The organism is Streptomyces sp. NPDC091209 (assembly GCF_044757755.1).
GTDB lineage: Bacteria > Actinomycetota > Actinomycetes > Streptomycetales > Streptomycetaceae > Streptomyces.
The window spans coordinates 119,995-175,202 of record NZ_JBIVVR010000001.1; the positions used below are offsets into that span (position 1 = coordinate 119,995).

The following is a 55,208-nucleotide window of genomic DNA, read 5'->3' on the forward strand; positions in this document are numbered from 1 at the left end:
TCCGGCGTGTCCCCCGCCGGGCGGCGCGAGCGCGAAGAGGCCGAGCAGCGCGCCGACCCAGCGCCAGGGCCTGGCGGCGAAGACCTGCCCCGAGGGCTGCCGGCCGCCGCCGATGTCGTAGGAGAAGAGACAGCGGCCTCCCGCGCCGATCTCGATCCACAGCCGGGCCCGGCCCTCGGGCGCGGGCCTCGGGCCGGCGGCGTCCCGCTCGCCCTCGGACGGCATCGACCGCGCGACGGGTGCCGCGGCGACCGCCTCGGCGAACCGGTGCACGAGCCGTACCGATCCGTCCGGCTCGCGCTGGAGGCCGATCCAGCCGAACGCGTCCCCGAGCACCGCGAGCCCGGCCCGCGCCCCGGGCTCCTCGCTGTCGAGGCGCAGGTCCACCTGGACGGTGGCGGCCGAGCCCGGCAGCCGCTGGGTGAGGACATGGGGCAGCCTGCGCAGGTCGTGCGCGTCCGCCGTTCGGACACAGCTCAGCCGTAGTCCGTCGCCGGAGTGCTGGGTGGCCCAGCCGTCCTGGGGGTTGGCGGTCCACTGCCACTGGCGCCCGAAGCGGCCGCCGGGGAAGTCGTCGTCGGTGGCGGGCGCGCACGGCGGCTGGGGCGGCAGCTTCGGCTTCCGGTGTACGGCGACGGGGACGCCCCGGTCTCCGAGCACCGGCCAGCCTCCCTCACTCTCGACCTCTCCCCCGCTCACGGCCTCGCCCGAGCGGGGGGACCCCCATGGGCGGGAGGTACCCCCGTCGCCCCAGCGCATCGGCTGGAGATGGACCACCCGCCCGTACGGCCCGCGCTGCTGGAAGTGCACGAACCAGTCCTCGCCCGCCGCCGTGCGCACCCAGCCGCCCTGGTGCGGGCCGTTGACCCGGGTGTCGCCCTGTTCCAGGACCACCCGCTCCTCGTACGGCCCGAAGAAGCCGCGCGAACGGAAGGCGCCCTGCCACCCGGTCTCGACTCCCCCGGCGGGCGCGAAGATCCAGAACCAGCCGTCGTGCCGGTAGGCCTTGGGGCCTTCGAGGGTGAACCAGCCGGGAAGCAGGTCTGCGTCGACGATCACCTTTCCCTCGTCGAGCAGCCCGGTGCCGTCGGGGCGCATGCGGTGCCCGGTGAGCCGGTTCTTCACTCCCGAACGGGACTTGGCCCAGGCGTGCACGAGATACGCCTCGCCGTTCTCCTCGTCCCACAGCGGGCAGGGATCGATGAGCCCCTTGCCCTCCTTCACCAGGTGCGGCCGGGTCCAAGGGCCCCTGATCTGGGGTGCGTTGACCTGGAAGATGCCGTGGTCGGGGTCGCCCCAGAAGATCCAGAAACGGTCGTCGTGGTGGCGCAGAGAGGGTGCCCACACACCGCAGTCGGGTCGGGGACTCCTGAACTCGCCCGCCGGTTCCAGGCGTTGGAGAGCGTGCCCGACGAGCGTCCAGTTGACCAGGTCCCGGGAGTGCAGCAGCGGCAGGCCGGGGACGCGGCCGAAGCTGGAGGCGGTGAGGTAGAAGTCGTCGCCGACGCACAGCAGATCGGGGTCGGACCAGTCGGCGTCGAGGACGGGGTTGCGGTAGGTGCCGTCACCCAGGTCGGCGGAGGGCAGGGCCATCAGGGACTCACCGCCTTGCGGACCAGCGCGGCGGCCTCGCTCCGGTCGAGGGTGCCGTCGGCGACGACGGTGACGACCCGGCGTACGAGCGTGCCGCCGGCCTCGACGGTGAGCCGCTTCTCGCGGGCGAGGGAGGAGCCGACGCCCGGGTACTGGACGGTGCGGACGAACCACGGGTCGCGGCGCGTCGCGTCCGTCGCCCCCGCGAGGACGAGCGTCCATCCGGCGCCCGCGAGGGCGACCCAGTCGGCGGTGCGCGCGTGCACCGCCTGCTCGCCCTCCGCGTCGGCCGTGAACACGCGCGGGGCGTCCGCCTCCTTGCGGGCCCGCCAGAAGAAGCCGCCGTAGGCCGCGCCGGGCCGTCCGTTGGTGGCCGGGCTGCCGAGCGAGAGCCCGCCCGCGGTGACGTTGGTGAGCGAGAAGGTGAAGTCCAGCGCCCAGGCGGAGTCGGTGAGGCCGACGGCGGCGACCGTACGGCGCTCGCGCAGCAGTTCGCCGCCCGCGGCCATCCAGCGCAGCTCCTCCACGAAGCCGTCCGGGTCGCAGAGCTGGAACGCGGTGTGCCGCTGGGCGCCGTGGTTGTCGAGCTCGGTCGGTCCCTGGTCGCGGACGTAGGTGCGTCCGCCCCAGAAGTTGTGCCCCTCGACGTCGGGTACGGCTACACCGACGCCGAGGTGGTGTGCGTGGTCGGCCGGGCTGAGCTCGGTGACGGCCGTGCCGGCCAGGGTGGTGACGGGGTGCAGATACGGGCGCGGGGACAGCCGGTCCGGCAGTGCCGGCCGGGTGACGTAGCGGCCGACGGGGCGGCCGCCGATCCGCAGGACCGGCGAGTCGTTGTTCATCGGGTGCTCACCTCGGTCGGGAGCGCCCAAGGGGCGCCCAGCTCGGAGTAGAGGGCGAGGGTGTCCGCGGCCGCGGCGACGAATCCGTCGACCCCGGGCACCACGCGGCGGTTCTCGCCGGGGAGCCGTTCCCAGGCGTCCGGGGGCAGCGCGATCGGGTCGGGTGCCTGCCGGATCGCTTCGACGACCTTCATGAAGGCGCCCGTCGACTCGGGCGCGACCAGGAGCTCGGTGCCGTCCGTCAGATGCTCGACGAGGTTCTCCAGCAGGTCCGTACGGCCGTACTCGGTCTCCTCGGGGCCGTGCCCGGACCGCTGCACGAGGACCCGGTCCTGCTTGTACCAGAAGGTGATCCGGCCGCCGGTGCCGTGCACCAGGACATACGGTTCCCCGGGGTGTTCGGCGCAGAGCGTGGCGGCGACCGTGATCCGGCCCCCGGTGGTCGTGACCCGCACGCACGAGGTGTCGTCGGACTCGATGTCGTTGGCGCGCAGCAGCTCGGTCCGGATGCCGGTGACGTCCTCGGCGCGGGTCGAACCGTCCAGTGCGAGGGCCGTGGCGACGATGTGGGCCAGCGGGTTCGTCAGGACACCGTCGACCACGTCCACGCCGTTCAGCCGGCGCTTTCCCGCCCAGGGCGCGCGCCGGTAGTACGCCTCGTCGCGTGCCCAGGCGCCCGCCCCGCCGATGCCGGTCACCCGGCCGAGCGAGCCCTCGGCGATGAGTTTCCTGATGGCGGGCACGGCGTGCGAGCCGAGCGACTGGAAGCCGATCTGGCAGACCACCCCGGCCGCCGCGACCCCGTCGGCCATCCGCCGGAACTCGGCGTAAGAGGGCGCGGGCGGCTTCTCCAGGAGCAGGTGGACGCCCTTGCGCGCGGCGGTCAGCGCGAGGTCGGTGTGGGTGGGGATGGGGGTGCAGATCACCGCGACGGCGGCGCCGGTGGAGTCGAGGAGGGCCCCGAAGTCGGCGGACTGCTCCACGCGTTGCCCGCCGAGCTCCTGCGCGGTGAGCGGGTTCAGCTCGCAGACCCCGACGAGGCGTACCAGGCCCTTGTCCTGGAGCCGGCGGATGTTGTCCAGGTGCCAGCGGCCGTGGCCCCGGGCGCCCGCGAGGACGACGGGCAGCGGGAGCGCGGGGGCCGTCGTGTCCGCCAGGGCGGTGGTGGGCGCGGTCCGCCGACCGGTGTGCGCCGCACCTCCGGCGGGCGCGGTCCGCGGAGCGTCCGCGCGGCGGGCGCCACCCTGCTGCGAGAGGGCCGTCATCCCTTCACCGCCCCGGCGCTGAATCCGGTGATCAGCCACTTCTGGATGAAGGCGAACACGACGACCACGGGGACGGCGGCGATGATGCCGCCCGCGGCGAGCGCGCCCAGGTCGACGCTGTCGGAGCTCATCAGGGTGTTGAGGCCGACCGGGATGGTCTGCTTGCTCTGGTCGCTGAGGAACATCAGGGCGAACAGGAAGTGGTTCCAGGCGTGCACGAAGGCGAAGGAGCCGACGGCGATCAACCCGGGCCGCAGCAGCGGAAGGACGACGATCCGGAAGGCGTCGAAGCGGTTGCAGCCGTCGACCCAGGCGGCCTCTTCGAGGGTGTAGGGCACGTTCCTGATGAAGCCGCTGATCAGGATCATCGACAGCGGGAGCTGGAAGACCGTCTCGGCGATGATGACGCTGACCAGCGAGTTGATCATCCGGAGCTCGGCGAAGATCTGGAAGAGCGGGACCAGGAGCAGCGCGCCCGGCACGAACTGCGAACAGAGCAGCGCGAGCATGAAGCCGCGCTTGATCCGGAAGTCGAAGCGGGCGAGCGCGTAGCCGCCGGCGAGCGCGACGAGCGTGGTCATCACCAGGGTGGCGACGGCGATGATCACACTGTTCTGGAAGTAGGTCCCGAAGCTGCGTTCGGTCCACACCTTGTCGAAGTGATCGAGGGTCATGGGCCAGGGCACGAGGGAGGTCGACCCGGCCGGGCGCAGCGCGAAGAGCAGGATCCAGTAGAAGGGGATCAGGGTGAAGAGCAGGTAGATGCCCAGGGGGAGATAGATGTGCCACCGCGGGACCTCGTCCCAGGCGCGGTGCTTCCTCCGTTCGCGCGGGCGGGGTTCCTCGACGGGCCGGGCGGGCGCGGCCGGGGCGATCGTCACGGCGTCCTTGGTGATCACTTGTCCCCGCCTCCGAACTTGCTCAGCCGCAGATAGACGATCGAGCAGAACAGCAGAATCACGAACGCGACCGTGGTGAGGGCCGACGCGTAGCCGAAGTTGTGGGCGTCGACGCTGGTGTTGGCGATGTAGAGCGGGAGGGTCGTCGTCTCGCCCGCGGGTCCACCGCCGGTCAGGGTGTAGAGCAGGTCGACGTTGTTGAACTCCCACACCGCGCGCAGCAGGGTGGAGAGGATGATCGCGTCCTTGAGGTGCGGCAGCGTGATGTGCAGGAACTGCCGGACGCGGCTCGCTCCGTCGACCTCGGCGGCCTCGTACAGGTCCTTGGAGACGGACTGGAGATCGGCGAGGATGAGGATCGCGAAGAAGGGGACCCCGCGCCACAGGTCGGCGACCACGGCCGCCGGGAAGACGGTGGAGGTGTCCGACAGCCAGCTCGTCCCGTACGAACCGATGCCGGCGTCCGCGAGGTAACGGGTGACGCCCGTCTGGGAGTTGTAGAGCAGCACCCAGATCGCCGAGGTCAGCACCCCGGAGACGGCCCACGGCGAGAAGACCAGCGCGCGCCCGAACGCCCGCCCGGCGAAGGTCTGGTTGACGATCAGCGCGAGCGCCAGGCCGAACAGCAGCTGGAGACCCACTTCGACGACGACCCACTTCGCGCTGAAGGTCAGCGTGTCCCAGAACTGCGGGTCCTGGGTGAAGGCGTGCGTGAAGTTACCGAAGCCCGCGAAGCCGTTGCGCCAGGGTTTGGTGGGGTTGTAGTTCTGCAGGCTGTAATAGAAGACGCTGATGACGGGGTAGGCGATGAAGCCCAGCATCAGCAGCGCCGCGGGGGCGATCAGCAGATACGGAAGCCTGCGCGGGGTCGCGGAAGCACGGCGCCGCCGGAGTGGCGCGGGCGGTTTCGCCACGGCTGCGGCTTGGGCCATGACTGTTCTCCGTTCGCAGTGGGGCAAATACAGCGGGTACAGGAAGCGCTTGCTACGACCACATGGATCGAGCACTTCCACGTGCGGGTGCGGGGGGCCTCAGCCCGCGTAGGGGTCAGGCACCTGGCCCGGCCGGGCCAGGAACGCGAAGTCGCAGCCGGTGTCGGCCTGGGTGATCTGCTCGTTGTAGAGCGCGCCGTAGCCGCGCTCGTACCGGACGGGCGGCGGAGTCCACTCGGCCCGCCTGCGCTCCAGCTCCGCGTCGTCCACGTGGAGTCGGAGTGACCGTGCCTCGACGTCGAGGGTGATCGGGTCCCCGTCGCGCACGAGGGCGAGCGGGCCGCCGACGTACGACTCGGGCGCCACGTGCAGCACGCACGCGCCGTAACTCGTGCCGCTCATCCGGGCGTCGGAGATCCGCACCATGTCCCGGACGCCCTGCTTCAGCAGGTGGTCGGGGATGGGCAGCATCCCGTACTCGGGCATTCCCGGGCCGCCCTTGGGGCCGGAGCCCCGCAGCACGAGGACGCTGTCCGCGGTGATGCCGAGCGAGGGGTCGTTGATGGTCCGCTGCATGGTGCGGTAGTCGTCGAAGACGACCGCGGGACCGGTGTGCTTGAGCAGGTGCGGCTCGGCGGCGATGTGCTTGATGACGGCACCGTCGGGGCAGAGGTTGCCGCGCAGGACGGCAACTCCCCCCTCGGCCGCGACCGGGTTCTCCCGGGTGCGGATGACGTCGTCGTTGTACACCCGGGCGCCCGCGAGCTGCTCGCGCAGGCTGTCGTGGGAGACCGTGGGCCGGTCCAGGTGCAGCAGATCGGTGATCCGCGACAGGAAGCCGGGCAGTCCGCCGGCGAAGTGGAAGTCCTCCATGAGGTACGTCCGTCCACCGGGCCGGACATTGGCGAGGACCGGCACGGTCCGGGCGATCCGGTCGAAGTCGTCCAGTGTGAGGGCGACTCCGGCCCGTCCGGCCATGGCGATCAGATGGATCACAGCGTTCGTCGAACCGCCGAGACCGAGCACCGTCGTCACCGCGTCCGTGAAGGCCTCCGCGGTGAGGATGTCGGACAACGTCCGGTCCCTGTGGACGAGTTCGACGATCCTGAGCCCCGCCGCGGCGGCCATCCGGTCGTGCCCTGAGTCGACGGCGGGGATGCTCGACGCGCCGGGCACGGTGACGCCGAGCGCCTCGGCGGCGGCCGTCAGCGTGGACGCCGTGCCCATCGTCATGCAGTGCCCCGGCGACCGGGCGAGCCCGCTCTCCAGCTCGGTCATCTCGCAGTCCCCGATGAGACCGGCGCGCTTGTCGTCCCAGTACTTCCACATGTCGGTGCCGGAGCCCAGGACTTCGTTGCGCCAGTGGCCCGGGAGCATCGGCCCGGCGGGCACGAAGACGGTCGGCAGATCGACCGAGGCGGCCCCCATGAGCAGCGCGGGCGTGGTCTTGTCGCAGCCGCCCATCAGCACGGCCCCGTCCACGGGATACGACCGCAGCAGTTCCTCGGTCTCCATCGCGAGCAGATTGCGGTAGAGCATCGGAGTCGGCTTCTGGAAGGTCTCGCTCAGCGTGGACACCGGGAATTCGAGCGGGAATCCGCCCGCCTGCCACACGCCCCGCTTCACGGCCTGCGCGCGGTCGCGCAGGTGCACATGGCAGGGGTTGATGTCGGACCAGGTGTTGAGGATCGCGATGACCGGCTTGCCCAGGTGCTCCTCGGGGAGGTAGCCGAGCTGCCGCGTCCTGGCCCGGTGGCTGAACGAACGGAGCCCGTCGGTGCCGTACCACTGATGGCTCCTGAGGTCCTCGGGCCGCTTCACAGGGACCATCCGGCGGCTATCGCGGCGACCTCGGAGCGCTCGCTCGCGGGCAGCGGCCTGCTCGGCGGGCGGACGTCACGGCGGCACAGGCCGAGCGAGGACAGGGCCTCCTTGACCACGGTGACGTTGTTCGCGGAGGCGTCGGCGGCGCGCAGTTCCTCGAAGCGGCGGATCTGCTCCCAGACCTTCATCGCGGCCGGATAGTCGCCGGACCGGAGCGCTTCGATCATGTTCAGCGAGACGGCCGGGGCGACGTTCACCAGGCCCGAGGTGAAGCCGGTGGCGCCGGCCGAGAAGTACGAGGGAGCGTACGGCTCGGCGAGTCCGGCCACCCATACGAACCGTTCGAGCCCGGCGTCGCGCGCGAAGGACGCGAAGCGGGCCGCGTCGGGAACGGCGTACTTCACCCCGATGACGTTCGGGCAGGCGTCCGCGAGTTCGGCGAGCCGCGCGCCCGCGAGCCCCGCGTTGCGGATGTAGGGCACGACGCCCAGCTCGGGCACGGCCTCGGCGATGGCCCGGTGGTAGTCGACCCAGCCGCTCTCCGAGACGTAGGGATGCACGGGCTGATGGACCATCACCATCGGTGCGCCGAGGGCGCGGGCGTGCCGCGCGGAGGCGACGGCGGTGGGCACGTCGTGTCCGACGCCGACGAGGACGACCGCGCGGTCACCGGCCTCCTCGACGGTCAACTCGGTGACGATCCGGCGCTCTTCGGGGGTGAGGGCGTAGAACTCGCCGGTGTTGCCGTTGGGGGTGAGGGTGCGGACGCCGCCGTCGATCAGCCGGCGCAGCAGGGCCCGGTGGGTGTCCCGGTCGATCGTGCCGTCCTCGGCGAACGGCGTCACCGGGATCGCCACGACCTCGGCGAGGGCCGCCCGCTGGGTCTCGAACGTCGCTGTCATTCCTGTCCGTCCTCTTCCTGGCCCTGGGGGAAGGCCCGTTGCACGAACGACGCGATGTGCGCGCGGAGCGCTCCGGCGGCGCCGTCGGCGTCACCGCCGAGGGCGAGTCGCAGGATCTCCCGGTGCTCGTTCGCCTCCCGCTCCCAGGAGGGATCGGACGCCCAGGCGACCGCCGAGACGAGGGCCGCCTGGTCGCGCACCTCGTCGAGCATCCGGCCGAGCAGCGGATTGCCGCAGGGCACGTAGAGGGCGCGATGGAACTCCCGGTTGGCCAGGGATCGTTCGGCGGTGTCGTCGGCGGCGTCGGCACGGGTGAGGGCGTCACGGGCGGCGTCGAGCGAGGCTCCGCGGCGCACCACCCGTCGCAGCGCCTCGGGTTCGAGGAGCAGCCGTACGTCGTACACCTCGCGCGCCATGTCCGCGTCCACCATGCGCACCGTGACGCCCTTGTACTGGTTCATCACGACGAGCCCGGTGCCGGCCAGGGTCTTGAGCGCCTCGCGCACAGGGGTCTTGGACACCCCGAACTGTGCGGCGAGGTCGGTCTCGACCAGGGCCTGTCCCGGGGTCAACTGCCCGGTGAGGATGCGGTGTTTGATCCCTTCCAGCACGAACTGCGTGCGGGAGGGGATCGGGGTGGGCACAGAGGTCATGCGCGCCTCTCCGGTCTCACGGCTCGGTTCACGGGAGCCGGGCGCCCCTCGCGGACATCGTTCCCGGGTCTCGCATATCGCGTCTCATATATGACGTACGAAGTACGACGCGTTGAAGGTAGGAGCGTGGCCGTGTTTCGTCAACGCTTCCGGCAAAGGAAATTGACGTGACGCGCGGGTCACGCAGTGCCGAAGCGGGCGGGGCCGGTCTTCAGCGTGAGGCGCGTCGGTTGTTCGCATGCGCGACGCGAGTCGAGGTGGGCCGCCGCCACGGCGTGCACCCCCGGGGTATGCGTACGGGCCGCCCGCAGGTCCGGCGAGCGCCCGTATCACTGCCCGCGATGGCGGGCAGCGGGGAAGCCGGCGCGCCGTTCCAGCTGGGAGGCGGGGCGCCACGCGTACCCGGCGGACCCGTCGACCGTCCGACGCGCCCGCGGGGGGACGGGAGATTCAGGGCGCCTCCGCCTTCCCTAGATTCCGTGTGCATCCGCGTACATCCGTGTGCATCCGTGTGCATCCGTGTGCATCCGCGATTCAGCGAAGGCGGATCACGGCCGTCCGCTCCCCTCCGCCACTACGGGCCCCCTCCCCCGCTACGGCCTCCCGCCTCCCCCCGCTAAGGCTTCCCGTCTCCCCGCTACGGCTTCCAGCCGGGGTCGCGGCCGCTGAGGCCGATCACGCGGTCGAGGAGCGGCCCGTCCTCGGGTACGGGGACGACGGGGCCGAAGATGCCCCCGACCCGGGTCGGGTCCTCGGCCACGCCGAGGAGGAACCCGTGCGTCGCCCGCAGGGCGGCGGCGTCGGGCGTGTACGGCTGACCGGTTGCCCGCGCGAGGTCCCAGCCGTGCACCACCAGTTCGTCGGCGGCCACGGCCGCCGCGACCGCGCCCGGCAGCTCGACTCCGCCGGCGCGGGTCATGCCGCTCCAGGCGGCCGGGTCCCGCCAGGCGTCGGCGAGTTCGTCGAGCGCCTTCGGCAGCGTCTCGCGCCAGCCCGGCTCGATGTCGGGCACGGAGCCGGCCGGGCTGGTGTCGGTCGTGGGGCCCAGGTCCTTGCGCCCGGCGTCGCGGAAGGCGACGGCCAGTCCGGTCAGGTGCCCGAGCATGTTGTGCACCGCGTATTTCGGACAGGGCGTCACCCCGTCGAACTGTGCGTCCGTGACACCCTCCGCGAGGCGCGCCACGATCAGGGCCTGCGGCCCGAAGTCGAAGGTCTGGCCGGTCATCCGATTCTCCTCAGAACTCGTGTCCCCTCCAGGGGAAAGCGCCCGGGACGGGCCCGCGGGGGCGCCCTTGTCGGGCGAGCCCGATGTGTAGACCCCGTACGCGTCCGAAAGTCATCGCTTCCCCGGCCCGGGGCTCTCGCACCGGGACAGCCGGACGGCCCACCACCGGACCGCGCAGCACCGGGCGCCCCGCTCCTCCGTATGCAGCAGCGGCGCGGGCGAGTCGATCACGCGGGGCCGAAGCTGGGCGTGCCCCGGCCCCCACCCGACTCGGGAGAACCCCATGCCGTTGCCCCGCCCCCGGCTGCGTCCGTCCCTCACCGCCCTGCTGGCCGCCGCCTGCCTGACCGGCGCCGTGTCCGCGCCGGCCGACGCCGGCTCCGGCTCCGCGGACCGCGACCACGACCGCGCGCTGCGGAAGCAGCTCGAAGGGCTGGTGAACAGCCCCGGCGGCCCGCCCGGTGTCATCGCCGTGCTGCGCCGCGAGGGCGAGTCACACGTCGTGCGCGCCGGAGTCGCCGACCTCGACAGCGGACGTCCGATCACACCGGACGACCACACACGGATCGCCAGTACCGCGAAGGCGTTCAGCGGTGCCGTGGCGCTGCGCCTGGTGGACCGGGGCGCGCTCTCCCTCGACGACACCATCGGCCGCCGGCTGCCGTCCCTGCCGCGGAAGTGGTACGCCGTGACGCTGCGCCAGTTGCTGAACCACACCAGTGGGCTGCCCGACTACACCCAGAGTCCCGAGTTCATCAGGATCCTGACCGCCGATCCGCACCACCACTTCGACTCGCGCCGGCTGCTCGACTACGTGGCCGGCGAGCCGCTGCTGTTCCGGCCGGGATCGCGCTACACGTACTCGAACTCCGACAACATCGCGGTCGCGTTGATGGCCGAGGCGGCGACCGGCAGGCGGTACGAGCGGTTGCTGCGCGGGCTCGTGTACCGGCCGCTCGGCCTGCGCGACACGAGTCTCCCGCAGGGCTACGAGATGCCCGAGCCGTACATGCACGGCTACGACGTCCAGCCGCCGAACCCCCCGGAGGACGTCAGCGAGGTGCTCAGCGCGTCGGGCGTATGGGCGTCGGGCGGGATCATCTCGACTCCGGCGGACCTGACCCGCTTCATCCGCGGCTACGCGGGCGGGGCCCTGATCTCCCCGGCCACCCTGCGCGAGCAGCGGCGCTGGATCGACGGAGCCTCGGAACCGGCGGGACCCGGCAAGAACAAGGCGGGGGAGGCGATCTTCCGCTACTCCACCCGCTGTGGAGTGGTCCTCGGCCACACGGGCAACTTCCCCGGCTACACCCAGCTCATCGCCGCCACACCGGACGGCCGGCGGTCCCTGACCTTCTCGCTCACCACCCAGGTGAACCAGGCGACCAAGCCCGAACTGCTGAAGGAACTGCGCAAGGTCGAGGAGAACTTCGTCTGCGCGCTGCTGAAGGACTGAGGGAGTCCCCGGAGGGCGTCCGGGCGGATCCGGGCGCCCCCGGCGTCTCCCGCACAGCGTGCGCGCGCATAGCGTTCACCCTCAATCCATTGCAACGGGCCGAGCAAGGCCCGTTGCATTAGAACCAGAACCATTGCAACAAATTATCGGCTTCGAACTGCAACAACAGCAATCGCATGCAACGAACATGTTGCCTGATCCTTGAATGCAACGTAGCGTTTCCATCATCGGAAAGCAGCAAGGAACGTACACGCGATGCAGTCAAAGGAGAGCATCATGCAGAAGTTCGACACCCCCGCCCCCGTCTCGGCCGTCCTCGACATCCCTGCCGGACGCATCCGGTTCAGCGCGGCGGACCGCACCGAGACCACGGTGGAGATCCTGCCCGCGGACGCCTCCAGGACCCGCGACGTGAAGGCGGCCGAGCAGACCGAGGTCTCCTACGGCGACGGCGTCCTGCGTATCGCGATCCCGGCGGCGCGGAACCGGGCCTTCGGCTCCTCCGGGTCCGTCGAGGTGACCGTCCAGCTGCCCGCCGGCTCCCGCGTCGAGGCGAAGGCGGCCGCCGCCGAGTTCCGGGCCGTCGGACGGTTCGGCGACATCGTCCTCGACGGCGCCCACGGCTCGGTCGAGCTCGACGAGGCCGACAGCGCCCGCCTCACCGGCCTCGACGCCGACATCACGGTCGGCCGCCTGAACGGCCCGGCCGAGATCAGCACCCAGAAGGGCGACATCCGCATCACCGAGGCCGTGCGCGGCAGGGTCACCCTCCGCACCGAGCAGGGCGAGATCTCGGTCGGCGCGGCCCACGGAGTCTCCGCCTCCCTGGACGGCGGCACCCCGTACGGCCGGATCCGCAACACGCTCAAGAACGCCGACGGCGCCGCCGGCCTGGACATCCACGCGACCACCTCCTACGGCGACATCACCGCCCGCAGCCTGTGACGGAGGACTCCCCGGCGGGCAGGCCGTGCGCGACGCGCACGGCCTGCCCCGTTCGCATGCGAGGAGAACGAGGAGAACACGCTCCCCGCCGCTGATCGGCTCCGTCTAAGGCGGTTGCCCGATCCCCCGTGGGCCGCCTTAGAAGCACGATCACCTGCCATGACATGGACAGTGGCGCGGGTTCTCGGCGATCGCAACGCCGGTTTGTATCTGACCGGAGTGGTCGTCTCCGGTTTCGGGACGTCGGCGATATGGCTGGCCTCGGGGATCTGGGTCAAGGATCTGACGGGCTCGAACGGTCTGGCGGCGCTGTGCGTCTTCGCCCTCTGGGCTCCCACCCTGATCGGCCCCGTCCTCGGAACCCTCGCCGACCGGACCCGGCGCAGGCCCCTGCTCATCGGTACGAATCTGCTCCTGGCCGCGCTCCTGCCCGTCCTGTTCGCGGTGGACGGGCGGGACCGCCTGTGGATCCTGTTCGCGGTGCTCCTGGTCTACGGCACGGTGGGCGTCGTCCAGGACGCCGCCGAGTCGGCCCTGCTGGCCACCGCGATCGGCAAGGATCTCCTGGGTGACCTCAACGGTCTGCGCATGACGGCCAACGAGGGCATGAAGCTGCTGGCGCCACTCGCCGGGGCGGGCCTCTACGCGGCGTACGGCGGCCCGCGGGTGGCGCTCCTGGACGCGGTGACGTTCGTCCTGGCGGCGGTGGTGTTCGGGCTGCTGCGTGTCCGCGAGGCCCAGCCGGTGCGCGATCCCGCCGAGAGCCTGCGCTCCCGCACCGCGGAGGGCGTCCACCATCTCCGGCGGCACCCCGGGCTCCGGGCGCTGGTCCTCGCCGGTGGTACGACCATGCTCTTCGGGGGGATCAACGGCGCGACGGTCTACGCCGTGGCCGAGGGGCTGGGGCACTCCCCCACGTACGTCGGCGTCCTGTACGTCGCGCAGGGCGCCGGGTCGGTCGCCGTCGGGCTGGTGTCCGGAACGCTGCTGCGGCGGCTGGGCGAACGCCGCTTCGCGGCCTGCGGCATCGCGCTGACCGCCGTCGCGGTCGCCCTCCGGGCGGTTCCCCTCGATCCGGTGGCCCTGGTCGCCGGCGCGGCCGTGGGGGCGGGGCTGCCCTGTGTGCTCATCGCCACGTTCACCGCGGTCCAGCGGGAGACACCGCCCGAGCTGCTGGGGCGCGCCTCCGCCACCGTGAACACGCTGCTGTACGCCCCGAACGCCGTCGGGCTGGCCCTCGGGGCGGGGTTCGCCGAACTGGTCGACTACCGGGTCCTGTTGCCCGCGCTGGGCCTGATCCGGCTGGTGACCCTGAGCCCGCTGTTCCGGAGCGCCCCCTCGCCGGTGGCGGACTGAGGGCACACGGCTTCTCGCCCCCTCCGCCCCTACCCGTCCCGTACCCGGGGCTCCGCCCCGGACCCCGCTCCTCAAACGCCGGAAGGGCTGGACTTTTCGCGCCCCCGGGGCTGTGCTTTTCACGTCGGCGGGGCTGGGCCTTTCACGTCGGCGGGACCGGGGCCTTTACGTCGGCGGGGCTGGACTACAGCCCCGCCAACGCCCCCCGTACAGCCTCCAGATCGGCGTCCGAGGCCAACCCCGCGTGGTACAGCCGCAGTTCCGTCGCGCCCAGTCCGAACGCGCGCGCCGCGTCCGCCGCCAGGGTCTCCGGACGGCCGCCCATCCCGGACACCACGGTGAAGTTGGCCGCCAGGACAGTCCCCTTCGCGCCCGCCCGCATCACCTCCGCGAACGGGGTCAGCGCCCCGGCGTCCGCGGTGCACGGCACGACCACCCCGTCGGCCACCGACAGGATGTGCCGGGGGTCGACGCCGGCGTTGGCGCCGCAGTGGAAGGAGACGGGGTCGGCGTGCAGCAGTACCCGGAACCCGGCCGGTGCGGCGGAGCGGACGGCCGAGACCGTCTCCTCCTGGAGCGAGCGGGCCGTCCGGTCGCGCCATGCGCGGGTGGCCGCGGCGGTCTCCGCGCCGAGCAGCTTCTCCACTCCGGGCCAGCCCCCGTCGGACGGCGCGCCCCGCCACACCGGCTCCAGCGCACCGCGCACGAAGGACGCCAACTCCTCGGCGTCGAGGCCCTGTCGGTCGTATCCGTCCGCGCACGCGGCGCAGAAGCAGAGCGACATCAGGTACTGTCCCGCGTCCCCGAGCGGCACCCCGCCGATCTTGTCGTGGGCGTGCAGATGGGCGAGCCCGTACCAGCCGAGCGACTCCAGTTCCGTACCGGCCGCGCCGGGCCGGACCGCGGCCTCCACCGCGAGGTCGGCCAGGTAGGCGCGGGTGCCGGGCTGGGCGACGCAGGGCGCCCAGGGGTACCGGTCGCCGTAGGCGTTGACGACGGAGGTCGTCGGATGTTCTTCCCCCATACGGGAGTTGTGCGCGAGCACGACCCAGGTGTGGACGTCGAGCCCGGCCCCGGCGAGCGCTGCTGCGGCCTCGCCGTACGCGTCACCGGGCGCCCAGTCGCCCGCCGGGTAAGGGCGGAGGGCGCGGCCCCGCCACCGCGCCTCGTCCACCGGATGGAGCACGGCGGCGTGCGAGGCCGTGACGATCCGGTGGCGGGGGTGGCGGGGCGTCACCGCGCGCGTGGAGTGGTACGCCGACGCGAGGGTCACCTGCCGCACGCCGAGAGCGGCGGTCCTGGCGGCGGCCTCCGGGTCCCCGTTGACGTCCCAGGGATACAGGAACGCGGACGTCGTCACATGTCCTCCTCAAGGAGCGCGTACCCGCGGTCGATGAGCTGCGCGAGCTGCTTGACATGGTCCTCGGCCGGTTCGTTCAACGGAGGCCGCACCTCGCCGACGTCCAGTCCGCGCAGCCGGACGCCCGCCTTGACGAGGGCCACCGCGTAACCGCGGCCCTGCGCCCGCAGGTCGACGAAGGGCCGGTAGAAGCCGTCCAGCAGCCGGTTGACCGTCGTGTCGTCCCCGCTGTTCAGGGCCCGGTGGAAGGCCAGCGCGATCTCGGGGGCGAAGCAGAAGACCGCCGAGGAGTAGAGCGTGATCCCCAGTCCCCGGTAGGCGAGTCCGGTCAGTTCGGCGGTCGGCAGACCGTTGAAGTAGAGGAAGTCACCGGGCACCTCGCTGCGTACGGCGCTGACGATCCGCTGCATCAGGTCCAGGTCGCCGAGCCCGTCCTTGAAGCCGATGATCCCCTCGGTGCGGGCGAGTTCGACCACGCTCCCCGGGGTGAAGACGGCGTTGTCGCGCTGGTAGACGATGACGTCCAGGGAGGTGGCGGCGGCGATCTCCCGGTAGTGCCGCAGCAGCCCCTCCTGCCCGGCCGTCACGAGATACGGCGGCATGGCGAGCAGCCCGTCGGCCCCGGCGGCCTCCGCGAGGCGCGCGTAACGGACGGCGAGGGCGGTCCCGTATCCGGCGCCCGCGACCACCGGCACGCGTCCCGCGGCCGCCTCCACCGCGGCGCGTACGCACGCCTCGAACTCCTCGGGCACGAGCGCGTGGAACTCGCCGGTGCCGCAGCACGCGAAGACCGCCGCGGCTCCGGCCTCGACGCCGCGCCGCACATGCTCCCGGTAGACGTCGAGATCGACGGTGCCGTCGGGGCCGAACGGGGTGACGGGGAAGAAGAGCGGCCCGCTGGGGATGCTCAGCCGGGCGGCAAGAGGGGCTGACGTCACGGACTCTCCCTTAAAAGGTGCCCACCGAGTGCACGTTTCTGATCCACGTCCATATCTCTGAACGCGCCCACGCTAAGCCGCCACCTTGGGGCCGGTCAAGCACGCAAACCCGCAACACGAAGGCGGATTTCCCCCCTCCACGCCACACTTGACGCAGCATGTCAGCGATCCCTAGCGTGTCCACGGATGTGAATATCAGACACGAATACGGCTGCCTGACGGAGTCCTCGCCGACCGTCCGGCGGCGCCTCCGCCCGACCCACGGCCCGCACCGAGGAGACCCCGCATGCCCGCTCCCCGCACCGTTCTGCTCACCGGCGCCTCCGGCGGCCTCGGCACCCTGATGCGCGGGCTGCTGCCGGAGTACGGCTACGAACTGCGCCTGCTCGACATGCTCCCCATCGACGGCGAACCGGACGCGATCGTCGCGGACCTCGCCGATCGCGCGGCGCTGCGCGAGGCCGTGCGGGGCGTCGACGCGATCATCCACCTCGCGGGCATCTCCCTGGAAGCCTCCTTCGACAAGATCCTCAAGGCGAACATCGAAGGCACGTACAACCTGTACGAGGCGGCGCGCGAGGAGGGCGTACGCCGTGTCGTCTTCGCCTCCTCCAACCACGCGGTGGGCTTCACCCCACGCCCGCGGGGCGACGACCCCCTGATCCCTGTCGACACCCCGCACCGCCCGGACACCTTCTACGGCCTCTCCAAGTCGTTCGGCGAGGACCTGGCGCAGCTCTACTGGGACAAGCACGGGCTGGAGACCGTGTCGGCGCGCATCGGGTCCTGCTTCGCGGAGCCCACCAGCGTCCGCATGCTCTCCGTGTGGATGAGCCCCGAAGACGGCGCCCGCCTCTTCCACGCGGCCCTGACCGCGAAGGACGTGGGCCACACGGTCGTCTACGGCTCGTCCGCCAACACCCGTCTGTGGTGGGACCTTTCGACCGCGCGGGCGCTCGGCTACGAACCGCGCGACGACTCCGAGCCGTACGCCGAGAAGCTCATCGCCGAACAGGGTGAACTCGACCCCGGCAACCCCGACCACGCCCACCTGGGCGGGCACTTCACGACGCACCCGCCGATCTGGCCGTACTGACACGGCGGTTGGAAGCGGGACGGCGGGCGGGCACCGAACGGGCCCGCCCGCTCCCGTGTTCGGGCACGGCCCCTGCCCGATCCCACCTCCTCACCCGCTGCGCCCCAGGTCCGCCGCGGGCGGCCACGGCACCGAACGGGCACAGCCGGGCAGCATCGGGCCCGCAACAGGCCTGGTCAGTGGCCGACACCCGCTGTAGAACTTCCCTCAAGGGCTCCACCGGGCCCGAACGGGCAGTGCGCGACGGAGCGCGAGGAAGCGGGTGACGGCCATGACGGCGAGGACGGCGGAAGAACGGCAGCGCGAGATCGTCCGGACCGCGCGCCGCACGGGCTCGGTCGACGTCACCGAACTCGCCGGCGAACTGGGCGTCGCCAAGGAGACCGTACGACGCGATCTGCGCACCCTGGAGAACCACGGCCTGGTGCGCCGCACCCACGGCGGCGCCTACCCCGTGGAGAGCGCCGGTTACGAGACGACGCTCGCCTTCCGCACCACGAGCCATGTACCCGAGAAGCGCCGGATCGCCGCCGCCGCAGCCGAGTTGGCCGGGGACGCCGAGACCGTGTTCATCGACGAGGGGTTCACCCCGCAGCTCATCGCCGAAGCGCTGCCCAGGGACCGGCCGTTGACCGTGGTCACCGCCTCGCTCGCCACGGCCGGGGCGCTCGCCGGGGCCGACAACACGAGCGTCCTGCTGCTCGGCGGCCGGGTCCGCCCCGGCACGCTCGCGACCGTCGACCACTGGACGACGAAGATGCTCGCCGGCTTCGTCATCGACCTCGCGTTCATCGGCGCCAACGGCATCTCCCGCGAACACGGCCTCACCACCCCGGACCCGGCGGTCAGCGAGGTCAAGGCACAGGCGATCCGGGCCTCCCGGCGCACGGTCTTCGCCGGTGTCCACACCAAGTTCGGCGCCGTCAGCTTCTGCCGGTTCGCCGACATCGGTGCCCTGGAGACGATCGTCACGAGCACCCTGCTCCCGGCCTCCGAGGCGCACCGCTACTCACTGCAGGGCCCCCAGGTCATCCGCGTCTGACACCCCTGCCGACCCCGCCGACCCGACCCCCACCGCCCCTCTCCTCGCACGCGACAGCCCAACTCACCCGCTCCGGGGCGCCCTTACGCCTCACACCGCCCCTTATCTCCCCATTCCTCCAGGAGTGATCCATGCGAACCCCGAGCCGACGGAGGCCGCGCGCACTGCTCGCCGCGGCCGCCGCAGGGACGCTGCTCTCCCCGCTCCTCTCCGGCTGCTGGACCGGAGCGGGCGGGTCGGGCTCCGGCGGGAACTCTATCAACGTCCTGATGGTCAACAACCCGCAGATGGTGGAGTTGCAGAAGCTCACCAAGGCCCACTTCACCCAAGAGACCGGCATCAAGGTGAACTTCACCGTCCTGCCGGAGAACGACGTCCGCGACAAGATCAGCCAGGACTTCGCCAACCAGGCCGGCCAGTACGACGTCGCCACCCTGTCCAACTACGAGATACCGATCTACGCCCGCAACGGCTGGCTGCACGAGATGGACTCCTACGTCCGCCACGACAGCGCGTACGACGAGCAGGACATCCTGAAGCCCATGCGGCAGTCGCTGACCGCCGCCGACGGAAAGCTCTACGGACAGCCGTTCTACGGCGAGTCGTCCTTCCTGATGTACCGCAAGGACGTGTTCGCCGCGAAGGGTCTGACGATGCCCGCGCATCCCACCTGGGAACAGGTGGGCAGGCTGGCCTCAGAGGCCGACGGCGCCGAACCCGGCATGAAGGGCATCTGCCTGCGCGGCCTGCCCGGCTGGGGCGAACTCATGGCTCCGCTCACCACCGTGGTGAACACCTTCGGCGGCACCTGGTTCGACAAGGACTGGAAAGCGCGCCTGGACTCCCCCGAGTTCAAGAAGGCCACCACCTTCTATGTGAACCTCGTACGCGCGCACGGCGAGTCCGGCGCGGCCCAGTCCGGCTTCGCCGAATGCCTCAACAACATGACCCAGGGCAAGACGGCCATGTGGTACGACGCCACCTCCGCCGCGGGCCTGCTGGAGGCCAAGGACTCCCCGGTCAGAGGCAAGCTCGGCTACGTCCCGGCGCCGGTCGAGAAGACCGCCTCCTCCGGCTGGCTCTACACCTGGGCCTGGGGACTCCAGAAGGCCTCGCACAACTCGGACAAGGCCTGGAAATTCATCTCCTGGGCCTCCAGCAAGCAGTACGAGCAACTGGTCGGGAACACCACCGGCTGGTCCGACGTCCCGGCGGGCAAACGCGCCTCGACGTACACGAACGCCGCCTACCGCAAAGAGGCCGCGGCCTTCCAGGACATGACCCGCGCGGCCATCGAGGGCGCCCGGCCCACGGACCCCGGCGTCCAGCCGCGCCCCGCGCCCGGCATCCAGTTCGTCGGCATCCCCGAGTTCACCGACCTCGGCACCAAGGTCTCGCAGGAGATCAGCGCGGCCATCGCCGGACGCCAGTCGGTCGACTCCGCGCTGAACAGGTCCCAGAAACTCGCCGAGAAGATCTCCAAGGAGTACGAGGGCCGATGACCGCCACGACAACGGCCCGCGTGGCCGCGCCTCCCGTACGAGCCCATCGGCAGCCGTCCGCCCGGCTGCGCGCCTGGGCCACCCGCGGCCCGCTGCTCCCGGCCCTGATCTTCATGATCGCGGTGACCCAACTGCCCTTCGTGGCCACGCTGGTGATCTCGTTCTTCGACTGGAACGCCCTCTACCCGAAGGCCCGCCATTTCACCGGCTTCGGCAACTACTCGGACGTCCTGAACGACTCCGATCTGCGGCACTCCGTCTGGACGACGATCCTGCTGACCGTCACCGTCGTCCTCGTCAGCCTGGTCCTCGGCCTGGTCCTGGCCCTGCTCCTGGACCGGAGGTTCAGAGGGCGCGGCATCGTCCGCACGCTGCTGATCGCACCGTTCCTGGTGGTCCCGGTCGCCGCGGCCCTCCTCTGGAAGCACGTGCTCTACAACCCCGAATACGGCCTGCTCAATGGGTTGTTGCACTATGTGGGCGGCCCACAGCCCGACTGGATCTCCAACACCCCGCTGCTCGCGGTCGAGGCCTCCCTCATCTGGCAGTGGACGCCGTTCATGATGCTGATCCTGCTCGCCGGCCTGCAGAGCCGCGACCACCAGCAGATCGAGGCGGCCCGGGTGGACGGCGCCAACGACTGGCAGGTCTTCCGCCACCTCACCCTGCCGCACCTGCGCCGCTATCTCGAACTGGGCGCCCTGCTGGGCTCGATCTACATCGTGCAGAACTTCGACGCCGTCTTCACCCTCACCTCCGGCGGCCTCGGCACCGCGAATCTGCCCTACACCGTCTACCAGAGCTTCTACCAGGCCCACGAGAACGGCCTCGCCTCCGCCGCGGGCGTCCTGGTGGTCATCGGCTCGATCGTCATCGCGACCTTCGCGCTGCGCGTGGTGTCGTCCCTGTTCCGCGAGGAGGGGTCCCGCTGATGAGCGCCACCACGACACGCGTCCGCCCCCGCCGCGCCAAAGGAGCCGGCCTCGGCCTGGCGGCCTGGGTGCTGGGCATCGTGTTCTTCCTGCCCATCGCCTGGATGGCCCTGACCTCCTTCCACTCCGAACCGGACGCGGCCAAGAACCCGCCGTCCTTCGGCGCGCCCCTGACCCTCGACGGTTACCGGGAGTTCTTCGGCACGGGCGGCGGCGCGAGCCCCTGGCCCGCGATCGTCAAACTCCACCGTGGCGTCGGTGGTGTCCACCCTGTGCGTCCTGCTGCTCGCCCTCCCGGCCGCGTACGCGCTCTCCGTCCGGCCGGTCAAGAAGTGGACGGACGTCCTGTTCTTCTTCCTGTCGACCAAGATGCTGCCCGTGGTGGCGGGCCTCCTGCCGATCTACCTCTTCGCCAAGAACACCGGCATGCTCGACAACATCTGGCTGCTGGTCGTTCTCTACACCTCCATGAACCTGCCGATCGCGGTGTGGATGATGCAGTCGTTCCTCGCCGAGGTCCCCATCGCGGTGATCGAGGCCGCGCAGATCGACGGCGCCCGGCTCCCGACGGTCCTCACGCGCGTGGTGGCCCCCATCGCCCTCCCCGGTATCGCGGCGACGGCCCTGATCTGCTTCATCTTCAGCTGGAACGAACTGCTCTTCGCCCGGGTGCTCACGGGTGTCGTCGCCGAGACCGCCCCCGTGTTCCTGACCGGATTCATCACCAGCCAGGGCCTGTTCCTGGCGAAGGTGTGCGCCGCGTCGCTCGTCGTCTCCCTGCCGGTGCTCGCCGCGGGGTTCGCCGCCCAGGACAAGCTGGTCCAGGGCCTGTCGTTGGGAGCCGTGAAATGAAGGCCGCAGTCATCGAGTCCGTGGGCCGTGCCGTCGTGGCCGAGGTCCCGGACCCGACCCCGGGCCCCCGTGAGGTCGTGGTCGAGGTCGCCGCCTGCGGCCTGTGCGGCACCGATCTGCACATCCTCCAGGGCGAGTTCGCACCCAAGCTGCCGATCGTGCCCGGCCACGAGTTCGCCGGCGAGGTGGTCGGCGCGGGAAGCCAGGTCACCGAGCTCGCGGTCGGCGACCGGGTGGCCGTCGACCCGTCCCTGTACTGCTACGAGTGCCGGTACTGCCGTACGGGCCACAACAACCTCTGCGAGCGGTGGGCCGCGATCGGCGTGACCACCGCGGGCGGCGCCGCCCAGTACGCGACCGCCCCCGTCGCCAACTGCGTCAAGCTCCCCGAACACGTCAGCACCCAGGACGCGGCCCTGATCGAACCGCTCTCCTGCGCCGTCCGCGGCTACGACGTCCTGCGGTCCCGGCTCGGCGCCCACGTCCTGATCTACGGCTCCGGAACGATGGGCCTGATGATGCTGGAGCTCGCCAAGCGCACCGGCGCGGCGAGCGTGGACGTCGTCGACGTGAACCCCGAACGGCTGACCACCGCCCGGCTGCTCGGCGTCTCCGGGGCTGCGGCGAACCCCGACGAGCTGGACCGCCCGCGGGGCTGGGACGTGGTCGTCGACGCGACGGGCAACGCGGCCGCGATCCAGGACGGCCTGGACCGGGTGGCGAAGGCGGGCACCTTCCTCCAGTTCGGCGTGGCCGACTACGCGACCCGGGTCACCATCGACCCGTACCGCATCTACAACCAGGAGATCACCATCACCGGCTCGATGGCGGTCCTCCACAGCTTCGAACGCGCCGCGGAACTCTTCGCGGCGGGCGTCCTCGACCCTTCGGTCTTCATCAGCGACCGCCTCCCCTTGACGAGCTATCCCCAGGCTCTGGAACAGTTCGCGTCGGGCGTGGGCCGCAAGATCGTCGTCGTGCCCTAGAAGCGAGTCCGAGCGGCGGGGGCGAAGCAGGATATGCCCCCGCAACTCACCCTTGAGTAAGGGAACGGTAAAGCGGCTTTGCTCGTTACCCCAGTCATGACAGCTATGACCCCCGGCTCGAACATCCCACTCCCCGTCTCCCGCGTGACGGTGGACGTCACCGCCCCGGTGCGGCTCGACGTGTCGAGCCTGCTGCTCACCGCCGACGGCAAGGTCCGCTCCGACGCCGACTTCATCTTCTACAACCAGCCCACCGGCCCCGGCGTGACCTACCGCTCGGGCGGCGGCACGGCGCCCGACGCGATCACGGTCGACACGGCCGCGGTCCCCCCGGGCATCGAGAAGATCGTCGTCACGGCGAGCCCCGACGCGGCCGGCCAGTCGTTCCAGGGCATCGAACCCACCGCGACGATCCGCAACGCGGACGACAACACGGTCCTGGCCACCTTCACCCCGCCCCAGCTCGGCGCGGAGACGGCCCTGGTGATCGTCGAGGTCTACCTCCGCAACGGCGCCTGGAAGGCCCGCGCGGTCGGCCAGGGCTACGCGAACGGCCTGGCGGGCATCGCCACCGACTTCGGCGTGAGCGTCGAGGAACCCGCCCCGGCCGCCCAGCCCGCCCCCGCGCCGCAGCCCCGGGTGACACCCCCGGCCCCGCCCGTGGCCCCCCGCGTCACCGCCCCGCCGGTGCCGGCCGCTCCCCCGGCTCCCCCCGTGGCCGCCCCCGCCGCCACCGGCAAGATCAACCTCGACAAGGGCCGGGTCAGCCTCCAGAAGAACCAGACGGTCTCCCTGGTCAAGGGCGGCAGCCCGTTCCTCGCCAAGGTCCAGATGGGTCTCGGCTGGGAGCCCGCCTTCCGCGGCAAGGACATCGACCTGGACGCCTCGGTCATCGCGTACGGCCCGCAGCGCAACCACATCGACAGCTGCTACTTCGGCAAGCTCTCCATCGTGAACGGCGCGATCAAGCACTCCGGCGACAACCTCACGGGCGAGGGCGGCGGGGACGACGAGGTGATCACGGTCGACCTCGGCCGCCTCCCCCAGGAGGTCACCGGCCTCGTCTTCACGGTCAACTCGTTCTCCGGCCAGAAGTTCACCGAGGTGGCCAAGGCCTACTGCCGCCTCCTGGACGCCGCCACCGGCGAGGAACTCGTCCGCTTCGACCTCACCAACGCCGAGGCCCAGACGGGCGTCATGATGGCCAAGCTGATCAAGCAGTTCTCCGGCGAATGGGAAATGACGGCGCTGGGCGACTTCGTCAAGTCCCGCACGGTCCGCGGCATGGTGAAGCCGGCGGCCCAGTCCCTGTGACGGGCCCTCCCCCTGAGGCTCCGCGCGTCCGCGGCCGACAACAGCACGCGGAAGGGGCCGTGCCGGTACGTCCCTGACGTACCGGCAGGGCCCCCCACCCGCCACGGTCAGAGGCCGGCCAGCCGCCTGCGGAGGAAACCCCGCTCCCGCTCGTTGTCGACGAGCTCCAGCGCGGCCCGGTAGGCCGCCGCCGCCTCGGACGTCCGTCCGAGGCGGCGCAGCAGGTCCGCCCGCGCGGCCGGAAGCGGGTGGTAGCCGCGCAGGGCATCGGCGTCCAGCGCGTCCAAGGCCACGAGACCGGCCTCGGGACCGTCCCGCATGGCCACGGCCACCGCCCGGTTCAGGGCGACGACCGGCGACGGGGACATCCGCAGCAGCACGTCGTAGAGCGCCACGACCTGCGGCCAGTCGGTGGTGGCGACGTCGGCGGCCTCGTCGTGCACGGCGGCGATCGCCGCCTGCACCGCGTACGCGCCGAAGCGCGGCCTGGACAGAGCGGCGACGACGAGGCCGCAACCCTCGGTGATCCGGTCGGCGTCCCACAGAGTACGGTCCTGGTCCTCCAGCGAGACCAGTTCCCCGGCGGAGTCGACGCGGGCGGCGCGGCGGGCGTCGACCAGCAGCAGCAGTGCGAGGAGCCCGCTCGCCTCGGGTTCGCCGGGCAGCAGCCGGTGCAGGATGCGGGCCAGCCGGATCGCCTCGTCGGCGAGGTCGGCCCGCACCAGGTCCTCGCCCGCGCTGGCGGCGTAGCCCTCCGTGAAGATCAGGTAGACCACCCGGAGCACACCGGGCAGACGCCCGGCCAGTTCATCGGCCTCGGGCACCCGGAAGGCGATCCGCGCGTCACGGATCTTGCGCTTGGCCCGCACGATCCGCTGCGCCATCGTGGTCTCCGGCACCAGGAAGGCCCGCGCGACCTCAGGGGTGGACAGCCCGGCCAAGCACCGGAGTGTCAGCGCGACCTGGGCCTCGACGGACAGTGCGGGATGGCAGCAGGTGAAGAACAACCGCAGCCGTTCGTCGGGGAGGCCGTCGCCCTCCCGCTCGGCCACCGCGGGGACGAACTGCTGCCGGGCCTCGACCTGCAGGACCGCGAGCCGAGCGGCGAGGGTTCTGTCCCGCCGCAGCCGGTCGACGGCCTTGCGCCGCGCGGTGGTGAGCAGCCATGCCACGGGGACCGACGGCACCCCCTCGACGGGCCAGCGTTGCAACGCCGCCTCGACCGCCTCGGACGCGACATCCTCGGCGAGGTCGAGGTCACCGAACTGGCGCACGAGCAGGGCGAGCAGCCGACCCCGCTCCTCGCGGAACACCGCCTCGACCGTGCCGGCCGCCCGCCCCCCGGTCATGACAGGTCGAAGTCCTGGATCGGGCGCACCTCGACCCGCCAGGCCCGGGCTCCCGGGCAGCGGGCGGCCCAGTCGATCGCGGCGTCCAGATCGGGGAGGTCGAGGATGTAGTAGCCGCCCAGATACTCCCGGGTCTCGGCGAAGGGCCCGTCGGTGACGATGCGCTCCCCGCTCGCGTCCATCTGGACGGAGGTGGCGGTCTCGAAGGAGTCCAGCACATTGCTGTCGACCATGACTCCGGCGTCGTACACGGCCTTGTGGTAGGCCATGAACGCCTCCATGAGGCCTTGGCCGGCGTCGGCCGTCTCGGGTTCGGCGTCCTGGGTGCCGATGATGAGCAGCATGTATTTCATGGTGGACTCCCTTTTCGTCGGTTCGTGTGCGGCCCGTGAGGCTGCAACATCACCATGACGAACGGCGAGGCCGCGGATCGACAGCCCGTAGAAAGAATCTTCGGACCCCTGCGTCCCCAGGGCGGAACCCGCGGCCCCGCAGTACGGCCCCCGCCCCCACACTGCGGACCCCCCGTCGCGCACGACGGAACCAGTTCACGACGGGACCAGTTCACCACGGACCGCGTTCACCACGGACCCCTTCACGGCCGAACCCGTTCACGGCCGGCGAGGGGCCGCGGCCTCGCGAAGCGCTACCCGGCCCACGGCCAGTCCGCGTCCCGCGCCGACTCCAGGAGCGGCACCAGCCGGAAAGCCGCGTCCGAGAGCCCGCCGAAGGTGTGGCGGTTGGCCTTTCCGGACGGGCCGTGGCCCGCGCGGTAGCCGGCGAGGTTCCAGGTGTAGACCGGTACGTGCGCCGGAACCTGCTCGGTCGGGTCGCCGTAGTGGCTGTACGCGGCCTGCTCGTCGGTGACGATCAGGACCCGGTCGTGCTTCTTGTAGTGCGCGCGCACCGCCTCGCTCGTGTTGGTGCCGCCGAGGTCACCGAACCGCCCGATGACCTTGAGCACCGACTCGCCCGCGCTGAACTCCACCGGCTTGCTGGTGGTGCCGAACTCGACGAGGTCCGCGTCCGCCGCCCGCAGCGCGAGCGCCGTGCCGAAGATCGCCGCCGCGTCGGCCCGGTTGAGCTCGGAGCGCTCCGACAGCCGCGAGTAGAACATCGAGCCCGAGCGGTCCACGAGCACCAGGGTCCGGCCGGGCAGCGCGGGCACGTTGGCCAGCGAGTGGCCGAGCGCCTGCTCCAGCGGGTACGACCAGCGCAGCGACGGCGCGTGCTGGTAGGCCGCGAGGTAGCGGAACGGGAACTGTCGCGAGCGCGCGACCTCCGCCGGGTCGCTGATCTTCGCGGCGACCCGGGCCGCCACCTCGTCGCTGACACCGGCCTCGTCGAAGTTGCGCAGGTTGCGGACGAGCGCCATCGCGCCCATGGACGGGATGACGGCCTCCCAGGCCGCCTTGTCCATCGGTCCCTGCAGCCAGCCGGCCAGCGCCTCCCAGGTCATGCCCGCGTCCGCCAGGCGCTGCGCGCCCTGCGCTCCGGTCACGACCTTGCGCCGCTTGGCGGGCCGCAGCGCCATCAGGTCGCGATGCGCGACGACCATGGGCAGCGACTTGGGAACGACGGCCGTGTCCGGGTTGTGGCGGCGGTCCAGCGCGTACTGGAACAGGTCGCCCTGCCACGGCTTGGCGGGGTCCGGCGCCGCGTGCACGAGGTTGAGGATGTCGCCGAAGCGGTATCCCTTGGACGCGGTGTCGTACTTCAGCAGTGACTTGCCGCTGTAGAGACGTCGTACGGCGTCGGCCACGCCCCGCTTGACGGGCTTGGGCACGTTGCGGCCGTACTGGGAGGTCCAGTAGGCGAGCAGCTCGCCCGGCTCGTCCGGACGGCGCAGTACGGAGGCGATGACCTGCCGGTTGGCGGGACCGTCGGTGGCGCCCGCGTCCAGGCGTGCCTTCACGTACTCGGCCGCGCCCACGAGGGCGGCGGTGCGCAGGTTGCCCTCGCCGCGCAGCCAGCCGAGGAGGGCGGCGGTCCAGGACGGATCGGCGACGGCGAGCTCGCGCACCAGCGCGGCGAAACGGTCGTCGCGGGCCGCGCCGGCCTCGTAGAAGGTCTGCTGCGAGACGAAGTTGGCGATCGACAGGAGGAAGAGCTCGGAGCGCGCGTCGCGCTCCTGGCCCCGGCCGCCCTGGTGCGTCCGCAGCACACGGCCGGTGGACGTCACGCGCGAAGTGGGCTGCGCCTTGGCCGCCTTGGTGTTGAATCGTGCCATGGTGAATTCCCCCGAATTCTTTCTACGACGGTGACGTCGCGTTTCGGAGGGAGGCACAGCAAATGGAGGGTGTCCGAGATCAGGAGTGGCGACGGTTGCTGTTCACCCGGCGCGTCTTCCATTTCCGCCACACCGACCCGAAGTCGATGACGGGATTCGAACCCGCAACATACCGTGTCCCGAAGTATCCGCTGCCTTCGCACCGGGCACCCACCATGAGCTGCGCCTCCCGAGATCAAGTCGGCTGCGGCGTGGATTCTTTGAAAGAGAAGTAGCCGCGGCCCGCGCACCGGGAGGTGCATGAAGTTGTGGTGTCCAGAGTTCAGGTTCGGCGGAACCGACGTAGGTGCTCTAACCCCTGAGCTACACCGGCGCGTTGTACCGGTGGCGGGACTCGAACCCGCGGCCGCCCCATTATCAGTGGAAGTAGGTCCTGCCTTCGCACCTGGACAAGCATCACTTTAGGAGGGCGGCCGCGCGTCGGGCGAGCGAATTGATTCCGTTGGGACCGGCGGGAGTTCAGCCGCGCTTCTGGCGCTTCCAGGGGCCGGTGATGGCCAGCATGATGCCCGGTTCCTGGATGTTGGCGAAGAGGGTCCGGCCGTCGGGCGAGAAGGTGACGCCGGTGAACTCGCTGTACTCCGGCGCCTCGGCGGTGCCGTTGTTGAGCTCGTTGCGGGCGATCGGGTACGTGCGTCCGCTCTCGGTGGCGCCGAAGAGGTGCTGGATTCCCTCGCCGTCCTCGGCGATGACGAGGCCGCCGTACGGGGAGACGGTGATGTTGTCGGGGCCGTCGAAGGCGCCGTCGACGGACGGGCTGGGGTTCACGCCGATGAGGACCTTCAGCGTCAGGGTGCGGCGCTTGGGGTCGTAGAACCAGACCGCTCCGTCGTGCGCCTGGCCGGGGCTCTCGGTACGGGCGTAGGAGGAGACGATGTAGACGCCGCCGTCGCCCCACCACATGCCTTCGAGCTTGCGGGCGCGGGTGACCTGGCCGTCGGTGAACTGCTTGCGGACGGAGACGCTCCTGGCGTCACGGTCCGGGACGTCGACCCAGTCCACGCCGTAGACCGTGCCGGTCTTCGTGGCGCGGGAGAGGTCGTCGACGAACTTGCCGCCGGAGTCGAAGCACTTGAAGGCCTGGAGGGCCCCGGCGTCGTCGGCGAGGGTGGCGAGCTGTCCGTGGCCGTGCTCGAAGCCCTGCGGAGGCGTCCAGCGGTACAGCAGGCCGTTGGGGCCCGAGGCGTCCTCGGTGAGGTAGAGCCGGTCGCGCTTGGGGTCGACGACGACCGCCTCGTGGGCGTACCGGCCGAGTGCCTTGATCGGCTTGGGGTTCCGGTTGCGGCGGCGGTCGGCGGGGTCGACCTCGAAGACGTAGCCGTGGTCCTTGGTCATACCGTTCTGGCCGGCCTTGTCCTCGGTCTCCTCGCAGGTGAGCCAGGTGCCCCAAGGGGTGTTGCCGCCGGCGCAGTTGGTGGAGGTGCCGGCGATGCCGACCCACTCGGCGACCTGGTCGTGGCGGACCTCGACGACCGTGCAGCCGCCGGACGCGGCCGGGTCGTAGACCAGGCCCTCGGTGAGCGGCACGGGATGGGTCCAGGCGGCGCGGGGGCCCTTGAGCTCGTGGTTGTTGACGAGGAGGGTGGCGCCGCGCGGGCCGTCGAAGGTGGAGGTGCCGTCGTGGTTGGACGGCGTGAACTCACCCGAGTCCAGTTTGGTACGGCCGCTGTAGGTGATGACGCGGTAGGAGAACCCGGCGGGCAGCGAGAGGAGGCCCTTGGGGTCCGTGACGAGCGGGCCGTAGCCGACGCCACCGTGCCGGGCCTCCGCCGAGTCCTCGCCCGCGCCGTCGGTCTCCGTCTCCGTGGCGGCGAGCGCGTTGGGGGCGGTGGCGAGGGCGCCTACGCTGCCGACCAGGACGACGCCTGCCCCGGTGATCGCGGACTGCCTGGCGAAGTCCCTGCGAGTGAGCGACATGTGATGTCTCCTGTGACGGTGGACTCGGACTGTCGTGCGGGGCGGGCGGCGACCTCGGTTCGCGGCCACACCGTCCCGCCCCCGCTTGAACGCGAGTTGAACGCGCGCCGACTTCAGAGGTCCCGCTTCCATGAATCCACCCGACCGGCGCAGGGGAACGCTCGGCTCCGCGGAGCGATCCGCCCTCGCCCGAGTCACCTCACCGATGCCCGCGCCCCGCGCCGGAGTCACCTCACCTGTGCCCGCCTCACCCGCCCTGTTGCGACCGGGCCTTGAACGCCGCCTTACGGGCTTCCTTGGCGACCTTCTTGTCGGGGTGCAGCCGGCCCATCGCCTCCAGGACGTCGGGGGCGGCGGGGTGCTCGACCCGCCAGGCCGTGTCGAAGAAACCGCTGTGCTGCCGGGCCAGGCCCTCGACCAGGGCCTGGAGCTCGTCGGAGTTCCCTTCGGCGGCGAGCTGCGCGGCCACCGTGTCGATGGTGAGCCAGAAGACCATCGCCTCGGACGGCGGGGGCACGTCGGACGCGCCGCGCTCGGAGAGCCAGACCCGGGCGAGACCGCCCAGTTCGGCGTCGCCGAGCACCTCGCGCAGGGCGGGCTCGGCCTCCATGCCGACCAGCGCGAGAGCCTGCTGGCAGTGCAGGCGGCGCAGTGGGGCACCCGTGTCGGCGCCGCGCGCCGCGGAGAGCAACTCCTGTGCGGCGGACAGCGGTTCGCGCCGGGCGAGCCACTGCTCGATCTCGGCCTGCGCGGCTGTCGGAGGGAATCCGGCCGTGCCGTCCAGCAGCGTGTCCGCGCCCTTGTCGGTCAGCTCGCCCACGGCGGGGGCGGAGAAGCCCGCCTCGATCAGCCGGGCGCGCAGCCCGTACAGACCGAGCGGTGTCAGGCGCACCACCCCGTACCGCGACACGTCCATGTCCTCGGCAGCGGCCGGCTCCTCGGCGGCGGCCGCCATCAGGGTCTCGTCGACGGGCTGGAAGGCGACGAGACCGATGGGCTCCAGCAGCCGGAACTGCTCGTCGAGCCGCATCATGGTGTTCGAGACCTGCTCCAGGACGTCGTTGGTGGGCTCCCCCATGTCGTCGGGCAGGACCATCGAGGCGGCCAGCGCGGGCAGCGGCACCGGCACCTCGCCGAGCGCGTCCTCGCCGACGGTGAGCAGGTACAGGTTGCCGAGCACTCCGTCGAGGAACTCGGACTCCGCCTCCGGGTCCCAGTCCAGCGTGGAGAGGTCGATCTCGCCCTCCTCATCCATGGCGTCGACGAGATCACCGAGGTCGGGCACGCTCGCGTCGGCGAGCACGATGTCGAGCGCGCCGAGCCAGACGCCGAGCACGTCCTGCGGGGCGCCGGAGGTGAGCAGGGCGAGGTCCTCGCCCACGGTGACGGTGCCCTCCTCCTCGTCCATGATCTCGACGAGTCCGGCGTCGACGGCCACCCGCCAGGCCTCACTTGCGAGGGCGGCCGCTTCCTCGCCGGACAGGCCGAGGACGCCGGCCGCCTCGGGAAGCTGTTCCTCGACGAGTTCGCCCCCCGCGCCGACCCGGGTGCCGGGGCCCGCCCAGCGGGCCAGTCGCGCGGCGCGGGAGAGCAGCGGCGCGGTGAGCGCGTCCCGTGCGAGCTGCGCCTCGGAGTGCAGCCGCACGGGCGGCAGGGAAGAGCTGTCTGACATCGGCTGAGTTCTCCTCCGAACAACCACGACGAACAGAGCTGGCAGGGCAAGCGGTTCAGGCGGGGCCTTCGCCCGGAGCCGCGCCGGACGACGGCGGGCACCGTCGGCCGCGGCGGGCACCGGACCCTGCCGGGCGCCGGCGGACTCGGGAATCCGAAGGCGGCCCGGTACATCCGTGCCAACTGCTCAGCCTAGACGGATTTCCACCCATGCCGCCCGGTTCATGTATCCGACAGGTCTCGTACACCGTCGAAACCTTGACAACTCCCCTCGCTACAAACGAGATTGACGCGCGTAGAAGTTCAACGGCCCAGTGGTCCACCCTCTTCTACGCGCGTCACCGGCCCGCACGCAGGTCGCGCTCCCCCCACCAGTCCACCCTCGTCCCGACGCTCACGAACGTCCCCGGAGGGATTCCCTTGCCGAGCAAGAGAACCGCGCGCATCGGCGCGCTGACCGTCGCCGCGGTCTGTTCCACCGTCTCCGCCGTGGTGCTCACCACCCCGGCCCAGGCGGACACCGTCCACATCCACGACATCCAGGGCACCACCCGGACGTCCCCCCTCGCGGGCACGAAGGTCACGGACGTGGCCGGCATCGTCACCGGCGTACGGACCTACGGTTCGTCCAAGGGCTTCTGGTTCCAGGACCCCACCCCGGACGCCGACCCCGCCACCAGTGAGGGCGTCTTCGTCTTCACCAGCTCCGCCCCCAAGGTCGCCGTCGGCGACTCCGTCACGGTGACGGGCACGGTCTCGGAGTACGTCCCGGGCGGCGTCTCCACCGGCAACCAGTCGGTGACGGAGATCGGCAAGCCGACGGTCACCGTCGTCTCCAGCGGCAACGCCGTCCCGGCCGCGACGGTCGTCGACGCGAAGTCCGTGCCGGACGTCTACGCTCCCGCCGGCGACACTGCCGCGAGCGGTTCGGTCAACGCGCTCACCCTGGAGCCGAAGCGGTACGCCCTGGACTACTACGAGTCCCTCGAGGGCATGAACGTCCAGGTCGCCGACACCCGTGTGGTCACCGCCACCGACCCGTACACGGAGCTGTGGGTCACGGTGAAGCCGCACGAGCACGCCACCCGCCGCGGCGGCACGATCTACGGCTCGTACACCTCGCAGAACACGGGACGGATACAGATCCAGTCCCTCGGCGCGACCGCCGACTTCCCGACCGCGAACGTCGGCGACAAGCTCACCGGCACCACGGCGGGTCCGCTGGACTACAACCAGTTCGGCGGCTACACGCTCGCCGCCAACCAGCTGGGCACCCTGAAGAAGGGCGGCCTGGAGCGCGAGACGACGCGCAAGCAGTCTCGCGGCGAGCTGGCGGTGGCGACGTACAACGTCGAGAACCTGGACCCGGGCGACGCGACGTTCGCGGCCCACGCGTCCGCGATCGTGAACAACCTGCAGTCGCCCGACATCGTGTCCCTGGAGGAGATCCAGGACAACAACGGCGCGACGGACGACGGCACGGTCGCCGCCGACCAGACGGTGAACAAGCTGATCGACGCGATCGTCGCGGCGGGCGGCCCGAAGTACGACTGGCGCTCCATCGACCCGGTCAACGACCAGGACGGCGGCGAGCCCGGCGGCAACATCCGCCAGGTCTTCCTCTTCAACCCCGAGCGGGTCTCGTTCACCGACCGCGCGGGCGGCGACTCGACGACCGCCGTCGGCATCACGAAGGTGCACGGCAAGGCGCAGCTCACCGCGTCCCCGGGCCGCGTCGACCCGGCCAACACGGCCTGGACGAGCAGCCGCAAGCCGCTCGCGGGCGAGTTCGTCTTCCGCGGCCACACGGTCTTCGTGATCGCCAACCACCTCAACTCCAAGGGGGGCGACCAGGGGCTGACCGCGCAGTACCAGCCCCCGTCGCGCAGCTCGGAGACCCAGCGCCATCTGCAGGCGACGGCGGTGAACTCCTTCGTCGACGAGATCCTGAAGACGCAGAAGAACGCCGACGTGCTCGCCCTCGGCGACATGAACGACTTCGAGTTCTCGGACACCACCAAGATCCTCGAAGGTGACGGCGACCTCTGGTCGGCGATCAAGTCGCTGCCGAAGAGCGAGCGTTACACGTACGACTACCAGGGCAACCAGCAGGTCCTGGACCAGATCCTGGTCAGCCCGTCGATTCGCAGGGGCTGCGACTTCGACTACGACAGCGTGCACATCAACTCGGAGTTCTCCGACCAGATCAGCGACCACGACCCGCAGGTGCTGCGGTTCCGTCCGTAGTCAGCCAGGTACGCGTAGTCGCTCAAGTACGCGAGAGCCCGGCCCTTTCGTCCGGGGGGCCGGGCTCTTCGTCTGCCCCCGGACGTCCCTCGGGGCCGGGCTCTTCGCGCTGGTGGGGACTCCCGCGGCACGGGGCTCATGGCCCCGCGCACGGATTCGCGGCCGCACGGGTCAGACGGTGAAGACCCCGTCGAGCCAGCCCTTCCAGGCGGTCTCGTCGGCCTTGGCGTCGGCGTCGGGCGCGAAGTCGTGGACGCTCATGCCGACCGGCGCGCCCCATCGGCCGCGCCCGAAGAAGCGGACGAGCGCGTTGTCGGTGCGCAGCCCGAGGAAGTACGGGTTGCGGTAGTCGACCACGGCGTCGAAGGCCCCGCCGTCGGGCCCCTCGACGCGGACCCGCGCGCCCTCGGCGGTGTCGTCCGCGAGACCGAGCGCCCGTCCGACGGCGGCGAAGGCGTCGGCGGCCGCGGACTCGTCGGGCCCCTGGAACGTCGCGAAGGCGACCGGGCGGCCCGCGAAGTGGGTCACGTACTCGCGCAGGGTGTGCAGATAGAAGTCGGTGTGCTTGTCGGCGCCGTCGTACTGGTTGTCCCAGTCGTCGGTGAAGATGCCGCTGTGCACGTACCGCACCCAGGAGCGCCGGCCGTCGTCGCGGGCCTCGATGGTGTGGTCGATCTGGTTGAGGCTCTGCGTCGGCATCGGGAGGTCCTCGCTGCGCACGGTCAGCCGGTGCGGCGGGTCCCAGGCGGTGATGACGCTGCCGAACGGGCCGGCCCCGCCCTCGCGGGGCTCGTACTCCATGGGCCACAGCCAGCCGCCGCTGCCGCTGGTGATCGCGTCCCACATCTGGCCGGGCGGCACGTCGACCTCGTACTCGCGGGCGATCTCGAATTCCTTGGACATGATGACGACTCCTGAATGATCAGTGGGCGGCTTCGCGGCCTGCGGGGGCTTCCACGGCTTCGGATCCAGCCACGGCTTCGGTTCCGGCCGTGACTTCGGTTCCAGCCGTGGCTTCGACTCCGGCCGTGGCTTCGACTCCGGCCGTGGCTTCGACTCCGGTTGTGGCTCCGGAGCCGGTTGTGGTTTCTGCTTCCGCCACGGCTTCGGGTCCAGCCGCGGTCTCGGATCCGGCCGTGGCCTCGGATCCAGCCGCGGCTTCGGCTCCGGTTGTGGCTCCGGAGCCCGTCGCGGTTTCTGCTTCCGCCACGGCCTCGGGTCCAGCCGTGGCCTCGGATCCAGCCGCGGCTTCGGCTCCGGTTGTGGCTCCGGAGCCCGTCGCGGTTTCTGCTTCCGCCACGGCCTCGGGTCCAGCCGCGGTCTCGGATCCGGCCGCGGCTTCGACTCCGGTTGTGGCTCCGGAGCCGGTTGTGGTTTCTGCTTCCGCCACGGCCTCGGGTCCAGCCGTGGTCTCGGATCCGGCCGCGGTCTCGGATCCAGCCGCGGCTTCGACTCCGGCCGTGGCTTCGACTCCGGTTGTGGCTCCGGAGCCCGTTGCGGTTTCTGCTTCCGCCACGGCCTCGGGTCCAGCCGTGGCTTCCGGTTTGACCGTGGGGTGGACGGCTACGACGATCCGGTGCGGGCGCCCGTCCTTCGCGTCGCCGTCGTGGTACTTGCGGACGAGCGCGCCGACCCCGGCCGTCAACTCCTCGATGAACGCGGCCCGGTCGGCGGCCGACGCGAAGGTCACCTCGCCGTCGAGCGCGTACGTCGCCAGTCGTTTACGGGCCTTCGCGGCGCCGGTGACGAGCGAGCCGACGTCCCGGACGAGCCGGGCGCCGAGCGCGAGCAGCCAGCGAGCGGACAGCTGGTCCCGGAAGCGGTCCGGATCGGGCTGTACGGCGGACAGCGCGAGCGGCGAGATGACATACGACGCCGCGGTCGCGCGCATCAGCCGCTCGGTGACATTGCCCTTCCGACGCTCGCCCGCCAGCTCGACCAGACCGTGCCGCTCCAGCGTCTTGAGGTGGTAGTTCACCTTCTGCCGGGGCAGGCCGACCTTGCCGGCCAGCATGGCGGCCGACGCGGGTCCGGCGGCCAGTTCGGCCAGCAGCCGGGCCCGTATGGGGTCCAGCGACACGGCGGCGGCCTCGGCGTCCTCGATCACGGTCACGTCCAACATGACTCCACCGTCCCACCGAAAACTTTTTTTGTCCAGACGGTTTGGATCGTCGGCGGGTCGCATGCTCCTGCGGGCCTGGGTTCCCGGGAAGCCGGGGAGTCCGGCAGATCGGGGCGCCCGAGGCCGGGGTTCCCGGGAGCCCGGGTCCGTGCGTCCGGGATGGCACCGGCGGGCTTCAGCGACGCGATTCGGGCAACACGGCGGTCATGGACGAGAAGCGACCGGAATCGAAGCAGCGAGCTCTTCCGGACATGGACTCCGGTCCGGACACGGACTCCGGCACCGGCACCGGCACCGGCACCAAGACGGGCAGGGACACGGGCACGGGCACGGTGACGGCGGGGCCCGCCGGGAAGGACGGCCCTGCCAAATTGCCCGCTCGGGCGCGGGCGGCCGCGGTGTGGCGCACGGCGAAGGAGTTCCGGGACGACGAACTCGCCGACCGCGCCGCCGCGTTGACCTACTACGGCGTGATGTCGTTGTTCCCCGCGCTGCTGGTGGTGGTGTCCCTGCTGGGCGTCATGGGGCAGCGCGTCACGGACAGACTCCTCGACAACGTAGGGGACTTGGCGCCGGGCCCGGCGCGCGAGATCCTTCGTGACGCGGTGGCGCAACTGGGCGACAGCGGCGGCACGGGCGGCGTGCTGGCGATCGTCGGACTGCTCGCGGCGCTGTGGTCGGCGTCCGGATACGTCGGCGCGTTCATCCGCGCGTCCAACGCGGTGTACGACCTGCCGGAGGGCCGTCCGGTCTGGAAGGTCACGCCGTTGAGGCTGGCGCTCACCGTCACGCTGATGCTGCTTCTCACCGGGAGCGCGATCATCGTGGTGCTCACCGGGCCGCTGGCCGAACGGGCGGGCACCGCGATCGGGCTCGGCGACGCGGCGATCACGGCGTGGTCGATCGCCAAGTGGCCCGTCCTGCTGGTGTTCGTGGAGCTGATGATCGCGCTGCTGTACTGGGCGGCTCCCAACGTCTCGGGCCGCGGCTTCCGTTGGTTCAGTCCGGGCAGCGTGGTCGCGACCCTGATCTGGCTGACCGCGTCTGCGGGCTTCGCCGTCTACGCCGCCGGCTACGGCTCGTACAACAAGACGTACGGCACGCTCGCGGGCGCCATCATCTTCCTCGTGTGGCTCTGGCTCACCAACCTGGCCATCCTCCTGGGCCTGGAGTTCGACGCCGAGCTCGCCCGCCAGCGCGCCATCACCCTCGGCCGTCTCCCGACCGAGGAGCCCTACGTCGAACCCCGCGACACCCGCAAGTGGCCCCCGCGGCTGCAGGCGCTGCGCGCGGCCCGGGGGAAGGTGGAGACGGGAATCGTGCCGCTCGGCAAGAAGGTCGAGCGAGACACCGCCGGGCGCCTGTGACGCCAGGAGCGCGATTCCGGGACTCTGAGGTGCGGGACCGTGCCAGAACCGCGGTAGCCAGAACCGCGATGTCAGGATCATGGCGTCAGATCTGCGGGCCGGGGCTGCGTGCCCGGGCGGTGCATCGGGGCCGAGGACCGGGCTGGGCGCCAACGCGGGGTGCTGGGCGGCGCGTCGGGGCCGCGCGCCGGCGCGGTGTTCTGGGGCGGCGCGCCGGGACTGTACACCGTGCCTGCGGGCCGGGACCTACGCACCGGACCTACGGGCCGGACCTACGGACGCACGATGCGGTGGCGGACCGGACACCGGTCCGCCACCGCATCGCTCCCCTCCGGCTCCTCCGGCGAACCTCAGCGGCGCCCTCGGTGACCGCTGTACCGCCTTCGGAGCGGGCTCGCGGCGAGGACCCGCCTCCGCTCGCTCGCCGAGGCTCGGGTACCCGGAGCGGCCCGTGCTATCCCTGCGATCCCCGGTCGTGCAGGCGGGCCAACTGACTCTGGAACCAGTCGAGTCGGGCTTGGAGCAGCGCCGCCTCGGCGACCAGTTCCGACACCCCGAGACCGGCCGCGACGACCACGGGGCCGCCGGCGGCCCGGACCCGCAGGCCCTCCCCGGCCAGCCGCGCGAAGGAGGCGAGCGAGAGCGACGTACGTCCGCCTACGCAGCCCGCGCAGGCGGACGTCAGGGCGCGCCAGCCCGGTCGCCCCCAGCCCGCGTCGGCCAGCGCGACGGCCACGGCGCCGCAGCCGCAGGGCCCGACGGTGGCGCCGCGCACCCGCTGACGGGCATAGCGGAAACCCCGCTCGAAGCGGATGTAGGCGCCGAGGACCGAGACTTCGAGGAGAACGGCGGCGCGGTGTTCGGCGGTGCACAGCATCGCCTCGGCGACGGCCGAATCATGCACGCAGTGGAAGCCGCAGTCGCAGCGGCGGTGCGGCGCGCGGTGGCGCCGCCCGTAGACGCAGCGCGCCTCGTCCAGCACTCCGTACGGCAGCGCGCCGCCCAGCGATACGCCGGTGAACCCGGCCCGGGTGCCGTCCTGGGACAGCACCGGGTGGGCGATCTTGTATCCGGTCGGCGGCTCCGTCGGGCGTTCCTCGGGGAGCCGCAGCCTCATCGTCCGGCCGGAACCTCTTCGGGCACGGATGCCTCCGACTCCTCGATGATCTCGGGGAGTTCGAACGCGTCCGCGTGTGCGTGGGCCTGTTCCTCCGCGACTCCGGTGGCGAGTGCCTTGCCGAGCCTCATGACGCCTCCCGCTCTGCCGACGACTGCCGTCCAGGTCATGGTGACCCATGAAGGCCCGGTTCGGCACCAGTGCCTCGACCCGGCCCCGGCGGCCCCGGCGGGCCACCTCCACGCCGAGGGACACCACGGCTCCACCTCTCGGCCGCCTCCCCCTCCGCTCCATCCCCATCTGCCTCCGCATCACCGAAAGACGTAGCATCCGTTATCGATATCTCGTAGAAGATTTAAGTGGAGCTTCATAGTGGGGCGCCCGACACTCTTTCCATGACCGTTCCGAGAACCCCTCCCCCGACCGCCACCCCCACTCCCACGAACGCCACCCCCACTCCCCCGACCGCCGTCACCACCCCTCCGGCCGCCCCGCACGCGACGCGAGCGGTCCCTCGCTTCGGCCGCGCGCTCTGCGCGATGATCACGCCGTTCACGGAGGCGGGTGCGCTGGATGCCGAGGGCGCGCAGCGGCTCGCCGAGCGGCTGGTGGACGAGGGGTGCGACGGGCTGGTGCTCTCCGGGACGACGGGCGAGTCGCCGACCACGACGGATGCCGAGAAGGCCGCGCTGGTGCGGGCGGTGCGCGAGGCCGTCGGTGACCGGGCGTCGATCGTGGCGGGGGTGGGGACGGCCGACACCCGGCACACCGTGGAGCTGGCCCGCGCGGCCGAGAAGGCGGGTGCGGACGGGCTGTTGGTGGTCGCGCCCTACTACAGCAGGCCCCCGCAGGACGCGGTCGAGGCGCACTTCCGGGAGATCGCGGACGCCTCGGGGCTGCCGCTCGTGCTGTACGACATCCCGGGCCGCACCGGGACCCGGATCGAGCCGGAGACGGTGATCCGGCTCGCGGAGCATCCGCGGATCGTGGCGGTCAAGGACTGCGCGTACGACCTCCTGGGCACGCAGAAGGTGCTGGCCCGCACGGAGTTGGCGTACTACGCGGGCTGCGACGAGTACGTCCTCGCGCTGTACGCGATCGGCGCGGCCGGGTACATCAGCACGGTCGCGAATGTGGCACCCCGTCAGTTCCGGTCGATCCTGGACGCGTTCGACGCCGGGGACACCGCCGGGGCGGCCCGGGGCCAGCGACAGGTGCTCCCGCTGGTCGAGTCGATGATGGCGGCCGGACTGCCCGGCGCGGTCACGGCGAAGGCGGTGCTCGACTCCCTCGGGCTGCCCTCCGGTCCGGTGCGAGCGCCGCTGCGGCCCGCCGACCGGGAAGCGGTCGACGGGCTGCTGGCGGCTCACCGAGAGGCGGTGGGCACTGAGCGGTGGACGTGACGGATCGATGCTCAGCGGGCGCTGAACAGGGTTTCCCATGAACCCAGTTCGGTCACCATCTGGGGGCCGTAGGCGGTGAGCGGCACGACCCTGGAGGTGCCCAGAGTGAGCAGGGCGAGCCGGTGCGGGTTGTCCTTCAGGGGGCTGTTCTCAAAGACGATGAGCCGCTTGTTGTCCGCCCAGGCGAGCAACTCCATGTTGTCGGGCACCTTGGGCACCGGCCGGCCGGTGGTCATGTCGGTCACCCCCGACGGATTGACCAGGAACTTCCTGTCGGGCGAATATCCGGCGTAGTCGAGCTCGAACTTCTTCTCGTGCGCGGGCGTGGCCACCTTCCTGCCCGACAGATCGTGGTACAGGCGGTGGGCTTGGCTGGTGATGTGCTCGTAGACCAACGAGGCGTCGATGTTGAAGCGGAAGTCCCGGCGGTCGCCCTCCGAGTGCCCCCACTGATCCTTCCAGTCCGGCGCCCGGTGCCACGCGGAGTGCCCCGAGGCCACGTCGATGACACTGAATCCGGTCCTGCAGGGCACTCCGTTCAGCATGTAGCCCGCTTCGCCGTTCGGTCCGCTGGTCTCGATCCTGCGGTTCCAGTAGCGCCGGTCCGGATTCTTCGAATAAGTCGTCGCGACGATCTTCTTGCCGTCGGGCGAGAGCGCGACACCGGCGACGCCCTGCGGAACCGGGAACCAGCGGTCCACCTTGCCGGTCGTCAGGTCGAGCAATCCGACGCGCTGGGCGGGGAGCCGACGTTCCAGGACGGCCGCGGTCCGGGAGCCCGGGGCGGTGTCCATGACGGACCATCGGGTGTCCGTGACGTACGTACCGGTCCGCTGGTCCAGCCGATGGTAGGTGCGGGTGTAGATCTCGTCCTTGTCGGGCTGCTTCACCATCGACTTGATGACGAAAGCGGCGAGCACGGTGTCGCCCGCGGCGACCATGCTGCGCGGCGGGTACTGGTCGGGGTGGGCGATGATGTCGCTCCGGTTCATCCGGCTCGCCGGGCGCACGTCGTCCCCGCCGCTGTCGAACCGAGGAACGGCCACCGCCAGGGCGATGGCGGCCGCGGTCGCCGCCGCGGCTGCGGCGATCGTACGGGTCCTGCGGCGCCTGCGGACGGCGAGCACGCGGTCGGCGAATCCGGGCGATGCAGACGTCCCGTCCTCGGCCTGCTCCCGGAGCGTGTCGCGCAGGAGTTCTTCGACGTTCACCTGCGTACCTCCACGGGCGAGAAGTCACGGGACGGCGGCTGCGGGTGGTGCTCCCGGCCGAGCGCGGCCAGTTCGGGAGCTAGTGTCCGCAGCCGGGCGAGCGAGCGGTGCGTCGTGGAGCGGACGGTGCCGACGGAGCAGCCGAGAAGCCGGGCCACATCGGCCTCGGGCAGATCCTCGAAGTAGCGCAGGACGAGCACGGTGCGCTGCCGCGCCGTGAGCCGGGCCAGCGCACCGCGCATGACGACCCGCAGTTCGGCGGCCGCCGACGCGTCCGTGCCAGGGTTGACCTGGGCGGACGTCTCAGGCGGTTCGGCGACGCTCAGTTCACGTCTCGGCCACTTCAGCCGCCAGCGGCTCACCTGCTGCCGGTACAGAATCTGCCGTACGTACGCCTCGGGTTCGTCGATCCGGTGCCAGCGACCCGCGGCCTTGATCAGCGCGTTCTGCAGCAGGTCCTCGGCGGCGTGCCGGTCCCCGCCGCTGAGCAGCACGGCTGTCCTCAGCAGCGCGGACGACCGGTTCGCCACGAACTCCCGGAAACTCTCCTGGCCTTCGGCATCCATCGTCACCTTCTCTTCCCCGGCGGCCCCTCGCGACCCACCCCTGTGCCCCGGATGACGCGCCCCACCACCCCCCGCTATGCCTCCCTCGACGAACCGGCCGAAAGAAGGGCTCCCGCCCCCGGTCCGGTGTCCTCTGCCCGGCCGGGTGAGCCGGCCACGGGGCCCGGCGCTTCCGGAGACGGTAGACGTGAGACTTGCCTCTCACAAAATATGAGAGGAAGCTCTCACGTCATGGACTCCGGTAATCGTCTGGGCGATATCGAGATCACCGACCCGCGGACAATGCGGGCGCTGGCGCATCCGGTGCGGCTGGCGATCCTTGAACGCCTGCAGCGGCACGGGCCGGCGACGGCCACACAACTCGCGCCCGAGGTGGGAGCGACCCCCTCGGTGACCAGCTGGCATCTGCGGCATCTGGCGGCCTTCGGGCTGATCCGCGATGCCGAGCCGGGCCCGGATCGCCGACAGCGACGGTGGGAAGCGGTGGCCCGGGGTTTCCGGTTCGAAGCGCCGGCGGATCCGGACGACGAGGAGGGCAGGTCGGCTGCTCGGACCCTGACCCGGGAGATGTTCCTGCGGGCCGGAGAGTTGCCGAACCGATGGGCCGAAGAGGTCGAGCCCGGGCTCGATTCCGTGTGGCGGCGGCTCGCGGGTCTGGCCGGCACCCGCATCGTGGTCTCCGCCGACGAGCTCGCCGCCGTCGAAGACGCGATCGAGCGTGTTCTCGCGCCCTATGTGACACGTGACGAGGCCGCGCGGCCTGCCGACAGCCGCGGTGTCCGGCTGCTGCGTTACGTTCTGCCGGAGAGCGCCGAGGAACAAACCGGCGGGACTCCATGACCGCCGCGGACCAGGAATTACCCGTGCCGCTGTGGCGTGACCGGCGGTTTCGCCGGTTCTGGGCGGGTCAGACGGTGTCGCAGTTCGGCGACCGGATCACGGAACTGGCCCTGCCGCTGATCGCCGTGAGTGCGCTGCACGCCTCAGCCGATCAGGTGGCCTGGCTGACGGCGCTCATCTGGACCCCGAACCTGTTCGGGATCGTCCTCGGTGCCTGGGTCGACCGCCGGATCCACAAGCGGCGCCTGATGGTGCTCGCCGACCTGGTGCGCGCCACCGTACTGCTCTCCCTCCCGGCCGCCCGTCTGGCGGGAGCGGTGACGCTGGGCCAGTTGTACGCCGTGGCCCTGCTCACCGGCGCCGCAGGGGTGCTGTTCAACACCGCCTATCCGCCCTTCTTCGCCCAGTTGGTGCCTCGGTCGTCCTACGTCGACGCGAACAGCAGGCTCAGTGCGAGCCGGTCCGCGTCGTACGTCGCCGGTCCGGCGATCGGTGGCGGTCTGGTCCAGGCGTTGACCGCTCCTGTCGCCGTCGTCGTCGACGCCCTGACGTTCCTGGCGTCCGCGCTCCTGGTCGGCCGGATCCCGATCGACGAACTCCCGGCCGCCCATGACCCGGCGGCCCTCTCACTGCCGGGGCGCGCAAGGGAGGGGCTGTCGTTCGTCCTCCGTCACCCGGTCCTGCGCGCGAGCCTCGGGTGCGCGGCGACCCTCAACTTCTTCACCTTCGTCGCGGGCAGCGGGCTGGTCGTCCTGTTCGCCAGCCGGAGCCTCGGACTGACCGCGGGAGTCATCGGCCTGGCGTTCGGGATCGGTGCCACCGGCTCGCTGCTGGGCGCGGTGCTCGCACCGAGGATCTCGAAAACGCTCGGCGTCGGCCGCAGCATCGTCGTGGGCACTGTGCTGTTCCCTGCGCCGATCGCCCTCGCCGCCGCCGCGGGCGGCCCGCTCTGGGTTCGCGCCGGAGCCCTGGCCGCGGCCGAATTCCTGTCCGGCGTCGGCGTCATGCTCTTCGACGTCAACCTCAACTCCCTTCAGGCGGACGTGATCCCCGATGGCATGCGCAGCCGGGTCGCCGGTGCGTACAGCACCGTCAACTACGGGCTGCGTCCGGTGGGCGCCCTCCTCGGAGGCCTCCTCGCCACCCACATGGGCCTCCGGGTCACCCTCGTAGTCGCCGGCGTCGGCGGGACGCTGTCGCTGCTCTGGCTGCCGGCCTCGCCGATACCGGGCGTCCGCTCCCTGGCTCCCGGTCGTCCGACAGCCCCGGCCGACGTCTCTCACCCGGACGCGTGACCACCGTCCCGCCCGCTCCTCGCCGTCCCTGCCGCCCTCGCCGTGCCTGCCGGGACGTTCCGGGCCGGAGGAAAATCCCCGTTCCCCCGGCCCGGCGTCCTCTACCGTGACCCGATGAGCCGACCCTTGCTGTTCCTCGACGTCGACGGCCCGCTCAATCCGTACGCGGCGCAGAAGGAGCGTCGGCCCGCGGGGTACACGACGATCCGGGTGGCCCTGCATCCCGGGCGGCCGTTGCGCGTGTGGCTCCACCCCGGCCACGGCCGTGCCCTCCTCGGCCTCGGCTACGACCTGTGCTGGGCCACCACGTGGATGGACGCCGCCAATCGCTGGATCGCCCCGGTGATCGGCCTGCCCGAACTCCCCTACGTCGACTTCACCGGCGCCCTGTTCGCCGAGCGCCCCGACGGCGTCCACTGGAAGACGGACCGCATCGTGGCCCACGCCGGGGGCCGCCCCTTCGCCTGGGTGGACGACGAACAGGGCCCGGCCGACGAGGCGTTCGTCGCCGCCCGCCATGCCGCACCGGCACTGCTGCAGCACGTCGACCCACGACTGGGCCTGCGCGAGCCGGACTTCGAGGCCCTGGCGGCTTTCGCCGCGAGCCTGGACGCCTAAAGGCCGGCCCAACCCGACAGCACCGTGGGTACGAACCGCGGCCGCGGCCGCCTTCGTGGCTCACTCGATCAACCGCCTCAGGATTTCCCCATGCCGAGCACCCTCGGTTTCCACCTGGGGCTCGGCTTCCGTCCGACCGGCGAGACGAGTGGGAGTCAGACGGTCGGCGAGCTGGACTTGTCCTGGCCCGGCCCCGAGGCTGCGGAACGCTCCCGAAGCGGCTCTCACACACGAGCGCCCTCCCGGGCGGCCCAGGGGCCGTGGGAGGGCGCTCGATGACGACCGGAGTCGACAACTGACATCAACTGCGCTGGTTCAGCAGCGGTTCAGCGCGACGATCGTGGAGGCGGCCGCGACTCGCGGCCGCCGTCGGTCAGTTGTGGCTGTGCAGGACCTCGTTCAGGCCGCCCCACACCGCGTTGTTCGGGCGGGCCTCGACGGTTCCGGTGACCGAGTTGCGGCGGAAGAGGATGTTGGAAGCCCCGGACAGCTCGCGGGCCTTGACGATGTCGCCGTCGGGCATCGTCACGCGCGTGCCGGCGGTGACGTACAGCCCGGCCTCGACCACGCACTCGTCGCCGAGGGCGATGCCGACGCCCGCCTCCGCGCCGACGAGGCAGCGCTCGCCGATGGTGATCCGGACGTTGCCGCCACCCGAAAGGGTGCCCATGGTGGACGCACCGCCACCGATGTCCGAACCGTTGCCGACGACGACGCCGGCGGAGATGCGGCCCTCGACCATGGAGGTGCCGAGCGTGCCCGCGTTGAAGTTCACGAAACCCTCGTGCATGACGGTCGTGCCCTCGGCGAGGTGCGCGCCGAGGCGGACCCGGTCGGCGTCGGCGATACGGACGCCCTTGGGCGCGACATAGTCCGTCATGCGCGGGAACTTGTCGATGGAGGTCACCTGGAGGTGAAGGCCGGCGGCGCGCGCGTTCAGCCGGACCTTCTCGATGTCGTCGACGGCGACCGGGCCGAGCGAGGTCCAGGCCACGTTGGTGAGCAGGCCGAACACGCCGTCCAGGTTCTGGCCGTGCGGCTTGACCAGGCGGTGTGAGAGGAGATGCAGGCGCAGGTACGCGTCGTGCGCGTCGAGCGGCTTGTCGTCCAGCGACGCGATGACCGTACGGACCGCGACGACCTCGACGCCCCGGCGGGCGTCCGGGCCGATGGCCTGCGCGGCTCCCTCGCCGAGCAGTTCGACGGCCCGCTCGGCGGACAGCCGCTCGGTGCCGGCCGGGCCGGGCTCGGCGGACAGTTCGGGCGCGGGGAACCAGGTGTCGAGAACGGTGCCGTCGGCGGTCAGGGTGGCGAGCCCGGCGGCGACGGCGCCGGTGGTACGAGAAGCAGTCGTGTCGGTCATGGGTGAAACCTAACTTGGCGGGGGCCGCCCGAGCGAACCGGTACGCGGGCCGTCTCGGTCACCGGGCATCCGGCCACCACCCCGGCCCGACTCCGCCCCTCTCCGATCGCCGCCCAAGGCCACCCCGACCACGCCCCAGCCCAACTCCGGTCACCCCCTGACCGACCCGGCCCCTCCCCGGCCACCGCCCCGACCGCCACCAGTCACCGCCCGGAGCCCGACCGGATCCCCGCTCCGGGACCTTCTCCCGTCACCACCAGGCCGCACCCGGCGACCGCCCAGGACCAGCCTCGGGTACCACCCGAACCGACACCGGTCACCGCCCCGACCCGTCCGGGGCCCCGTCCGGAACCCCGTCCAGGCCGTCCCCGGTCGGGCCGCCCCGCGGCAGGACCCGTGTCAATACCTCCCGCGCGTACCCCTCGTCGTAGGACGTCCCCGTCAGCAGCACCTGGAGGCAGATCCCGTCCAGCAGCGCGACCAGCGCCCGGGCGGTGACCGGATCGGTGCGGCGGGTCAGCGGCTCGACGAGGCTGTCGATCCATTCGGCGGCGACCGGGCGCAGGGCGGGCCTGCGGAGGGCGGCGAGGTAGAGCTCGTACTCCAGCTCCACGCCCGTACGGTCGCCGGCCAGCCATTCGCCGATCAGTCCGGCGAGTTCGGCGGCCAGGTCGGCGCGGGTGTCGTCCAGGGTGCCGCGCGCCGCGAGCACCTTGGCGAAGCCCTCGTTCGCCTGGCGCAGGGCGGCGACCATGAGCTCGTCGAGGGTCTTGAAGTGGTACGTGGTGGAGCCGAGCGGCACATCGGCCTCGGCGGCGACGGAGCGATGGCTGAGACCGGCGATGCCGTTGGCGCCGACGACACGGATCGCCGCGTCGATGATCCGCTGTCGCCGCTCGGGGTCGTACCGTCGCGCCATCACCAACCGCCGTCCGCCGCGCCGGGCGCGGCCATCAGTGCGCCCCGCCCAGATTCAGCAGCACGACTCCGCCGATGATCAGTACGATCCCGGCGGCCTTCGCGGCGGTGAGCCCCTCGCCGAGGAACAGCATGCCGATCGCCGCGATGGCGGCGGTGCCGGCACCGGCCCAGATCGCGTAGGCCGTACCGACCGAGACGGTCTTCAGGGTCTGCGCGAGCAGCGCGAAGGCGACGACGTATCCGAGGACGGTCAGCAGCGAAGGCCACAGCCTGCTGAAGCCCTCCGTGTACTTCATCGCGGTGGTCGCGCCGACCTCCGCCGCGATGGCTCCCGCGAGCAGCACATATCCCATGCGTACGACTGTACACATGGGATGCGGGAGATGCGTACGGGTCTACGTGTCGATGCCCGCGTCCGCGGACGAAGCGATGCCCGATATCCCATGGGCACCCCGCACCCCACCAGATATCGTTCGCGATCACAGTGGGGGCGGAGTCGCACTGACTCCCGGGAACGATGGAGCGCTAGAGGCATGTCGCACAGTTCTGGGTGGGGACCGTCGGGACCCTACGGAGGTGCTCCGGGCGGGCCGTCGGGACCCTACGGGGGTGGCCCGGGCGGGCCGTCGGGACCGTACTGGGGTGCACCGGGCGGCTGGGGCCCGGTGCCGCCGCCACCGCCCAAGCCGGGAGTGATCCCGCTGGCGCCGCTGGGCGTGGACACGATCCTCGGCGGTGTCTTCACCACGATGGGCCGCTACGCGAAGCCGCTGTTCGGGCTCGCCGCGCTGTTCGGACTGGCCCTGGTGGCCCTGGTGCTCGGGGCGGGAAGTCTCGCCTACGCCGCGACGGCGGGGCAGTTGCATCGCGTCTTCGCGGCGCCCCGGTCTGCCGACTGGACCGACTTCCGTGCCGTCCTGGTCGCCTTCGGCTCCGCCTGGTTCGTCGCCCTCCTGGGCACGCTGGTGGTCGGCGCCCTCATCCAGGCCTCGTCCGCGGCGACCCTGCACGACGCCGTCCTCGGGCGGCCGGCTCACGTCGGTGCCGTCTGGCGGCGCGCCTGGGCGCGCACCCCGTCCGTGCTCGGGGCGATGCTGCTGACGGGCCTGATCGTCATGGTGCCGATGGCACTGTTCGGCTTGCTCTTCGCCGTGTCGGCCCTCTTCACCGCGCGTTCCGAGACCTTCCTCGCGTTCGGGATCGGCTTCCTGCTCCTGCTGCTCTCGTTCCCGCTCACGGTCTGGCTGTACGTCCTGTTCAGCTTCGCCCCGGCGGCCGCCGTGCTGGAGGGAGCGTCGCCCGTGACGGCGATGCGGCGTTCGGCCCGGCTGATACGCGGCGCGTGGTGGCGCACGTTCGGCATCTCGATGCTCGGCGCGGTCATCGTGGGGATCGGTTCGTCCGCGATCAGGATGCCGCTGATGGTGATGATGCCGACCCCGCACTACGACCCCTCGGCACCGCGGCCCACGCATCTCTCGGACGTCTTCGCCCAGGTCATGCCCGACCTGGGGCCCTACCTGGTACTGACGTTGATCGCCACGCTCGTCACCCAGCTTCTCTCCATGGTGTTCATGCCGCTGGTGACGAACCTGCTGTACATCGACCAGCGCATCCGCCGGGAGGGCCTGGCGGACGTGCTGATACGCGCGGCCGCCGATCCGGGGACGCCTGTCGAGCGGGAGGAGCCGGGCGCTCCGGGTACGCCCGGCTCAGTCCACTAGCGACGTCTTCGGCCGCAGCACACAGAACTCGTTGCCCTCGGGATCGGCGAGGACGACCCAGCTGACGTCCTCGCCCTGCCCCACGTCGGCTCGGCGCGCCCCGAGGGCGAGGATCCGCTCGACCTCGGCGGCCTGGTCGTCCGGCGCGAGATCGATGTGGAGCCGGTTCTTGACGGTCTTGCGCTCGACGACCGGTACGAAGCAGAGTCCGGGCCGCGCGTGCACGTCGGAGCCGATGACGATCTCGTCCTCGGCCTCGAACAGCACCCGCCAGTCGAGGACTCGGCACCAGAAGCGGGCCAGCGCGGGCAGGTCGTGGGCGTCGACGACGAGGTGGTGGAAGGAGACAGCCATGAACCGCAGTCTCCCCCGGCGCGAGGAGGTCCGCCACCGCCGCCGGGCCCACCTGTCGGCGAGCCCTCCCCGGTAAGCGGCTTCTCGCCCGATCACGGGCGGGCCGCGCCGAATCCGCTCTCCCGGACCGCTTTCTCCGGACGCTTTTCCGGATGCTTTGCAGGGCCGCTCTCTCGGGCCGCTTTTTCGCGACCGCTCCCGAAAACGCTCCGGAACCGCAGCGAAGAACGGCGAAGAACGGCGACAGGCGCAGGGAATCGGACCTGACCCCCGCCCAACTCCCGTAGCTCTGTAGGTGATTGCCCGAATAGGCTGCGGGCAATTCCCGGTATCCACGCGGGAAACGACTGCTCAGAAGTCACCTGTTCCACTATTGTTTCACCAGTCGCACACCGGGTCTCCATGCCCGCCCGCTCCGTGTGCCGCATCCTCCACCCCTCGCTTCGCCCTCTCGCGCGCTCGCCCTCCCCTGCTTAGGAACGCGTATGCCAGAAGTGACGCCCGGATCCGGGCCCGACGGTCCTGACGGGCCCGCCCTCTCCAGGGAGATCGTTCCCTGGCGCCCCACCCGCCACGGCGCGCCCTACCCGGTGTCGACCGACCTCGTTCCCGTGTCCCCGGCGCCCTGGGAGGCGGTCGGGGCGGACGACGGGGGCAGGCTGCCCGGAACCCGCCGGCTCTGGCTGGCCGGCGGGCTGGCGGTGGCCGTGACCATCGCCGTCGTGGCCGTGATCTCCGTACAGGCGAACCGTTCTGACGGGTCATCACAGAATCGTGCGGGCAACAGGACCCTGGCCGACACGGCGAACCCCTTCCTCCTCGGCGGCCCCGCCGCACCCGCCGGAGCGACCACGGCGCCGACAGGGAAGAACGCACTGGCCTCGCCCGGTACTTCACGCTCGGCCTCACCTGACTCCACGTCATCCGACGCCTCGTCGCGCGGTTCCGCGTCGCCCGGGTCCTCGGCCCGGGATTCCGGCAGCCGGCCCGTCCCCGGATCGTCGACGCCCGCCGCGTCCCGCACCCCTTCCCCGACCCGGCCGGCCTCTTCGCTGAAGTCGATCCAGGCGGTCAACTACCCTGACCGTTTCTGGCATGTGAGCAACGGATCGGTCCGGCTCGACCGGGTGAGCTCGGGCAGTCCGGCCGCGACCCGGCGGGCCGCCAGCTTCAAGGTGGTCCCCGGACTGGCGAAGTCCTCCTGCTACTCCTTCGCCACCGCCGACGGCTCCTACCTGCGCCACCGCGACTTCGTCCTGCGCGCCGACCGCAACGACGGCTCCGCCCTCTTCCGGAAGGACGCCACCTTCTGCCCCCGCGCGTCCTCCTACTCCGGCGCCGTCATGCTGGAGTCGGTCAACTACCCGGGCCGCTTCCTGCGCCACCGCGACTTCCAGCTCCTCCTGGGGCGGAGCGAGCGCGGCGGGCTCTACCAGGCGGACTCGGCGTTCCGCCTGGTGCGGGGCTTGGCCTGAGCCCGGACCTCCCCCGAGGAAAACGCGATGGGGCGGCACCCGAAGGTGCCGCCCCATGCCAGGTCCTACCGAATACCGAAGTACCGAGGACTCAGACGTTGAAGCCGAGCGCGCGAAGCTGCTCGCGGCCGTCGTCCGTGATCTTGTCCGGGCCCCACGGCGGCATCCAGACCCAGTTGATGCGCAGCTCGTTGACGAGGCCGTCCGTGGCGGACTTGGCCTGGTCCTCGATGACGTCGGTGAGCGGACAGGCCGCGGACGTCAGGGTCATGTCGATCGTCGCGATGTTCGCGTCGTCGATGTGAATGCCGTAGATGAGGCCGAGGTTGACGACGTCGATGCCCAGCTCGGGGTCGACGACGTCGTAGAGCGCCTCGCGGACCTCTTCCTCCGACGCGGGCTTCGTCGTCAGGCTCTCGCCCGCTGCCACAGCGGTCTCGGCGGACGTCGCAGAGGTCTCGTCCGCTGCCACGACGGACTCGTCCGACGTCACAGCGGTCTCGTCCGATGTCATGGTGTTCTCGCTCATGCCGTCTTCCTCTCGGCGCTCTCGCCCAGAACCTGGGCCGTCGCGTCCTTCCACGCCATCCAGCTGAGGAGGGCGCACTTGACCCGGGCCGGGTACTTGGAGACACCGGCGAACGCGACGGCGTCCTCCAGCACCTCCTCCATCGCGTCGTCGGGCTCGATCCTGCCCTTGGACTGCATCAGTTCCAGGAAGGTCTCCTGGATCTTCTGCGCGTCGGACACGTCCTTGCCGACCAGGAGGTCATTCAGTACGGAGGCCGAGGCCTGGCTGATCGAGCAGCCCTGGCCCTCGTACGAGATGTCCTCGATCCGCTCGCCGTCGTACTTCACGCGCAGGGTGATCTCGTCACCGCACGTGGGATTGACGTGGTGCACCTCGGCGTCGCCGTCCCGGAGACCGCGCCCGTGCGGGTGCTTGTAGTGGTCCAGGATGACTTCCTGGTACATCGAATCCAGCTTCACGTTCCCAGCCAGCCCCTCAGCCGAAGAAGTTCCGTACGTGCTCCAGGCCGTCGACCAGAGCGTCGATCTCGGACGGCGTGGAGTACAGATAGAACGACGCCCGCGTGGTCGCAGGAATTCCGTACCGCAGGCAGACCGGACGGGCGCAGTGGTGACCGACCCGGACCGCGATGCCCTGCTCGTCGAGGACCTGGCCCACGTCGTGCGGGTGGATGTCGCCCAGCGTGAACGAGATCGCGGCGCCGCGGTCCTCGGCCGTGGTGGGGCCGATGATCCGGAGGTCGGGGACCTCCGCGAGCCGCTTCACCGCGTACTCGGTGAGCGCGTGCTCGTGGGCGAGGATCTTGTCCATGCCGATCGCCGAGAGATAGTCGATCGCCGCGCCCAGACCGACCGCCTGCGCGATCGGCGGGGTGCCCGCCTCGAACTTGTGCGGCGCCGGCGCGTACGTCGACGAGTGCATCGACACGGTCTCGATCATCTCGCCGCCGCCGAGGAACGGCGGAAGGTCCTCCAGGAGTTCCTGGCGTCCCCAGAGGATGCCGATGCCCGTCGGGCCGCACATCTTGTGACCGGTGAAGGCCACGAAGTCGGCCTGCAGGGCCTGGACGTCGAGCGGCATGTGCGGCGCGGCCTGCGACGCGTCGATCAGGACCAGGGCGCCGACCTCCTGGGCGCGGCGCACTATCGCCTCGACCGGGTTCACGGTGCCCAGGATGTTCGACACCAGCACGAAGGAGACGATCTTCGTCTTCTCCGTGATGATCTCGTCGATGTTCGACAGGTCGAGACGGCCGTCGTCGGTGAGGCCGAACCACTTCAGCTTCGCGCCGGTGCGCTGCGACAGCAGCTGCCACGGAACGATGTTGGAGTGGTGCTCCATCTCCGTGATGACGATCTCGGTCTCGTGGTCCACGCGGTAGGGCTCGTCGGCCCAGCCCAGCATGTTGGCCACGAGGTTGAGCGACTCGGAGGCGTTCTTGGTGAAGATCACCTCGTCGCGGCTCGGCGCGTTGATGAACGCGGCGACCTTGTCGCGCGCGCCCTCGTACAGAGCCGTGGCCTCCTCGGCGAGCACATGCACACCGCGGTGGACGTTGGCGTTGTAGCGCTCGTAGTACTCGTTCAGGGCGTCCAGGACCTGGCGCGGCTTCTGCGAGGTCGCCGCGTTGTCCAGGTACACCAGCTTCTTACCGTCGTGGACCTGGCGGTCCAGGATGGGGAAGTCCTTGCGGATCGCCTCGGTGTCGAGGAGGCCCGGCAGCTGCGTCACGCGGATACGCCACCCTTCGCGTCGAGTGCGTACGACTCGTAGCCCTCGTTCTCCAGCTTGTCGGCGAGCTCGGCGCCGCCGGACTCGACGATGCGGCCGCCGGAGAAGACGTGCACGAAGTCGGGCTTGATGTAGCGCAGGATGCGCGTGTAGTGGGTGATGAGCAGGGTGCCCACCTCGCCGGTCTCACGGACACGGTTGACGCCCTCGGAGACGACGCGCAGGGCGTCGACGTCCAGGCCGGAGTCGGTCTCGTCGAGGATCGCGATCTTCGGCTTGAGCAGTTCGAGCTGAAGGATCTCGTGGCGCTTCTTCTCGCCGCCGGAGAAGCCCTCGTTGACGTTGCGCTCGGCGAAGGCCGGGTCCATGGAGAGGCGCTCCATGGTCTCCTTGACCTCCTTCACCCACGTACGCAGCTTGGGGGCCTCGCCGCGGACGGCGGTGGCGGAGGTGCGCAGGAAGTTGGAGACCGAGACGCCGGGGATCTCGACCGGGTACTGCATCGCCAGGAACAGGCCCGCGCGGGCGCGCTCGTCGACGGACATCTCCAGGACGTTATCGCCGTCGAGGGTGACGGTGCCGCCGGTGACCGTGTACTTCGGGTGGCCCGCGAGCGAGTAGGCGAGGGTCGACTTGCCCGAGCCGTTGGGGCCCATGATGGCGTGCGTCTCGCCCTGCTTCACGGTCAGGTCGACGCCCTTGAGGATCTCCTTCGTGGCGTTGTCGGCCTCGACGGTGACGTGCAGGTCGTGGATTTCAAGCGTTGCCATGGGTTCCTCAGGACTCCTGGTTGAGGGAGACGAGCACGTCGTCCCCTTCGATCTGTACGGGGTATACGGGGACGGGGCGCGTCGCGGGAAGGCCGGACGGCTTGCCGGTGCGGAGGTCGAACGCGGAGCCGTGCAGCCAGCACTCGATCTGACAGTCCTCCACCTCGCCCTCGGAGAGCGAGACGTTCGCGTGCGAGCAGATGTCGTTGATCGCGAACACCTCCCCCTCGGTCCTCACGACCGAGACCGGCGTGCCGTCGAGTTCCACCCGCTTCGGGGTGTTCTCCTCCAGCTCGCTCAGCCCACAGACGCGCACGAAGGTGCCGGGCATCAGAGCGACGCCTCCAGCTCCTCGTCGATCCTCACGAGAAGGCGCTCTTGGATGTCGTCGACGCCGATCTGCTGGACCAGTTCGGCGAAGAAGCCGCGGACCACCAGACGGCGGGCCTCGTCGGCCGGGATACCGCGGGCCATCAGGTAGAAGAGCTGCTCGTCGTCGAATCGGCCGGTCGCGGAGGCGTGGCCGGCGCCGACGATCTCGCCGGTCTCGATCTCCAGGTTCGGCACGGAGTCGACGCGGGCACCGTCGGTCAGAACCAGGTTGCGGTTCATCTCGTAGGTGTCCGTGCCCTCGGCCTTGGCCTCGATGAGGACGTCGCCGATCCAGACCGCGTGCGCGCCCTCGCCCTGGAGCGCGCCCTTGTAGGCGACGTTCGACTTGCAGTGCGGGGTGTTGTGGTCGACCAGGAGGCGGTGCTCCTGGTGCTGGCCGGCGTCCGTGAAGTAGAGGCCGAAGAGCTCGGCCTCGCCGCCGGTGCCCGCGTAGGTGACGCGCGGGTGCAGGCGTACGACGTCGCCACCGAAGGTGACCACGAACGACTTGAAGGTGGCGTCGCGGCCGATCAGCGCGTTGTGCTGGCCGACGTGGACCGCCTTCTCGTCCCAGTCCTGGACGGAGACGACGGTCAGCTTGGCGCCGTCGCCGAGGACGTAGTCGACGTTGGCGGCGAGCACCGCGTCACCGGTGTGGTCGATGACGACGACGGCCTCGGCGAAGGCTCCCAGTTCGATGACCTGGTGGCCGTAGGCGACCCCGCCCTGGCCGTGCACGGCGATCCGGACGGGCTCGGTGAGCACCGTCTCCTTGGGGACGGTGATGACACCGGCCTTCTCGAACGCCGAGTACGCCTGGGCGGCGACGCGGTCCACCGGGGTGCCGGCCTTGCCGATCCGGGCGTCGTCACGGGTGACGGTCTCGACGGTGACGCCCTCGGGGGCCTCGACGTCGATGCGTACGCCTTCACCGGTCGCGACGGCGGTGCCGTCGTGCAGCCCGCGCAGGCGCTCCAGCGGGGTGAACCGCCACTCCTCCTCGCGGCCGTGGGGGACCGGGAAGTCCGCCACGTCGAAGGAGGGGGGCGCGCTCATGCGCGTGGCGACGGTCGACTCGGCGGCCACCGCGATCTGGCCGGCGGTCGTGCTGCCCACCGGGATGTTAAGAGCCTCAGCCATGGCTGTCGGTCTGCTCGCTTTCTTACGTGAGTGGCTTGACGGGGGCGGTGTTCGGCGTCAGCCGACCGCGCCTTCCATCTGGAGCTCGATCAGCCGGTTGAGCTCGAGGGCGTACTCCATGGGCAGTTCCTTGGCGATCGGCTCGACGAAGCCGCGCACGATCATCGCCATCGCCTCGAACTCCGTCAGACCGCGGCTCATCAGGTAGAAGAGCTGGTCGTCGGAGACCTTGGAGACGGTCGCCTCGTGGCCCATGGACACGTCGTCCTCGCGGACGTCCACGTACGGGTACGTGTCGGAGCGGGAGATGGTGTCGACGAGCAGCGCGTCGCACAGCACGTTCGACTTCGAGCCGTGGGCGCCCTCGCCGATCTCGACGAGACCGCGGTAGGACGTACGGCCGCCACCGCGGGCCACGGACTTCGACACGATGTTCGAGGAGGTGTTCGGCGCCATGTGGACCATCTTGGAGCCGGCGTCCTGGTGCTGCCCCTCGCCCGCGAAGGCGATGGACAGGGTCTCGCCCTTGGCGTGCTCGCCCATCAGGTAGACGGCCGGGTACTTCATGGTGACCTTGGAGCCGATGTTGCCGTCGATCCACTCCATGGTCGCGCCCTCGTACGCCACGGCGCGCTTGGTGACCAGGTTGTAGACGTTGTTCGACCAGTTCTGGATGGTCGTGTAGCGGCAGCGGCCGCCCTTCTTCACGATGATCTCGACCACCGCGGAGTGCAGGGAGTCCGAGGAGTAGATCGGCGCCGTACAACCCTCGACGTAGTGCACGTAGGCACCCTCGTCGACGATGATCAGGGTCCGCTCGAACTGGCCCATGTTCTCCGTGTTGATACGGAAGTAGGCCTGGAGCGGAATCTCGACGTGCACGCCCTTCGGCACGTAGA

The 55,208-nt window shown here is 71.0% G+C and carries 49 protein-coding genes and 2 pseudogenes (2 of these 51 only partly in view); 18 read left to right on the forward strand and 33 right to left on the reverse strand.

The features are described 5' to 3' along the window. From ACIQRL_RS00570 to ACIQRL_RS00610, 9 genes are all read right to left on the reverse strand, one after another. On the reverse strand, positions 1–1,593 hold the 5' portion of the coding sequence (locus tag ACIQRL_RS00570) for a family 43 glycosylhydrolase (RefSeq protein ID WP_401325094.1). It extends 42 nt beyond the left edge of the window; only the first 1,593 of its 1,635 coding nucleotides appear in the window; it begins with the start codon at positions 1,591–1,593; the stop codon falls past the left edge of the window. Further along, positions 1,593–2,435 (reverse strand): PmoA family protein, encoded by an 843-nt coding sequence (locus ACIQRL_RS00575; RefSeq protein WP_401325097.1) that lies wholly within the window; start codon positions 2,433–2,435, stop codon positions 1,593–1,595. The genes ACIQRL_RS00570 and ACIQRL_RS00575 overlap by 1 nt, the downstream gene beginning before the upstream one ends. After that, positions 2,432–3,700, reverse strand: coding sequence for a Gfo/Idh/MocA family protein (locus ACIQRL_RS00580; protein WP_401325100.1), 1,269 nt, complete (start codon positions 3,698–3,700; stop codon positions 2,432–2,434). Before ACIQRL_RS00580 ends, ACIQRL_RS00575 begins: the two co-directional genes overlap by 4 nt. Further along, entirely contained in the window at positions 3,697–4,599 is a 903-nt protein-coding gene (locus ACIQRL_RS00585; RefSeq protein ID WP_401325102.1) for a carbohydrate ABC transporter permease, read from the reverse strand. The genes ACIQRL_RS00580 and ACIQRL_RS00585 overlap by 4 nt, the downstream gene beginning before the upstream one ends. After that, positions 4,596–5,531: a carbohydrate ABC transporter permease gene (locus tag ACIQRL_RS00590; RefSeq protein ID WP_401325105.1), complete on the reverse strand. Its 936-nt coding sequence runs from the start codon at positions 5,529–5,531 to the stop codon at positions 4,596–4,598. The genes ACIQRL_RS00585 and ACIQRL_RS00590 overlap by 4 nt, the downstream gene beginning before the upstream one ends. 99 nt (positions 5,532–5,630) lie before the next feature. Continuing rightward, on the reverse strand, positions 5,631–7,361 hold the full coding sequence (gene araD / locus ACIQRL_RS00595; protein ID WP_401325108.1) for an L-arabinonate dehydratase: 1,731 nt from the start codon (positions 7,359–7,361) through the stop codon (positions 5,631–5,633). Next, positions 7,349–8,257, reverse strand: a complete 909-nt coding sequence (locus ACIQRL_RS00600) for a dihydrodipicolinate synthase family protein (RefSeq protein WP_401325111.1) — start codon at positions 8,255–8,257, stop codon at positions 7,349–7,351. The genes araD and ACIQRL_RS00600 overlap by 13 nt, the downstream gene beginning before the upstream one ends. Continuing rightward, a complete protein-coding gene (locus tag ACIQRL_RS00605) occupies positions 8,254–8,910 on the reverse strand; it encodes a GntR family transcriptional regulator (protein ID WP_401325114.1) in 657 nt (218 codons plus the stop codon). The genes ACIQRL_RS00600 and ACIQRL_RS00605 overlap by 4 nt, the downstream gene beginning before the upstream one ends. Before the next feature lie 637 nt (positions 8,911–9,547). Further along, on the reverse strand, positions 9,548–10,135 hold the full coding sequence (locus ACIQRL_RS00610; RefSeq protein WP_401325117.1) for a TIGR03086 family metal-binding protein: 588 nt from the start codon (positions 10,133–10,135) through the stop codon (positions 9,548–9,550). A 283-nt stretch (positions 10,136–10,418) separates the two neighbouring features. On the opposite strand from ACIQRL_RS00610, the gene ACIQRL_RS00615 reads away from it, so the two are divergent. The 3 genes from ACIQRL_RS00615 (at position 10,419) to ACIQRL_RS00625 (ending at position 13,892) form a co-directional block, all read left to right on the forward strand. Further along, positions 10,419–11,591, forward strand: a complete 1,173-nt coding sequence (locus tag ACIQRL_RS00615; RefSeq protein ID WP_401325120.1) for a serine hydrolase domain-containing protein — start codon at positions 10,419–10,421, stop codon at positions 11,589–11,591. A gap of 276 nt (positions 11,592–11,867) precedes the next feature. After that, complete coding sequence (locus tag ACIQRL_RS00620; RefSeq protein ID WP_401325123.1) at positions 11,868–12,536, forward strand: DUF4097 family beta strand repeat-containing protein; 669 nt, start codon at positions 11,868–11,870, stop codon at positions 12,534–12,536. Between the two features lie 159 nt (positions 12,537–12,695). Beyond that, entirely contained in the window at positions 12,696–13,892 is a 1,197-nt protein-coding gene (locus ACIQRL_RS00625; protein ID WP_401325126.1) for an MFS transporter, read from the forward strand. Between the two features lie 184 nt (positions 13,893–14,076). Here ACIQRL_RS00625 and ACIQRL_RS00630 read toward each other — a convergent pair whose 3' ends face one another. Next, a complete protein-coding gene (locus ACIQRL_RS00630; protein WP_401325128.1) occupies positions 14,077–15,252 on the reverse strand; it encodes a hypothetical protein in 1,176 nt (391 codons plus the stop codon). Continuing rightward, on the reverse strand, positions 15,249–16,190 hold the full coding sequence (locus tag ACIQRL_RS00635; RefSeq protein ID WP_401325130.1) for a 5-dehydro-4-deoxyglucarate dehydratase: 942 nt from the start codon (positions 16,188–16,190) through the stop codon (positions 15,249–15,251). The genes ACIQRL_RS00630 and ACIQRL_RS00635 overlap by 4 nt, the downstream gene beginning before the upstream one ends. 286 nt (positions 16,191–16,476) lie before the next feature. Between ACIQRL_RS00635 and ACIQRL_RS00640 the strand changes: the two genes are divergently transcribed. From ACIQRL_RS00640 to ACIQRL_RS00670, 7 genes and pseudogenes are all read left to right on the forward strand, one after another. Then, positions 16,477–17,286 carry an NAD-dependent epimerase/dehydratase family protein gene (locus ACIQRL_RS00640; RefSeq protein WP_401325133.1) on the forward strand — a complete coding sequence of 270 codons (810 nt, stop codon included), beginning with the start codon at positions 16,477–16,479 and terminating at the stop codon, positions 17,284–17,286. Positions 17,287–17,557: 271 nt separating this feature from the next. Further along, a complete protein-coding gene (locus tag ACIQRL_RS00645) occupies positions 17,558–18,328 on the forward strand; it encodes a DeoR/GlpR family DNA-binding transcription regulator (protein ID WP_401325136.1) in 771 nt (256 codons plus the stop codon). Between the two features lie 131 nt (positions 18,329–18,459). Beyond that, positions 18,460–19,830: an ABC transporter substrate-binding protein gene (locus ACIQRL_RS00650; RefSeq protein ID WP_401325139.1), complete on the forward strand. Its 1,371-nt coding sequence runs from the start codon at positions 18,460–18,462 to the stop codon at positions 19,828–19,830. Continuing rightward, a complete protein-coding gene (locus ACIQRL_RS00655; RefSeq protein ID WP_401325141.1) occupies positions 19,827–20,762 on the forward strand; it encodes a carbohydrate ABC transporter permease in 936 nt (311 codons plus the stop codon). The genes ACIQRL_RS00650 and ACIQRL_RS00655 overlap by 4 nt, the downstream gene beginning before the upstream one ends. Next, positions 20,762–21,614, forward strand: a pseudogene (locus tag ACIQRL_RS00660) (carbohydrate ABC transporter permease). The gene ACIQRL_RS00655 and the pseudogene ACIQRL_RS00660 overlap by 1 nt, the downstream one beginning before the upstream one ends. Next, entirely contained in the window at positions 21,611–22,600 is a 990-nt protein-coding gene (locus ACIQRL_RS00665) for a zinc-dependent alcohol dehydrogenase family protein (protein WP_401325144.1), read from the forward strand. The pseudogene ACIQRL_RS00660 and the gene ACIQRL_RS00665 overlap by 4 nt, the downstream one beginning before the upstream one ends. 105 nt (positions 22,601–22,705) lie before the next feature. Then, complete coding sequence (locus tag ACIQRL_RS00670; protein WP_401327967.1) at positions 22,706–23,914, forward strand: TerD family protein; 1,209 nt, start codon at positions 22,706–22,708, stop codon at positions 23,912–23,914. 107 nt (positions 23,915–24,021) lie between these two features. Here ACIQRL_RS00670 and ACIQRL_RS00675 read toward each other — a convergent pair whose 3' ends face one another. From ACIQRL_RS00675 to ACIQRL_RS00695, 5 genes are all read right to left on the reverse strand, one after another. After that, positions 24,022–25,263, reverse strand: coding sequence for an RNA polymerase sigma factor (locus ACIQRL_RS00675; protein WP_401325147.1), 1,242 nt, complete (start codon positions 25,261–25,263; stop codon positions 24,022–24,024). Next, positions 25,260–25,616 (reverse strand): YciI family protein, encoded by a 357-nt coding sequence (locus tag ACIQRL_RS00680; protein ID WP_401325150.1) that lies wholly within the window; start codon positions 25,614–25,616, stop codon positions 25,260–25,262. The genes ACIQRL_RS00675 and ACIQRL_RS00680 overlap by 4 nt, the downstream gene beginning before the upstream one ends. 293 nt (positions 25,617–25,909) lie before the next feature. Beyond that, on the reverse strand, positions 25,910–27,493 hold the full coding sequence (locus ACIQRL_RS00685) for a TROVE domain-containing protein (protein ID WP_401325153.1): 1,584 nt from the start codon (positions 27,491–27,493) through the stop codon (positions 25,910–25,912). 519 nt (positions 27,494–28,012) lie between these two features. Next, complete coding sequence (locus tag ACIQRL_RS00690) at positions 28,013–29,470, reverse strand: alkaline phosphatase PhoX (RefSeq protein ID WP_401325156.1); 1,458 nt, start codon at positions 29,468–29,470, stop codon at positions 28,013–28,015. Positions 29,471–29,717: 247 nt separating this feature from the next. Then, complete coding sequence (locus ACIQRL_RS00695; RefSeq protein WP_401325159.1) at positions 29,718–31,142, reverse strand: hypothetical protein; 1,425 nt, start codon at positions 31,140–31,142, stop codon at positions 29,718–29,720. A gap of 419 nt (positions 31,143–31,561) precedes the next feature. Between ACIQRL_RS00695 and ACIQRL_RS00700 the strand changes: the two genes are divergently transcribed. Beyond that, positions 31,562–33,388: an endonuclease/exonuclease/phosphatase family protein gene (locus ACIQRL_RS00700; protein WP_401325162.1), complete on the forward strand. Its 1,827-nt coding sequence runs from the start codon at positions 31,562–31,564 to the stop codon at positions 33,386–33,388. Between the two features lie 171 nt (positions 33,389–33,559). Here ACIQRL_RS00700 and ACIQRL_RS00705 read toward each other — a convergent pair whose 3' ends face one another. Both ACIQRL_RS00705 and ACIQRL_RS00710 read right to left on the reverse strand, forming a co-directional pair. After that, complete coding sequence (locus ACIQRL_RS00705) at positions 33,560–34,291, reverse strand: SRPBCC domain-containing protein (protein WP_401325165.1); 732 nt, start codon at positions 34,289–34,291, stop codon at positions 33,560–33,562. Between the two features lie 604 nt (positions 34,292–34,895). Next, positions 34,896–35,510: pseudogene (locus ACIQRL_RS00710) on the reverse strand (ArsR/SmtB family transcription factor); the annotation flags it as partial. A gap of 206 nt (positions 35,511–35,716) precedes the next feature. Here ACIQRL_RS00710 and ACIQRL_RS00715 point away from each other — a divergent pair. After that, positions 35,717–36,877 carry a YihY/virulence factor BrkB family protein gene (locus ACIQRL_RS00715; protein WP_401325168.1) on the forward strand — a complete coding sequence of 387 codons (1,161 nt, stop codon included), beginning with the start codon at positions 35,717–35,719 and terminating at the stop codon, positions 36,875–36,877. Positions 36,878–37,331: 454 nt separating this feature from the next. Here ACIQRL_RS00715 and ACIQRL_RS00720 read toward each other — a convergent pair whose 3' ends face one another. Both ACIQRL_RS00720 and ACIQRL_RS00725 read right to left on the reverse strand, forming a co-directional pair. Then, positions 37,332–37,994, reverse strand: a complete 663-nt coding sequence (locus ACIQRL_RS00720) for a hypothetical protein (RefSeq protein ID WP_401325171.1) — start codon at positions 37,992–37,994, stop codon at positions 37,332–37,334. Then, positions 37,991–38,164 (reverse strand): hypothetical protein, encoded by a 174-nt coding sequence (locus tag ACIQRL_RS00725; protein WP_401325174.1) that lies wholly within the window; start codon positions 38,162–38,164, stop codon positions 37,991–37,993. The genes ACIQRL_RS00720 and ACIQRL_RS00725 overlap by 4 nt, the downstream gene beginning before the upstream one ends. Before the next feature lie 225 nt (positions 38,165–38,389). On the opposite strand from ACIQRL_RS00725, the gene dapA reads away from it, so the two are divergent. Beyond that, the gene (dapA, locus tag ACIQRL_RS00730) at positions 38,390–39,397 is read left to right on the forward strand and encodes a 4-hydroxy-tetrahydrodipicolinate synthase (protein WP_401325177.1); all 1,008 of its coding nucleotides are present in this window, start codon (positions 38,390–38,392) and stop codon (positions 39,395–39,397) included. A gap of 11 nt (positions 39,398–39,408) precedes the next feature. Here dapA and ACIQRL_RS00735 read toward each other — a convergent pair whose 3' ends face one another. After that, positions 39,409–40,608, reverse strand: coding sequence for a WD40 repeat domain-containing protein (locus tag ACIQRL_RS00735; RefSeq protein WP_401325180.1), 1,200 nt, complete (start codon positions 40,606–40,608; stop codon positions 39,409–39,411). Then, complete coding sequence (locus tag ACIQRL_RS00740) at positions 40,605–41,174, reverse strand: SigE family RNA polymerase sigma factor (RefSeq protein ID WP_401325183.1); 570 nt, start codon at positions 41,172–41,174, stop codon at positions 40,605–40,607. Before ACIQRL_RS00740 ends, ACIQRL_RS00735 begins: the two co-directional genes overlap by 4 nt. 231 nt (positions 41,175–41,405) lie before the next feature. On the opposite strand from ACIQRL_RS00740, the gene ACIQRL_RS00745 reads away from it, so the two are divergent. From ACIQRL_RS00745 to ACIQRL_RS00755, 3 genes are all read left to right on the forward strand, one after another. Then, on the forward strand, positions 41,406–42,014 hold the full coding sequence (locus ACIQRL_RS00745; protein ID WP_401325186.1) for an ArsR/SmtB family transcription factor: 609 nt from the start codon (positions 41,406–41,408) through the stop codon (positions 42,012–42,014). Beyond that, a complete protein-coding gene (locus tag ACIQRL_RS00750) occupies positions 42,011–43,309 on the forward strand; it encodes an MFS transporter (protein ID WP_401325188.1) in 1,299 nt (432 codons plus the stop codon). The genes ACIQRL_RS00745 and ACIQRL_RS00750 overlap by 4 nt, the downstream gene beginning before the upstream one ends. Positions 43,310–43,423: 114 nt before the next feature. Further along, positions 43,424–43,927, forward strand: coding sequence for a hypothetical protein (locus tag ACIQRL_RS00755; protein WP_401325191.1), 504 nt, complete (start codon positions 43,424–43,426; stop codon positions 43,925–43,927). A 373-nt stretch (positions 43,928–44,300) separates the two neighbouring features. Here ACIQRL_RS00755 and dapD read toward each other — a convergent pair whose 3' ends face one another. The 3 genes from dapD to ACIQRL_RS00770 form a co-directional block, all read right to left on the reverse strand. Then, positions 44,301–45,290 carry a 2,3,4,5-tetrahydropyridine-2,6-dicarboxylate N-succinyltransferase gene (gene dapD / locus ACIQRL_RS00760; protein ID WP_401325194.1) on the reverse strand — a complete coding sequence of 330 codons (990 nt, stop codon included), beginning with the start codon at positions 45,288–45,290 and terminating at the stop codon, positions 44,301–44,303. A 316-nt stretch (positions 45,291–45,606) separates the two neighbouring features. Then, positions 45,607–46,209, reverse strand: a complete 603-nt coding sequence (locus ACIQRL_RS00765) for a TetR/AcrR family transcriptional regulator (protein WP_401325196.1) — start codon at positions 46,207–46,209, stop codon at positions 45,607–45,609. Positions 46,210–46,243: 34 nt separating this feature from the next. Beyond that, the gene (locus tag ACIQRL_RS00770; protein ID WP_401325199.1) at positions 46,244–46,564 is read right to left on the reverse strand and encodes a DMT family transporter; all 321 of its coding nucleotides are present in this window, start codon (positions 46,562–46,564) and stop codon (positions 46,244–46,246) included. Positions 46,565–46,903: 339 nt separating this feature from the next. Here ACIQRL_RS00770 and ACIQRL_RS00775 point away from each other — a divergent pair, with 339 nt between their 5' ends. Continuing rightward, positions 46,904–47,935 (forward strand): oxidoreductase, encoded by a 1,032-nt coding sequence (locus tag ACIQRL_RS00775; RefSeq protein WP_401325201.1) that lies wholly within the window; start codon positions 46,904–46,906, stop codon positions 47,933–47,935. Here ACIQRL_RS00775 and ACIQRL_RS00780 read toward each other — a convergent pair. Continuing rightward, positions 47,924–48,289: a VOC family protein gene (locus ACIQRL_RS00780; protein WP_401325204.1), complete on the reverse strand. Its 366-nt coding sequence runs from the start codon at positions 48,287–48,289 to the stop codon at positions 47,924–47,926. The two genes, ACIQRL_RS00775 and ACIQRL_RS00780, sit on opposite strands and share 12 nt — an antisense overlap. Positions 48,290–48,774: 485 nt before the next feature. Between ACIQRL_RS00780 and ACIQRL_RS00785 the strand changes: the two genes are divergently transcribed. Continuing rightward, positions 48,775–49,764 carry an AbfB domain-containing protein gene (locus ACIQRL_RS00785; protein WP_401325206.1) on the forward strand — a complete coding sequence of 330 codons (990 nt, stop codon included), beginning with the start codon at positions 48,775–48,777 and terminating at the stop codon, positions 49,762–49,764. A gap of 91 nt (positions 49,765–49,855) precedes the next feature. Here ACIQRL_RS00785 and ACIQRL_RS00790 read toward each other — a convergent pair whose 3' ends face one another. The 7 genes in view from ACIQRL_RS00790 to sufB are tightly spaced (at most 57 nt apart) and all read right to left on the reverse strand, a layout consistent with a single transcriptional unit that may run on beyond the window. Then, complete coding sequence (locus tag ACIQRL_RS00790) at positions 49,856–50,278, reverse strand: metal-sulfur cluster assembly factor (protein WP_401327970.1); 423 nt, start codon at positions 50,276–50,278, stop codon at positions 49,856–49,858. A gap of 11 nt (positions 50,279–50,289) precedes the next feature. Further along, complete coding sequence (sufU, locus tag ACIQRL_RS00795; protein WP_351873601.1) at positions 50,290–50,754, reverse strand: Fe-S cluster assembly sulfur transfer protein SufU; 465 nt, start codon at positions 50,752–50,754, stop codon at positions 50,290–50,292. A 16-nt stretch (positions 50,755–50,770) separates the two neighbouring features. Further along, the gene (locus ACIQRL_RS00800; protein ID WP_362407226.1) at positions 50,771–52,027 is read right to left on the reverse strand and encodes a cysteine desulfurase; all 1,257 of its coding nucleotides are present in this window, start codon (positions 52,025–52,027) and stop codon (positions 50,771–50,773) included. Then, complete coding sequence (sufC, locus tag ACIQRL_RS00805) at positions 52,024–52,797, reverse strand: Fe-S cluster assembly ATPase SufC (RefSeq protein WP_401325209.1); 774 nt, start codon at positions 52,795–52,797, stop codon at positions 52,024–52,026. The genes ACIQRL_RS00800 and sufC overlap by 4 nt, the downstream gene beginning before the upstream one ends. A gap of 7 nt (positions 52,798–52,804) precedes the next feature. Next, a complete protein-coding gene (locus tag ACIQRL_RS00810; protein ID WP_355990867.1) occupies positions 52,805–53,128 on the reverse strand; it encodes a bifunctional 3-phenylpropionate/cinnamic acid dioxygenase ferredoxin subunit in 324 nt (107 codons plus the stop codon). Next, positions 53,128–54,309: a Fe-S cluster assembly protein SufD gene (sufD, locus tag ACIQRL_RS00815; protein WP_401325212.1), complete on the reverse strand. Its 1,182-nt coding sequence runs from the start codon at positions 54,307–54,309 to the stop codon at positions 53,128–53,130. The genes ACIQRL_RS00810 and sufD overlap by 1 nt, the downstream gene beginning before the upstream one ends. 57 nt (positions 54,310–54,366) lie before the next feature. Then, positions 54,367–55,208 carry the 3' portion of a Fe-S cluster assembly protein SufB gene (gene sufB / locus ACIQRL_RS00820; protein WP_401325215.1) on the reverse strand. The gene runs 580 nt beyond the window's last position, so the window shows 842 of its 1,422 coding nt (coding positions 581–1,422); its start codon lies beyond the right edge, outside the window; its stop codon occupies positions 54,367–54,369.

What these genes read in the sequence shown, in the direction of transcription:
- ACIQRL_RS00675 (WP_401325147.1), bottom strand. Translation starts at nt 25,263, where the DNA reads ATGACCGGGGGGCGGGCGGCCGGCACGGTCGAGGCGGTGTTCCGCGAG.
- ACIQRL_RS00655 (WP_401325141.1), top strand. Translation starts at nt 19,827, where the DNA reads ATGACCGCCACGACAACGGCCCGCGTGGCCGCGCCTCCCGTACGAGCC.
- ACIQRL_RS00790 (WP_401327970.1), bottom strand. Translation starts at nt 50,278, where the DNA reads ATGACATCGGACGAGACCGCTGTGACGTCGGACGAGTCCGTCGTGGCA.
- ACIQRL_RS00625 (WP_401325126.1), top strand. Translation starts at nt 12,696, where the DNA reads ATGACATGGACAGTGGCGCGGGTTCTCGGCGATCGCAACGCCGGTTTG.
- dapA (WP_401325177.1), top strand. Translation starts at nt 38,390, where the DNA reads ATGACCGTTCCGAGAACCCCTCCCCCGACCGCCACCCCCACTCCCACG.
- ACIQRL_RS00780 (WP_401325204.1), bottom strand. Translation starts at nt 48,289, where the DNA reads ATGGCTGTCTCCTTCCACCACCTCGTCGTCGACGCCCACGACCTGCCC.
- ACIQRL_RS00665 (WP_401325144.1), top strand. Translation starts at nt 21,611, where the DNA reads ATGAAGGCCGCAGTCATCGAGTCCGTGGGCCGTGCCGTCGTGGCCGAG.
- ACIQRL_RS00615 (WP_401325120.1), top strand. Translation starts at nt 10,419, where the DNA reads ATGCCGTTGCCCCGCCCCCGGCTGCGTCCGTCCCTCACCGCCCTGCTG.
- ACIQRL_RS00610 (WP_401325117.1), bottom strand. Translation starts at nt 10,135, where the DNA reads ATGACCGGCCAGACCTTCGACTTCGGGCCGCAGGCCCTGATCGTGGCG.
- ACIQRL_RS00750 (WP_401325188.1), top strand. Translation starts at nt 42,011, where the DNA reads ATGACCGCCGCGGACCAGGAATTACCCGTGCCGCTGTGGCGTGACCGG.
- ACIQRL_RS00770 (WP_401325199.1), bottom strand. Translation starts at nt 46,564, where the DNA reads ATGGGATATGTGCTGCTCGCGGGAGCCATCGCGGCGGAGGTCGGCGCG.
- ACIQRL_RS00705 (WP_401325165.1), bottom strand. Translation starts at nt 34,291, where the DNA reads ATGTCCAAGGAATTCGAGATCGCCCGCGAGTACGAGGTCGACGTGCCG.
- sufD (WP_401325212.1), bottom strand. Translation starts at nt 54,309, where the DNA reads ATGGCTGAGGCTCTTAACATCCCGGTGGGCAGCACGACCGCCGGCCAG.
- ACIQRL_RS00590 (WP_401325105.1), bottom strand. Translation starts at nt 5,531, where the DNA reads ATGGCCCAAGCCGCAGCCGTGGCGAAACCGCCCGCGCCACTCCGGCGG.
- ACIQRL_RS00605 (WP_401325114.1), bottom strand. Translation starts at nt 8,910, where the DNA reads ATGACCTCTGTGCCCACCCCGATCCCCTCCCGCACGCAGTTCGTGCTG.
- ACIQRL_RS00640 (WP_401325133.1), top strand. Translation starts at nt 16,477, where the DNA reads ATGCCCGCTCCCCGCACCGTTCTGCTCACCGGCGCCTCCGGCGGCCTC.
- ACIQRL_RS00715 (WP_401325168.1), top strand. Translation starts at nt 35,717, where the DNA reads ATGGACGAGAAGCGACCGGAATCGAAGCAGCGAGCTCTTCCGGACATG.
- ACIQRL_RS00755 (WP_401325191.1), top strand. Translation starts at nt 43,424, where the DNA reads ATGAGCCGACCCTTGCTGTTCCTCGACGTCGACGGCCCGCTCAATCCG.
- araD (WP_401325108.1), bottom strand. Translation starts at nt 7,361, where the DNA reads ATGGTCCCTGTGAAGCGGCCCGAGGACCTCAGGAGCCATCAGTGGTAC.
- ACIQRL_RS00580 (WP_401325100.1), bottom strand. Translation starts at nt 3,700, where the DNA reads ATGACGGCCCTCTCGCAGCAGGGTGGCGCCCGCCGCGCGGACGCTCCG.
- ACIQRL_RS00810 (WP_355990867.1), bottom strand. Translation starts at nt 53,128, where the DNA reads ATGCCCGGCACCTTCGTGCGCGTCTGTGGGCTGAGCGAGCTGGAGGAG.
- ACIQRL_RS00575 (WP_401325097.1), bottom strand. Translation starts at nt 2,435, where the DNA reads ATGAACAACGACTCGCCGGTCCTGCGGATCGGCGGCCGCCCCGTCGGC.
- ACIQRL_RS00685 (WP_401325153.1), bottom strand. Translation starts at nt 27,493, where the DNA reads ATGGCACGATTCAACACCAAGGCGGCCAAGGCGCAGCCCACTTCGCGC.
- ACIQRL_RS00620 (WP_401325123.1), top strand. Translation starts at nt 11,868, where the DNA reads ATGCAGAAGTTCGACACCCCCGCCCCCGTCTCGGCCGTCCTCGACATC.
- ACIQRL_RS00650 (WP_401325139.1), top strand. Translation starts at nt 18,460, where the DNA reads ATGCGAACCCCGAGCCGACGGAGGCCGCGCGCACTGCTCGCCGCGGCC.
- ACIQRL_RS00695 (WP_401325159.1), bottom strand. Translation starts at nt 31,142, where the DNA reads ATGTCAGACAGCTCTTCCCTGCCGCCCGTGCGGCTGCACTCCGAGGCG.
- sufC (WP_401325209.1), bottom strand. Translation starts at nt 52,797, where the DNA reads ATGGCAACGCTTGAAATCCACGACCTGCACGTCACCGTCGAGGCCGAC.
- ACIQRL_RS00690 (WP_401325156.1), bottom strand. Translation starts at nt 29,470, where the DNA reads ATGTCGCTCACTCGCAGGGACTTCGCCAGGCAGTCCGCGATCACCGGG.
- ACIQRL_RS00600 (WP_401325111.1), bottom strand. Translation starts at nt 8,257, where the DNA reads ATGACAGCGACGTTCGAGACCCAGCGGGCGGCCCTCGCCGAGGTCGTG.
- ACIQRL_RS00645 (WP_401325136.1), top strand. Translation starts at nt 17,558, where the DNA reads ATGACGGCGAGGACGGCGGAAGAACGGCAGCGCGAGATCGTCCGGACC.
- dapD (WP_401325194.1), bottom strand. Translation starts at nt 45,290, where the DNA reads ATGACCGACACGACTGCTTCTCGTACCACCGGCGCCGTCGCCGCCGGG.
- ACIQRL_RS00785 (WP_401325206.1), top strand. Translation starts at nt 48,775, where the DNA reads ATGCCAGAAGTGACGCCCGGATCCGGGCCCGACGGTCCTGACGGGCCC.
- ACIQRL_RS00720 (WP_401325171.1), bottom strand. Translation starts at nt 37,994, where the DNA reads ATGAGGCTGCGGCTCCCCGAGGAACGCCCGACGGAGCCGCCGACCGGA.
- ACIQRL_RS00670 (WP_401327967.1), top strand. Translation starts at nt 22,706, where the DNA reads ATGACCCCCGGCTCGAACATCCCACTCCCCGTCTCCCGCGTGACGGTG.
- ACIQRL_RS00765 (WP_401325196.1), bottom strand. Translation starts at nt 46,209, where the DNA reads ATGGCGCGACGGTACGACCCCGAGCGGCGACAGCGGATCATCGACGCG.
- ACIQRL_RS00680 (WP_401325150.1), bottom strand. Translation starts at nt 25,616, where the DNA reads ATGAAATACATGCTGCTCATCATCGGCACCCAGGACGCCGAACCCGAG.
- ACIQRL_RS00740 (WP_401325183.1), bottom strand. Translation starts at nt 41,174, where the DNA reads ATGGATGCCGAAGGCCAGGAGAGTTTCCGGGAGTTCGTGGCGAACCGG.
- ACIQRL_RS00725 (WP_401325174.1), bottom strand. Translation starts at nt 38,164, where the DNA reads ATGACCTGGACGGCAGTCGTCGGCAGAGCGGGAGGCGTCATGAGGCTC.
- ACIQRL_RS00745 (WP_401325186.1), top strand. Translation starts at nt 41,406, where the DNA reads ATGGACTCCGGTAATCGTCTGGGCGATATCGAGATCACCGACCCGCGG.